Source organism: Halomonas sp. E14 (genome assembly GCF_052568415.1).
Genome location: NZ_CP199423.1, coordinates 221,648 through 277,760 on the forward strand (window position 1 = coordinate 221,648; position 56,113 = coordinate 277,760).

Genomic DNA, 56,113 nt, shown 5'->3' on the forward strand with positions numbered 1-56,113 from the left:
GACTGGTACAGCGAGCGCATGCAGGAGAACCTGGGTCACAGTGCGCCCCACCTTAAGGTGGTGCGCGGCTAGGCCTCTCGCTCACCCGGCGTAAGCGCATCGCCCCCGGCCATGGCCGGGGGCGATGCGTTTCACTCGGATGCGATCGGGCGGTGCGGCTAGCCGACGGCCGGCCGCAGGTGGCGTTCCAGCGCCTCGCGCACCTCCGGCAGCATGACCCCGGCCTGGGCCTCCAGTTCGGCGACCAGCGCCGCCAAGCCGGGCACCCGCGCCTCGGCCTGGCGCTGGGCGGTCAGCCGGGCGCAGGTATCGGGGTCGGCATCGGCAGGCAGCTCGATGCCCAGCGCCAGCAGGCGTTCACGGAAATCCTGAGTGTCGATCAGGTCGGCGATCATCATCTTGCGTACCTCCTGCTGTCGTTGGTCGTCATCACGTCGCTACCTTAGCCGCTCAGCCGTCAGGCGGCCACGCTGCCGCACGGGCAAACCACGACATGGCTGGCGGCACCGCCTTTCGGCGCTCGCCGTCAGCCGGTTCAGGCACTCCTCAGGCGGCCACGCTGCCATGGGGGTCGATAACGAATTTCTTGGCCGCACCGCCATCGAAATCGGCATAGCCTTGCGGCGCCTGATCCAGCGAGATCACCTGCACGTTGACCGCATCGGCAATCTTGATCTTGTTGAACAGGATCGCCTGCATCAGCGGGCGGTGGTACTTCATCACCGGGCACTGGCCGGTGTGAAACGAGTGGGACTTGGCCCAGCCGAGACCGAAGCGCATGCTCAGCGCGCCCTGCTTGGCGGCATCGTCCACGGCGCCGGGGTCTTCAGTCACGTAGAGGCCGGGGATGCCGATCTGGCCGCCGGCGCGGGTCATCTGCATCGCCGAGTTGAGCACGGTGGCCGGCGCCTCCTGGCCGTGGTTGCAGCCGCAGGCATGGGCCTCGAAGCCGACGCAGTCGACGAAACAGTCGACCTCGCGCTCGCCGAGGATCGCCTCCAGCTTGTCGGCCATGTCGCCTTCCTGGGTCAGGTCGATGGTCTCGCAGCCGAAGCTGCGCGCCTGGGCCAGGCGCTCCTCGATCATGTCGCCGACGATCACGCAGGCCGCACCCAGCAGCTGGGCCGACGCCGCCGCCGCCAGCCCCACCGGGCCGGCCCCGGCGATATAGACGGTGCTGCCCGGTCCCACGCCGGCCGTCACGCAGCCGTGGAAGCCGGTGGGGAAGATGTCGGAGAGCAGGGTCAGGTCGCGGATCTTCTCCATGGCCTGGTCGCTGTCGGGGAACTTCAGCAGGTTGAAGTCGGCGTAGGGCACCATGACGTATTCGGTCTGGCCGCCGACCCAGCCGCCCATGTCGACGTAGCCGTAGGCGGCACCGGGGCGCGCCGGGTTGACGTTGAGACAGATCCCGGTACGGCCTTCCTTGCAGTTGCGACAGCGTCCGCAGGCAATGTTGAAGGGCACCGACACCAGGTCGCCCGGCTTGATGAATTCGACGTCGCGTCCGCACTCCACCACCAGCCCGGTGATCTCGTGGCCCAGCACCAGCCCGGCGGGTGCGGTGGTACGACCGCGCACCATGTGCTGGTCGCTGCCGCAGATGTTGGTGGTGACGACCTTCAGGATCACGCCGTGGTCGCACTTGCGATTGCCAAGGGCGAGTTCCGGATAGGGAATGGCTTCGACGTTGACCTTACCCGGACCCTGGTAGACGACGCCTCGGTTGGCTTGGCTCATGGCTGGCTCCACTCATTGTTGTCATGGGGCGGCACATACCGCCGCTTCAGCCTATGCCCTCCATCAGGTGGCACTTGCCCCACAGAGACCTCCGCATGCCTGCCCGAGACATGACGCGACCGCGGTGAGCCAGCGGACAGCTGGAGGTCGCTCTCACGACATTCCCCTCGCCAACCTGGCCCAACAATGGTTCGCCCGGGAGCGCCTGGCGCTTGCGGTGCCAATAACAACACGCGAGGAGTCCCCATGAAGCATGACGACGCACCCATCCTCGAACCTGGGCAGGACAATGCCCAGGTTCTGGGGATGGACTTTCATCATCCCGTCTTTCCCCTCTCGGCCCTAGCCATCCTGGCCTTCATTCTCTACGCCCTGATCTATCCCGATGCCGCCAACGGCCATCTCACTGCGGCCCGCGGTTTCTCCATCGAGCACTTCGACTGGCTGTTCATGATCGCCGGCAACCTCTTCGTGCTGCTGTGCCTGGCGCTGATCGTGATGCCGGTGGGGCGCATTCGCCTGGGCGGCAGCCAGGCCCGGCCGGAGTACTCGACCACCTCCTGGTTCGCCATGCTGTTCGCCGCGGGCATGGGCATCGGCCTGATGTTCTGGAGCGTGGCCGAGCCGGTGGCCTACTACACCGACTGGTACGGCACCCCGCTCAACGCCGAGGCGCACACCCCGGCCGGCGCCAGCGCGGCGATCGGCGCCACCATGTTTCACTGGGGACTGCACCCCTGGGCGATCTACGGCGTGGTGGGGCTGTCGCTGGCCTTCTTCGCCTACAATCGCGGCCTGCCGCTGACCCTGCGCTCGGCCTTCACGCCGATTCTCGGCGAGCGGGTGCGCGGCTGGTACGGCCACATCATCGACATCGTCGCGGTGCTGGCCACCATCTTCGGCCTGGCCACCTCGCTGGGCTTTGGCGCCTCCCAGGCGGCGGGTGGGCTCAACTACCTGTGGGGCGTACCCAACACCATCGGCACCCAGCTCGCCATCATCGTCGTGGTCACCGCCGTGGCACTGTTCTCGGTGTGGCGTGGTATCGACGGCGGCATGAAGCTGTTCTCAAAGATCAACATGATGCTTGCCCTGGGCCTGCTCACCTTCGTGGTGCTCACCGGCGGCGTGCTACTGTTCGTCAACAACCTTTGGCACACCACCCTGTCCTACGCCAGCCATATCGTACCGCTCGCCAACTGGGTTGGTCGTGATGACACCGTCTGGTACCACGGCTGGACCGTGTTCTACTGGGCCTGGTGGATCTCCTGGTCGCCCTTCGTCGGCATGTTCATCGCACGGGTCTCCCGTGGGCGCACGGTGCGCGAGTTCCTGATTGCCGTGCTGCTGGTGCCAACCCTGGTCACCCTGGTGTGGATGAGCGCCTTCGGTGGCACTGCCCTTGACCAGTCAGTTGCCGGCGTTGGCGCACTAGCCGATGGCATCAGCGATGTATCACTGGCCATGTTCCAGATGCTCGAGCACCTGCCGCTGACCCTCCTGACTTCGAGCCTGGCGATCGTGCTGGTGCTGATCTTCTTCGTCACCTCGTCGGACTCCGGCTCGCTGGTGATCGACAACATCACCGCGGGTGGCAAGACCGACGCTCCCCGCGGCCAGCGCGTATTCTGGGCCTGCCTCGAAGGGGTGATCGCGGGCATTCTTCTCTACGGCGGCGGTAGTACGGCGTTGGGGGCGATCCAGGCGGGTGCCGTAGCCACCGGATTGCCCTTCACCCTGGTGCTGCTGGCCATGGCCTACTGCCTGGTCAAGGGGCTGAGGGAAGAGCAACGCGGGTTGGCGGTCGTCAGGCCGGCCTGATACACCATCGACCTCACGCAAGAAACAACCACGCGACCCCGGCCTTGGCCGGGGTCTTCTTGTTGGGGAAGACGATAAGCCAGGCGAGGACCCTATCTCGATGCGACCTTCAGAAAGGCATGGGCGACATCCTCGAATTCAGCGCGAACAGGGCGCGCGCTAGCCCGGTGGTTAAAAATAATTATTTGTTCTTTATTGCCGGGTTAATTCACATTATGTTGCCAATTAAAATTGGTTTTATGGTTGTTTCGTCCTTTTTTTTGCTATAGGCATGGCATTTGACCGCTACCGGCGCCGGGGGATAAACAGAGCAAACCAACCACAACAATAGAGTTAGCCAGACATGACATTCGAGCGCCGCAAGGGAGCCACGCTCCCCGTCGTCATCGCCCTGTCAGCCGCCCTGCTGCTGGGGGCCTCCTTCTCTGCTAGCGCCACTACCCTGCGCATGGCCACTGACTCCGGCACCAAGGGCTCGCCCGCCGGTGATGCCCTTGAGCGCTGGGCACAGATGATCGAGGAGAAGTCCGACGGCGAAATCAAGGTCAACGTTTTTTTCCAGAACGAGTTGGGTGGGCAGCAGGAGGTTTTCGACCTGCTGGTTTCCGGTGACGTTCATATGATGCTCAACTGGCCGATGACATCTTATGATCGCCGCATCGGGGTGATCTATACCCCCTACATGACCCTCTCCTGGGACGAGGCCTTTGAAGCCTACAGCCCCGGTGGCTGGGTCAATGAACTCCTCGGCAACATTTACGCCGATATCGGCCTGAAGTTCTTCGGGCCCTGGCCGGAAGGCTTCAACGGAGTCGCCTCGCGGGGCAAGTACGCCCTCACCATGGAGGATGCCGGCGACCTGATGGTGCGCACCATGACCGTCTTCCCGGCCCCGCAGACCATGCAGGCGCTGGGCTATCGCACTGCTGCCATCGACTGGGGCGAGGTCTATACCGCCTTGCAGACTGGGGTGGTAGACGGCGAGGCTGGCAATGTCATCTATTGGCCTTATGAGTACTTCCGCGACATCCTCGACTATTACGTCCACACCAAGCACTTCTTCATGACCGGCATCCTGACCATGAACCTGGATGTCTACGAGTCGCTTCCCGAGGCGCATCGGCAGGTAGTGGCTGAGGCGGCCGAGGAGATCATGAACCAGCAGTTCGTGGCCGCCCAGGAGCAGGACGAGTACTACATCGCCAAGGCCCAGGCCGACGGCATGCAGTACTTCGAACTCTCAGACGAGCAGTTGCACGAGTTTGCCAAGCGGGCCCGGGAAGAGGTCTGGCCGCTCATGGCGCGCGAGCTCGGCGAGGAGATCGTCGAGGTGATTCGCGCCAACGCCTCGCCGCTGTAACCGTTCCGCGTCGCCGCTGTCCCGACAGGCCCTGATGGGGGTGGCCTGTCGGGACGCGACGTTCTGTCCCGGGTGACCGGGCAAGGCATCACGGGGATACCAAGGGGGAGCAATGAACGGGTTTTGGTCGAAGCTGGATCGGCTGATCGGCGGGGTGCTCGACCTCGTTGCCTTCACCGCCAGCCTGCTGGTGGTCGGGCTGATGATCTTCCTGATCCTGGCGCGCTATGTGTTCGGCTGGTCACTGGTCGGCACCCTCGAGCTGGTCATGCTCGCGGGCATGTGGCTTTACATGAGTGGAGCCCTGATCGCCAGTCGGCGCAACGAACATCTAGTGGTAGATTTCCTTGAGCTGCAGATCCGTGATTCGAGGATCCGTGCGCTGCACAGGACGCTGGTCGCCTGCATCGTGGCGGTGATCTGCGCCTGTTTTGTCTACTGGGCCTACCGAATGCTGGCCTGGGGCATGGTGCGTCCGCAGCGCACCCCTGAGCTGGGCATTCCGCTGTGGATCTCACAGGCCTCGATCATGGTCGCGAGCATCGGCTGCTTCTGCTATGCCCTGCGCGACATTATCGGCGGACTGCGGCAGCTCGCCTCGGCCGGGGCCACAGCGCCCATGGCCAGAGAAGGAGAGCGCTGATGGCCGGCCTGTACGCAATCCTGCTGCTGGTGGTTCTGATGGGGCTAGGGGTGCCGATTGCCTGGTCCTTCGCCGGGGTGCTGGCGTATCTGGCGCTGGTCTATGATGCCAACTTAAACTCCTTGATGATGCAGGGCTTTCGCTCGGTGGATTCGGTGATTCTGATTGCCCTGCCGCTCTTCGTACTGACCGGCTACCTGATGCAGAGTGGCGGGATAGCCGCTCGCCTGGTGGTCTTCATCGAGACCCTGGTAGGGCGACGGCGCGGCGGCATGGGGGCCTCCATGGTGCTTGCCTCAGGGATCTTCGGTGCGATCGCCGGCACCGCCACGGCGGCGGTAGCCTCCATCGGGACCATCATGATCGGCCCCCTGGAGCAGCGCGGTTACCCGCGCGGTTACTCCTCGGCGCTGCTGGGCATCTCCTCGCTGCTGGGCATCCTGATCCCGCCTTCGATCACCATGATCCTGTTCGCTGTTGTGACGCGCCAGTCGGTGGCCGCGCTCTTCGCTGCCACAGTGGGACCGGCTCTGCTGCTGATTATTGGCTTGATTCTGGTCAATCGCTTCGCCTGCGGGCGCCTCTTCCAAGAGGTGTCGGGGCAGGGGGCAGACGTCGGGGGAAGACCGCTGACTCGCACCCGGGCGAGCCTCAACGCCTTCCCGGCGCTCTGCCTTCCGGTGATTATCCTTGGGGGTATCTACGGCGGGGTCTTCACTCCCACCGAGGCGGCAGCAGTGGCGGCGTTTGCGGCCATTGTGATTGGCTTTTTAATCTACCGCGACCAGACCCTCAAGGGGTTCTACCGAAGCGTGATCGCCGCCTCGGAGACCACCGGCTCGATCATTCTGATACTGCTCTTTTCCTTCATGATCGGGCGGATACTGGCCGCCGAGCGGGTACCCCAGGAACTCACCGAGCTGATCACAATGCTGATCAGCGACCCGCTTCTGATCCTGATCGCAGTCAACGTCTTCCTGATCCTGGCCGGGGCCATGCTCGACGATGTCTCGGTGACGGTGGTCATCGCCCCGCTATTTTTGCCACTGATGGTGGAGACCGGCGTGCATCCAGTGCACTACGCCTCCATCGTCGCCTGCTCGGTGGTGATTGGCGCCAATAGCCCGCCGGTGGCCCCGATTCTCTATATGGCCTGCCGTATCGGCCAGGTTTCCATCCACAAGACCTTTTCGCCGGCGCTGATGTTGATTGCCTTGGTGGGCATTCCGGTAATGCTGATCACCACCTTTGTGCCGGAACTCTCGCTGTTCCTGCCGCGCCAGCTGGGCTTTATCCGCTAAGCGGAGCGGCTCTTCTCTACAAGTGGCACGCCTCTGCGGGGTAGTCCCGCGGAGGCGTCGTCGCCTTCTCAGGTTGCTCGCTTCCAGATATCGAAGTCAGTTTGCTCGTCGAGACGGGCAGAGGGCGCCAGTTCAATTCGACTCACCAGACATGAAACCCCGGCCAGGGCCGGGGTTGCTGGGGGGTGAGCAGGGAGTAGCAGAATGGCAAACAACTATTTCAGCATGCCCTCCTCGTTGAGGAGCTTGAAGATCGCCTCGGCGCCCTGCTCCGGGGTCACGTCGGTCAGCACCTGGCCACTGCCGCCTTCGGCCTTGGCCGCGGCGGCCTTGAAGCGATCCCGCGCCGAGGCCGCCTTGACGATCTTGAGCCGCTTGGGGCGCTTGCGGGCCGGTGTTACGCTCCACTCCGGCTGCGCCTCGTCCCACTCGACCGCTGCCGACTCGGCCTCGATCTCACCGCGCTGGGCCGGGCCGAAGGCGCTCTGGCGGGCCGCGGCGGCGGCAGCGTCGACGGTGACGATGGCCGGCAGCCGCACCTGCAGCCGGCGGCGCTGGCCGCGAGGCAGAGCCTGGAGCAGGGTGGCCACGCCATTCTCGACCTTTTCCACGGCGGCCAGGCCACCGACCAGCGGCCAGCCAAGACGCTCGGCCAGCAGGTAGGGCAGCATGCCGGAGCCTTCGCCCTGCTCGGCGCGCTCGCCGGCGATCACCAGCTGCGGCCGTGCTGCATTCAGCTTATCCGCCAGGGCGGGGATCACATCGGCGCCCTGGGGCTGCTCGACCAGGGTCAAGGCGGGGAAGCCCATGCCCAGATAGCCGCGCAGGGCACTTTCGCTCTGTTCGTCGAACGCGCCGGCGTGCAGCAGGGAGATGCGCGCCCCAGCGAGGGACAGGGCCAGCTCCACGCCGCGGGCGTCCTGGTCGGCGCGCCGGGCACGACCGGTCACGGGGTGGCGGCCCACGGAAACCAGCACCGCTACGTCGAGTCCCGCCTCTTTCTGCGCTTCAGGCCGCATCGCGCTTCTCCTCACGTTGCCGCTGCACCATCTCAACCAGTGCCGCGAGTATGCTCGCCGAGTCGCCGATCACCGCCAGGTCGGCGCGCTTGATCATGTCGCACCCCGGATCGAGGTTGATGGCCACCACCTTGTCGCAGCTCTGGATACCCTGCAGGTGCTGAATGGCGCCGCTGATGCCCACCGCCACGTAGACCCGAGCGGTGACCCAGGTTCCGGTGGCGCCCACCTGGCGGTGGCGCGGCATGTAGCCATCGTCCACCGCCACCCGCGAGGCACCTTCGGTCGCTCCCAACACCTCGGCGGCCTGGTGAAAGCCCTCCCAGTCCTTGACGCCGTTGCCGGCGGAAAGAATGAACTCAGCCTCGGCCAGCGCCACGCCGGCCGGGTCGACGGCCACCGGGCCCAGGTCCTCGATGCGCCCGAGCAGGGGCGGCAGCGGCTGCGACAAGGCCAGCGGACGGGCCGCATGGCGGGTCTCGGAAACGGGCTCGGCGCATTCGGCCAGCGCCAGCACCACACGCGGCAGGGCACGCTGGATATCGCTGCTGCCGGCAGCACCGCGCCCGGTACAGCGCCAGCCCAGCGCGCAGGCAGCGTCCCGTTCGACCTGCCAGACGCCGGCGGCAGGCCGCTCGCCCAGGCGCGCCGCCAGGCGCCGCCCCAGGTCGGCGCCGCCCAGCTTGGAGTCGGGCAGCAGCCAGTGACGCGGGGCGAACTCGCCGTCGACGGCGGTGAGTGCCTCCAGGCGCGCCTCCGGCGCGTAGCCGTCGACATCATCGCCTTCCAGTACGATCAGCCGATCAATGCCGGCTTCATCAAAACCTGCATGGTCCGCAGAGCCGAAGAGCACCGCCACCACGGCCCCCGGCCGTTCGCCATCGGCGTCGGCCAGCTGCCGGGCCAGGCCCAGCAGGTCGCGGTCGTGGCTGGAGAGGCGCCCGCCGGGCAGGTCCGGTACCACCGCGACCAGGAAGTCCGGGGCCTCGATGATGACCTGCCGCCGATCATCGGCGGCCTTGCTGCCGGTACTGGCGCCATGTCCCACCACGGCAGCCTGCTGGACACCGCTGCGGTCGATGCGCTTGATGCCGTTGGGCCCGATGAAGCCGACCGCATGGGGATTCTTGCGGATCACGCCGTTGGGGCCCATCCACTCCGTCGCTGCGGACGATCCCTCGCCAAGCGCCGCCAGCACGCTCAGGTGCTCGGGATGCAGGCGGTTGCGGGCGATCCACTCGCGGCGCGGATCGCGACGCACGATCTCGTTCATGGTGAGACCTCCTTCATCACGGGGCGGGCTTCGGCGACGGTCGGGGCTTTGCGCTTCGCGTCTCGCCGCGGCTCGCTCTGCGTCACCAGGGCATCGGCCACCAGCTCGGCGATGTCGCGCACCTCGGCGGTGGCATCGACCACCCCCTCGAGCATGGCGGTGCACTGTGGGCAGCCTACCGCCACCAGCTCGGCGCCAGTCTCCTTGACGTCGTTCATGCGCATGTCGGGAATCCGCTGCTTGCCGGGGATATCGGTGATCGGCGCACCGCCGCCACCGCCGCAGCAGCGTGAGCGGAACCCGGAGCGCTCCATCTCCTTGACCTCGATGCCGAGGGCCCTGAGCACGTTGCGCGGCGCCTCGAACTCGCCGTTGTAGCGGCCCAGGTAGCAGGGGTCATGATAGGTGACCGTACCGCTCTTCCACGGCGCGACGTGCAGCCGACCCGCCTCGAACAGCTCGGCGATGTAGGTACTGTGGTGGCGCACTTCATACACACCGCCCAGCTCGCCGTACTCGTTGCCGAGCACGTGGAAACTGTGCGGGTCGCAGGTGACGATGCACTGGAAGCGGTACTGCGACAGCGTCGCGATGTTGCGCCTGGCCAGCGACTGGAAGGTCGCCTCGTCGCCCAGGCGGCGCGCCACGTCGCCGCTGTCACGCTCCTCGTTACCGAGCACGGCAAAATCGACGCCGGCCGCACGCAGTACCTTCACCAGCGCCCTGAGCGTGCGCTGATTGCGCATGTCGAAGACCCCGTCGCCCAGCCACAGCAGCACATCGACCTGCCCCAGGTCGCGCATCAGCGGCAGGTTGAGGTCCGCCGCCCAGTGCATGCGCGAGCCGGGATCGAAGCCGCCGGGATTGTCGGTGGCGATCAGGTTGTCGAGCACCTCGGCGCCCTTGCCCGGGGTATTGCCATGCTCCAGGGTCAGGAAGCGACGCATGTCGACGATGGCATCGACGTGCTCGATCATCATCGGACACTCCTCGACGCAGGCGCGGCAGGTGGTGCACGACCACAGCGTCTCGGCATCGACCAGGGCGGTGCCTTCGCGGGCCACGATAGGACCATGGGGAGTGCCGGCATGCTCGCCCACCGGCTTGCCCGGATAGGGACTACCGGCATAGTGGGCATCGCTGCCGCCGGCCATGCCGACGACCATGTCCTGAATCAGCTTCTTGGGATTGAGCGGCTGACCGGCGGCGAAGGCCGGGCAGGCCGCCTCGCAGCGCCCGCACTGCACGCAGGCATCGAAGCCGAGCAGCTGGTTCCAGGTGAAGTCGCTGGGCGTCTCGACACCCAGGGGCGCCTTGGAGTCGTCCAGGTTCAGCGCCTTGAGGCCGGTGGAGCGGTTACCTTCACCGAAACGCTCAGGGCGGCGATGGAAGGCCAGGTGCAGGGCGCCGGCGAAGGCGTGCTTCATCGGCCCGCCCCAGGTCATGCCGAAGAACATCTCGCCCAGGCCCCACACCAGCACCGCGGCCAGCGCCAGGGCGAGGATCACGCTGCCCGTTCCGGCAGGCAGGATGCCCAGCGTCGGCAGGGTGAGCAGGAACACGCTCACCGAGAACGCCATCAGGCTCTTCGTCAGGCGCATCCAGGGTCCCTTGGAGAGCCGCGCCGGCGGATTGCGCCGCCGTTTGGCGACGAACAGGCTGCCGACGAACATGGCAGCGCTGGCCAGCAGCAGCAGCCCGCCGAGGATTGGCCCCATTCTTTCTGAAGCGCCGAGCCCCAGGCCATGTACCAGGATCATCAGCACGGCCGCCGCGACGAAACCGCCGGCGGTGGCCACGTGGGTGTTGGACATGACCTTGTCACGTGCCACCACGTGGTGCAGATCGACCAGGTAGCGCCGCGGCATTGCGGCGAGCCCGCGCAGCAGATCGACCCGGGCAGTCCGCCCTTGGCGCCACAGGCCAATGCGCCGCACGGCGCCGATCACGGCCAGCGCCAGGGCGGAGAAGATCAGTATCGGCAGGAGGGTGTCGAGCATGGTGCTCACCTCATCGATAGTGGTATTGCCATGAAGGAGTTCCGTCGCGACGGCCCGCCAGCGCTTGCGCCGGTTTTGCCGTCCGAGGGCCATCCCAAGCGCGCCACGCATTCGCTGTGCCGAGTCTCGACTGGCAACTTGCGGTCACGGCGTGGAAGGGCCATCCCTGGCCCCCACGCCTCTGCCGAATCCCTTCGGCATAACCGCGTTGCGACGCCTCGACTCGGGCGAATTGCTGAAGGCGCTGCTTGTGCATGCCCTCGTCCTGCACCAGGCCACTTGCGACTACAGGTCCTTGCACAGCCGCAGGGCGTCGTAGATTGCCGCATGCGTGTTGCGCGGCGCGGTGCAGTCGCCCAGGCGGAACAGCAGGTACCCCTCGCCCTGCTCGCTCAAGCAGGGCTGCGCCTTGGCGGCGTAGAGCGCCTCGAGATCTACCTGGCCGCGGTTGCGCGAGCGCTCCTTCAGCGCGTAGTAGAGCGCCTCGTCGGGGCGTACGCCGTTCTCCACCACCACCTGGTCGACCACCCGCTCCTCCAGGGCGCCGGTGTACTCGTTCTCGAGCACCGCCACCAGGGCGTCGCCCTCGCGGTAGACCTTGTGCAGCATCAGGTCGGAGGTCATGATCACCTCCTTCTCGTAGAGGCTGCGGTAGTAGGTGGGGAAGGTGGTGCCGCCCACCGCCGCGCCGGGCTTGATGTCGTCGGTGACGATCTCGACCTTGGCGCCCTTGTCGGCCAGATAATCCGCCGCCGAGACGCCGGAGAACTCGCAGATGGCATCAAAGATCAGCACGTTCTTGCCCGGCGCCACCTTGCCGGAGAGCACGTCCCAGGTGCTGACCACCAGGCTCTCCTCGGCCTTCTCCGAGTAGCCCCACTCCGGGTACTGGCTGAGGAAAGGCTGGCCGCCGGTGGCCAGTACCACGACGTCCGGGCGCAGGTCCTCGAGGGTGGCCTCGTCGGCGCGGGTGCCGAGGCGCAGGTCCACCTTGAGGCGTGCCAGCTCCAGCTGATACCAGCGGGTGATACCGGCGATCTGGTCGCGCTGCGGCGCCTGAGCGGCGATGGTGATCTGACCGCCGAGCTGATCCGCGGCTTCGAACAGGGTCACGTCGTGGCCGCGCTCGGCGGCGACACGCGCCGCCTCCATGCCGCCGGGGCCGCCGCCCACCACCACCACCTTGCGCTTCGGCCCCTCGGACTTCTCGATGATGTGCGGCAGGCCCATGTACTCCCGCGAGGTCGCGGCGTTCTGGATGCACAGCACGTCGAGGCCCTGGTACTGGCGGTCGATGCAGTAGTTGGCGCCCACGCACTGCTTGATCTGGTCGATCTGGCCCATCTTGATCTTGGCGATCAGGTGCGGGTCGGCGATGTGCGCCCGGGTCATGCCTACCAGGTCGACGTAGCCCCCTTCGAGGATCCGCTGGGCCTGGTTGGGATCCTTGATGTTCTGGGCGTGGATCACCGGCACCTTGACCACTTCCTTGATGCCCGCCGCCAGGTGCAGGAAGGGCTCCGGCGGGAAGGACATGTTGGGAATGACGTTGGCCAGGGTGTTGTGGGTGTCGCAGCCGGAGCCGATCACACCGAAGAAGTCGATCTGGCCGGTAGCGTCGTAGTAGGCGGCGATCTGCTTCATGTCCTCGTGGGACAGGCCGTCCGGATGGAACTCGTCGCCGCAGATGCGCATGCCGACGACGAAGTCGTCGCCCACCTCGGCGCGCACCGCCTTGAGCACCTCCATGCCGAAGCGCATGCGGTTCTCGAAGCTGCCGCCCCACTGGTCGGTACGCTTGTTGACCCGCGGGCTCCAGAACTGGTCGATCAGGTGCTGGTGCACCGCGGAGAGTTCGACGCCGTCGAGACCGCCCTCCTTGGCCCGCCGCGCGGCCTGGGCGAAGTCGCCGATGATGCGCCAGATCTCCTCCTCCTCGATGGTCTTGCAGGTGGAGCGATGCACCGGTTCGCGGATTCCCGAGGGCGACACCAGGGCCGGCCAGTCGAAGCCGTCCCAGCGCGAGCGCCGCCCCATGTGGGTGATCTGGATCATGATCTTGCCGCCGTGCTGGTGCACGGCATCGGCGAGGTTCTGGAAGTGCGGGATGATGCGGTCGGTGGCGAGGTTCACCGAGCTCCACCAGCCCTGGGGGCTGTCGATGGAGACGACGGAGGAGCCGCCGCAGATGCACAGGCCGCAGCCGCCCTTGGCCTTCTCCTCGTAGTACTTGACGTAGCGTGCGGTGGTCATGCCGCCGTCGGTGGCATGCACCTCGGCGTGGGCGGTGCTGACCACGCGGTTGCGGATGGTCAGCTTGCCGATCTGGATCGGCTCGAAGATCGCGTCGAATGCCATGGAAACCTCCTCAACCCTGGGCGTCGGCCAACGGCTGAACGGTGAAGATGCCTACCTCGCAGCCGGGCTCGGCGGCGCTCTGGGTCTGTTCGGCGACGGTGCGCAGGGCACTGCCGCGGGCGGCGAGGATCTGGTCCATGGCGCCGGCAAACCAGCCGGTGAACATGTACTCCTCCTTGTGCCCCGTCTTGCCGAGCTGATAGACGAAGGCGCTGTGCTCCAGGCGCACGCGGGCGGTCCCGGCGTCGAGGTCGATGGCCTCGGTGACGAACTTGCCCCAGCCGCGCTGCGAGAGGCGCTGCATGTAATGCTCGAACACGTCGACGCCTTCCAGGCCGTGCAACTCGGCCTCCTTCTCGCACCAGTGCCAGGCGCTCTTGTAGCCGGCGCGGTAGAGAATCTCGGCATACTTATCCACACCCAGCGCTTCGGCAACGGCCGTGTGGTTGTTGATAAAGAAGTGCCGCGGCACGTAAAGCATCGGCAGGGCGTCGGTGGTCCACACGCCGGTTTCGCTATCCACCTCGATGGGAAGCTCAGGGGCCATCTTGGTCACGGTCTTGATCCTCGAATAATTGTTTTGCAAGGTGAGCGGCGCCGGGGATAGGTCGTAGAGGGGGTCTTTTGCCATGGATGGCAAAAGTAGCGTCCAGGGATGGATTCACAGCGCCCCCTCATAGACCTATCGCCGGTTGAGCCGCGTCTTCGGGCCGGCGCTCCTCGCCGAGGAGTCGCCTCAGCCGCTATCGTCAGGCGCCCCAAACATCCTTCAATATGCGCACCCAGTTTTCGCCCATGATCTTGCGAACCTGGGTCTCGCTGAAGCCGCGGCGCAGCAGCGCCTCGGTCAGGTTGGGGAACTCACCGATGGTGCGGATGCCCTCGGGATTGATGATCTTGCCGAAGCTGGTCAGGCGGCGAGCGTAGCCCTTGTCGTGGGTCAGCCACTCGAAGAAGTCCTTGCCGTGGCCTTGGGTGAAGTCGGTGCCGATGCCGATGGCATCCTCGCCGACGATGTTCATCACGTACTCGATGGCCTCGACGTAGTCGTCGACGGTGGCGTCGACCCCGGCGCGCAGGAAAGGGGTGAACATGGTCACGCCGACGAAGCCGCCGTGCTCGGCGATGAAGCGCAGCTCCTCGTCGGACTTGTTGCGCGGGTGCTCCTTGAGTCCGGACGGCAGGCAGTGGGAGTAGCAGACCGGCTTCTTCGATTCGAGAATCACCTCTTCGGAGGTCTTCGAACCGACGTGGGAGAGGTCGCACATGATGCCGACGCGGTTCATCTCGGCGACGATCTCGCGACCGAAGCCGGAGAGCCCGCCGTCGCGCTCGTAGCAGCCGGTGCCGACCAGGTTCTGGGTGTTGTAGCACATCTGCACGATGCCGACGCCGAGCTGCTTGAAGACCTCGACGTAGCCGATCTGGTCCTCGAAGGCGTGGGCGTTCTGGAAACCGTAGATGATGCCGGTCTTGCCCTCTTCCTTGGCCCGGGTGATGTCGGCGGTGGTGCGCACCGGGCGCACCAGGTCGCTGCACTCGGCCATCAGCTGGTTCGACTTGACGATGTTGTCGACGGTGGCCTGGAAGCCCTCCCACACCGAGACGGTGCAGTTGGCGGCAGTGAGCCCGCCGCGACGCATGTCCTCGAACAGTTCGCGGTTCCACTTGGCGATGATCAGGCCGTCGATGACGATGGCGTCGTTATGCAGGTCGGACGGTGACATGGTCGTTGCTCCGGCAATACTGTTGATTTGACGGCAGCATAGCGCCGCCCTCGACAAGGGCGACGCTTGGAAACGACAGGGGAAATCTCAAAAGCGTCATGGTTGTCGCGATCTCGACAAACTCCATACGCCACTTCTGTTTGCACTGGCGACGGGACGCCGTACATGGCGCGCGTGCCCTCCTAGGTGCCAAGGGGAAACGCCCCTAGGTTCCAGAAGAAGGGAACGCGCTCATGCAACACGAGGAGGAAGAGCCTGAGCGGGAAACTAAGGACTAGATTGGCACACTGGCGTAGGTGGGTTCGCCGCGCGCCTGAGCCAGTGCCAGCACTGCGCTCGAAATCGGTTCCTGGGAAAGCTCCCTGGCCGTCATCGGCAACGACACTGTCGCCTCGGAGCGCTGTTTCGGACGTGAAATCCCCAGTCGCTCATCCCTAGGGGGCATATTGAAATACTCGCGATAACACTTGGAAAAATGTGGCGTGGAGACAAAGCCGCATGCCGAGGCTACCTCGATGATCGACATTGGCGTCTGCTTGAGAAGCTGGCGGGCTCGGGTTAGACGCAGCTTGAGATAGTAGCGCGAAGGCGAGCAGTGCAGGTGCTTCTGGAACAGCCGCTCCAGCTGGCGGCGTGAGACATCGACATACTGTGCCAGCTCGTCGAGGCCAATGGGCTCCTCGAGGTTGGCTTCCATCAGGGCTACGATCTCCAGCAGCTTGGTCTGGGTGGTGCCCAGCACGTGCTTGAGCGGCACCCGCTGCTGGTCCTGTTCGCCGCGCACCCGGTCGTAGATGAACATCTCCGAAATGCCGGCAGAGAGCTCGCGGCCGTGGTCGCGCCCGATCAGGTTGAGCATCATGTCAAGTGGAGCGGTGCCGCCGGAAGCAGTTGCTCGGTCACGGTCGATCGAGAACAGCTGGGTAGTCAGAACCACTTTTGGAAACGCTTCCTGCATGGCCGCCAGGCATTCCCAGTGGATGCTGGTCTCGTAGCCGTCGAGCAGCCCGGCTCGGGCGAGCGCCCAACTGCCGGTGCATACCGAGCCGAGCCGCCGCGATTGGCGCGCCTGGGCCTGCAGCCATTGTATGTGTTCGCGTTCAACGCTCCTGCTAGGCCCGACTCCACCGCAAACGATCACCATATCCAGAGCCAGTGGGATACCGGTGGCGGCATCCGGGGTTACTTGCAAGCCATCGCTAGCACGTACGGGCTTCCCATCAAGACTCAGGGTGTACCAGCGGTAGAGCTCACGGCCGGCCAGCTGGTTGGCCATGCGCAGCGGCTCGATGGCCGAGGCCAGTGAAATCAGGGTGAAGGCATCCAGCAGTAGAAACCCCAAGGTTTGAGGCGTTGTATTGGGGTGGGCGCTGTGGGGAGAGTGGGTCATGGGTGACTCCAGCATGGTTGGTCTGGGGATGCAATGTTGTCGTTATGTATGAGGTCGGCGCATAGGCGCTGCTCCATGTCGTTATTGGACATGTCTTCGCTAGGATAATTACCCCTTGGCGTCAGTGCAGCTCAAAATTGGTAATTGCGACACTGGTAGGCAGTTATTCAAGACGGTCCTGTCGCAATTTGACATCCAGAGGTCGTCTTGGGTGCCGTTAGCGCGACAGTCGTGACTCTCCTTATCGCACCGCTTCGTTGAGCGGATAGCCCAGGGCGAAGTTGGCGCAGCTGAAAATGTCCTAATGAAGCCGTAGGCGATGGCCGACATGCGGCTTTTGGCCATTGCCACATTTCGCCTTAGAGCAACACGACGCGGTGTAAGCATGCGCAAGCGTTTCGGCGTCACTGCAGTGGACGTTCAGGAAGTCTGTCGCATCCATTCAATTCATTCCTGTCATCGTTCCCTTTAATTCTCCTATCAGCCGATGCGCTGAAAAGCCGTTATCTGCGCACCAGATGTGACTACGACTCGGGCGGGCCGCTGATAGGTTCGAGTACTCAACCAGCCGCTTGCGTAAAACAACAGGAGTTCTCCATGAATCACGCCTCACTTTCCGTTTTCGATACCCAGGTAGCCGCCGCTATTCACAGCGAAGTTTTGCGCCAGGAGGCGCACGTCGAGCTGATCGCTTCGGAGAACTACGCCAGCCGGGCCGTGATGGAGGCCCAGGGCACCCAGCTGACCAACAAGTACGCTGAGGGCTACCCGGGCAAGCGCTACTACGGCGGCTGCGAGCACGTCGACGTGGTCGAGCAGCTGGCGATCGACCGCGCCTGCGACCTGTTCGGCGCCGACTACGCCAACGTCCAGCCCCACTCCGGCGCCCAGGCCAACGCTGCGGCCTTCATGGCCCTGGTCAAGCCGGGCGACACGGTGCTCGGCATGAGCCTGGCCCACGGCGGTCACCTGACCCACGGTGCGGCGCCCAACTTCTCCGGCAAGCACTACCACGCGGTGCAGTACGGCCTGAACCCCGAGACCGGCGAGATCGACTACGAGGAGGTCGAGCGGCTGGCGCGCAGCCACAAGCCCAAGCTGATCATTGCCGGCTTCTCTGCCTATTCCCGGGTGGTCGACTGGCGGCGTTTTCGCAACATCGCCGATGAGGTCGGTGCCTGGCTGATGGTGGACATGGCGCATGTGGCGGGCCTGGTTGCCGCCGGCCTCTACCCGAGCCCGGTGCCCCATGCCCACGTGGTCACCACCACCACCCACAAGACCCTGCGCGGCCCGCGCGGCGGCCTGATCCTCTCCGCCCATGGCGATGCGGAACTGTACAAGAAGCTCAACGGCGCGGTGTTCCCCGGCCAGCAGGGCGGTCCGCTGATGCACGTGATCGCGGCCAAGGCGGTGGCCTTCAAGGAGGCCATGAGCCAGGCCTTCGTGCAGTACCAGCAGCGCGTGATCGACAACGCCCAGGCCATGGCCAAGGTCTTCGTCGAGCGCGGCTACGACGTGGTCTCCGGCGGTACCGACGACCACCTCTTCCTGGTGTCGCTGATCCGCCAGGGCGTGACCGGCAAGGACGCCGATGCGGCGCTGGGCCGGGCCCACATCACCGTCAACAAGAATGCCGTGCCCAACGACCCGCAGAGCCCGTTCGTGACGTCCGGCCTGCGTATCGGCACTCCGGCGGTCACCTCGCGCGGCTTCGACGTGGCCGACTGCGAGGCCCTGGCCGGCTGGATCTGCGACATCCTCGACGTGCTGGCCGAGCAGGGCAACACCGCTGCCGTGGAGGCCGAGGTACGCACCAAGGTCGCCGAGCTGTGCGAGCGCCACCCGGTCTACGGCGCCGCTCCGGCCGCGGTAGAAGAAACCGCCACCGCCTGAATGAAATCGGCCCCCTCGGCGGGGCCGGTCGAGGAGAGACGAGATGCAACGCTATTCAGGATTCGGGCTGGCCAAGCACGCCCTCAGTCACCACGAGAACTGGGAGCGCCAGTGGCGCAACCCCACCCCCAAGAAGCAGTACGACGTGATCATCGTCGGCGGCGGCGGCCACGGCCTGGCCACCGCCTACTACCTGGCCAAGGAACACGGCATCAAGAACGTGGCGGTGGTCGAGAAGGGCTGGCTGGGCGGCGGCAACACCGCGCGCAACACCACCATCGTGCGCTCCAACTACCTGTGGGACGAAGCCGCGGCGCTCTACGAGCACGCCATGAAGCTGTGGGAGGGGCTCTCCCAGGACCTCAACTACAACGTGATGTTCTCCCAGCGTGGGGTCATGAACCTGGGCCACACCCTGCAGGACATGCGCGATATCCAGCGCCGGGTCAACGCCAACCGCCTCAACGGCATCGACGGTGAAGTGCTCACTCCCGAGCAGATCCAGGAGATCGTGCCGATCATGGACTGCTCGAAGAACGCCCGCTATCCGATCCTCGGTGCCTCTTGGCAGCCGCGCGCCGGCGTGGCGCGTCACGATGCCGTGGCCTGGGGCTTCGCCCGTGCCGCCGACGCGCTGGGCGTCGACCTGCTGCAGAACACCGAGGTCACCGGCTTCAAGATTCGTGATGGCCGGGTCTACGGCGTGCACACCAACCGCGGCGACATCGAAGCCAAGACCGTCGGCTGCGTGGCGGCGGGCAACTCCGGCGTGCTGGCCAAGATGGCCGGCTTCCGCCTGCCGCTGGAGTCGCATCCGCTGCAGGCGCTGGTTTCCGAGCCGCTCAAGCCGGTGCTCGACACCGTGGTGATGTCCAATCACGTGCACGGCTACATCAGCCAGACCGACAAGGGCGACCTGGTCATCGGCGCGGGCATCGACGGCTACAACGGTTACGGCCAGCGCGGCAGCTACCCCACCATCGAGCACACCCTGCAGGCCATCGTCGAGATGTTCCCGATCTTCTCGCGGGTGCGCATGAACCGCCAGTGGGGCGGCATCGTCGACACCTGCCCGGACGCCTGCCCGATTCTCTCGGCCACGCCGGTGAAGGGTCTGTTCTTCAACTGTGGCTGGGGCACCGGTGGCTTCAAGGCCACGCCGGGCTCGGGTCATGTGTTCGCCTGGACCCTGGCCAAGAACCAGGCTCACCCGCTGGCGGCCCCGTTCTCCATCGACCGTTTCCATACCGGTGCTCTCGTCGACGAGCACGGTGCGGCCGGCGTGGCCCATTGACAACAACGTGAGGACAGGCGCTCCGAGATGAGCGCCGGGGGCAAGGCGTAGCGAGGGTCTTTTGCCATGGATGGCAAAAGTAGCGCCCAGGGATGGGTTCACAGCGCCCTCGCGCAGGCTTGTCGCCGGAGAAGCTCATCGGATGCCGGATCGTGAAAGTCTCTCCAAGGGAGAACCACCATGTTTCTTATCTACTGCCCCTACTGCGAGGAGCATCGCGAGGAAGAGGAGTTCCGTCCCAAGGGCCAGGCGCACATCGCTCGCCCCAAGGACCCCGAGGCCTGCAGCGACGAGGCGTGGGGCGACTACCTGTTCTTCCGTGACAACCCGCGCGGCATCCATCACGAGCTGTGGGTGCACGGCGTCGGCTGTCGCAAGTTCTTCAACGTCACGCGCAATACCGTGACCTACGAGATTCTCGAAACCTACAAGATGGGCGAACGGCCCCGCATCACCGCCGAGAGCCTGGCGAGGGGCGACATCCAGGGCAACGTGCAGGTGGCCAGCGGCGGACAACAGACCGTGGGCGCCAGCCGCGCTGCGGTAGAAACGGTCAAGGGGGAGCAGGCATGAGCAAGTCCGTGACACAGCCGAATCGTCTCAGCCAGGGCGGGCGTATCGATCGCTCGCGCAAGCTCGGCTTCACCTTCAACGGCCAGCACTACCAGGGCCATGCCGGCGACACCCTGGCCTCGGCGCTGCTGGCCAACGGCGTGGATATCGTCAACCGCAGCTTCAAGTACTCGCGCCCGCGCGGCATCGTCGCCGCCGGCGCCGAGGAGCCCAACGCGCTGGTCCAGCTGGGCAGCACCGAAGCCGCCCAGGTGCCCAACGTGCGTGCCACCCAGCAGGCGCTGTTCGACGGCCTCGTGGCGCGCAGCACCAATGGCTGGCCGAACGTGCAGCGCGATGTCATGAGCCTGGTGGGCAAGCTGGGCGGGCGCTTCATGCCGCCGGGCTTCTATTACAAGACCTTCATGGCGCCGGCCTCCATGTGGATGACCTATGAGAAATACATCCGCAAGGGTGCCGGCCTGGGCCGCAGCCCCATGGAAGCCGATCCGGACAGCTACGACCACCTCAACCAGCACTGCGACCTGCTGGTGATCGGCGCCGGCCCCGCCGGCCTGACGGCGGCGCTGACCGCGGCCCGCAGCGGCGCGCGGGTGATCCTGGCCGATGAGCAGGAAGAGATGGGCGGTTCGCTGCTCGACAGCCGCGAGCTGCTCGACAGCCAGCCGGCCGCCAAGTGGGCGGAGCGCGTGCTGGCAGAACTCGCCGGGCTGGACAACGTCACGCTGCTGCCCCGCACCACCGCCAACGGCTACCACGACCACCATTTCGTCACGCTGCACGAGCGACGCACGGAGCACCTGGGTGAGACGGCACCGCTAGTCGACGGCCATCGCGGCGTGCGTTCGCGCATGCACCGCGTGCGTGCCGGTCAGGTGCTGCTGGCCACCGGCGCCCACGAGCGTCCGCTGGTCTACGCCAACAACGACGTGCCGGGCAACCTGCTGGCCGGCGCGGTATCCACCTACATCCGCCGCTACGGCGTGGTGCCGGGCCACAAGCTGGTGCTCTCCACCAGCAACGATCACGCCTATCGCGCCGCGCTCGACTGGGTCGAAGCGGGGCGTGAGGTGGTGGCCATCGTCGACGCCCGTGCCAATCCGCAGGGCGACTGGATCGACGCCGCCAAGGCCAAGGGCATTCGGATCATCACCGGCAGCGCGGTGATCGAGGCCAAGGGCGAGAAGCGCGTCAGCGCGGCCCGCGTGGCCAAGATCGACCTCGACGCCTTCAAGGTCACCGGCCAGGCCGAGACCCTGGCCTGCGACACCATCGCCAGCTCCGGCGGCTACAGCCCGGTGATCCACCTGGCCTCGCACACCGGTGCGCGGCCGACCTGGAACGAGGAGATCCTCGGCTTCGTGCCCAGCCTGGTGAAAGGCGTGCACGCTGCCGGCAGCGCCCGTGGCGTCCACGATTTGGCTGCGGGCCTGGCCGATGGCGTGGCCATGGCCGCCCAGGCGCTGGAAGCACTGGGGCAGTCGGCCAGGGCGATCGAGCTGCCGCAGGTCGACGCCCGCCGCGAAGGGCCGGCCTGTGCGCTCTACCAGGTGCCGCACGAGAAGCCGACCCTGCGTGCACCCAAGCAGTTCGTCGACCTGCAGAACGACGTCACAGCCGGGGGCATCGAACTGGCGACGCGCGAAGGCTTCGAGTCCATCGAGCACGTCAAGCGCTACACCGCCATGGGCTTCGGTACCGACCAGGGCAAGCTCGGCAACATCAACGGCATGGCCATCGCCGCGCGCTGTCTGGGCAAGACGATTCCCGAGGTGGGCACCACGGTGTTCCGCCCCAACTACACCCCGGTCACCTTCGGCGCCATCGCCGGCCGCCACTGCCGCGACCTGTTCGACCCCGAGCGCTACACCGCACTGCACCAGTGGCACGTGGAGAATGGCGCCGAGTTCGAGGACGTCGGCCAGTGGAAGCGCCCCTGGTACTTTCCACAGGTACGCAACGGCAAGCAGGAGACCATGCACGAGGCAGTAGCCCGCGAGTGCCGCGCGGTGCGCGAGAAGGTCGGCATCCTCGACGCCTCGACCCTGGGCAAGATCGACATCCAGGGCCCCGACGCGCGCGAGTTCCTGGGTCGCGTCTACACCAACAAGTGGGAGAAGCTGGCCGTCGGCAAGTGCCGCTACGGGCTGATGTGCAAGGACGACGGCATGGTCACCGACGACGGTGTGACCAGCTGCCTGGCCGACAACCACTTCCTGATGACCACCACCACCGGCGGCGCCGCCGCGGTGCTGGAGTGGCTGGAACTGTGGCACCAGACCGAATGGCCCGAGCTCAACGTGACCTTCACCTCGGTGACCGATCACTGGGCGACCATGACGATCACCGGACCCGAGGCGCGCAACCTGCTGGCCGAGATCACCGACATCGATCTCGACCGCGACACGTTCAAGTTCATGGACTGGCGCGAAGGCAAGGTCGCCGGGGTACCGGCGCGAGTGTTCCGCATCTCCTTCACCGGCGAGCTGACCTACGAGATCAACGTCCAGGCCAACTATGCCATGCACGTGTGGAAGACGCTGTTCAAGCACGGCGGGAAGTACGGCCTGACCCCCTACGGCACCGAGACCATGCACGTGCTGCGCGCGGAGAAGGGCTTCATCATCGTCGGCCAGGACACCGACGGCTCGGTGACGCCGGAAGACCTGGGCATGCAGTGGTGCGTGGGCTACGACAAGCCGTACTCGTGGATCGGCAAGCGCGCGCTGACGCGCAGCGACACCCGCCGCACGGACCGCAAGCAGCTGGTCGGCCTCAAGCCCAAGGACCCGAAGGTGGTGCTGGAGGAGGGCGCGCAGATCGTCTTCGACCCGAAGCACGCCATTCCCATGCCGATGGCGGGCCACGTGACCTCGAGCTACTACAGCCCGACCCTGGACTCAGGCTTCGCCCTGGCCGTGGTCAAGGGCGGTCAGCAGAAGATGGGTGAGACCGTCTACCTGCCCATGGCCGACGGCCAGGTCCATGAGGCCGAAATTGTCAGCCCGATCTTCGTCGACCCCAAGGGAGAGCGCCAGAATGTCTAACCCTGTCGTTGCCAAGGCCCGTACCTTCGATACCCGCACCGAAGCCAACATCCCGGTGGAATCGCCGCTGGCCTACTCCTACCAGCGTTCGGGGGCTCCGGCCCCCAGCGCCAAGAGCCGCGTGGTGCTGCGCGAGCGGGCCATGCTCGGTCATCTGATCCTGCGCGGCGGCGCCATCGTGCTCGACGAAGCGGTGCGCGCGGTGCTGGGCTTCGGCCTGCCGGCTCGGCCCAACACCCTCAGCCACAGCGAGGATGGCGCGCGGTCGATCCAGTGGCTCTCGCCCGACGAATGGCTGCTGATCGTGCCCGGTGGCGAGGAGTTCGAGCTGGAGGGCGAGCTGCGCAACGCCCTGGGCGATGCCCACTACGCCATCGTCAACGTCAGCGGCGGCCAGACGCTGATTGAGCTGTCGGGCGAGAAGGCGCGTGAGCTGCTGATGAAGTCGACGCCCAGCGACGTGCACCCCGAGGCCTTCCCGGTGGGCAAGGGCGTGACCGCGGTATTCGCCAAGTCCAACCTGATCCTGCGCCGCCCCACGGAAACCCGCTGGGAACTGGTGCTGCGCCGCAGCTTCGCCGACTACTGCTATCGCTGGCTGCTGGATGCCGGAAATGAATACGCCATCGGCGTCGAACGCTGAGAGAGGAAAGATGATGACCAACAAGATCAAATTGCTGCGTGACGCCCAGCCGGACGTGCTGCTGGACGCCAGTTCCTGGGAAAAGCTTTCCGGTGACCCCCACACCGTCAACCTCAATGCCTATGCGTCCGAAGACGGCACTAAAACGATGGGTACCTGGATCTGCACGCCGGGCAGGTGGGCGGTCAACTATACCAAGTGGGAGTACTGCGATTTCCGCGAAGGTTACTGCGTGCTCACCCCGGAGGGTGGCGAGCCGATTCACCTCAAGGCCGGCGACATCTTCATCGTCGAGCCTGGCTTCAAGGGCACTTGGGAAGTCGTCGAGACCGTGCGCAAGTATTTCGTGTTTGCCTGAGCCAGCGTCGCGCCGAGCCAGACGCTCGGCGCGACCCACAGAGGAGAGAGGATGATGGGGCCCAAGGAAAGCAACTGGATTCTGGTGGCTCAATGTCCGAGCCGACTCGGCACCGTGGATGTGGTGACCCGCTTCCTCAAGGAGAGCCGATGCTACATCACCGAGCAGCACTCCTTCGATGACCGACTGAGCGGCGGCTTCTTCATCCGCACCGAGTTCCGTCCCGAGGCGGAAGGGTTCGATCAGGCGGCCTTCGAGACCGGCTTCGCCGAGCGCGCCGCCGAGTTCGCGATGCACTTCGAACTGACCGCCCCGGGGACGCGGATGCCGGTGGTGATCATGGTGTCAAAGGCCGATCACTGCCTCAACGACCTGCTCTATCGCTACCGCATCGGCCAGCTGCCGATCGACATACGTGCCATCGTTTCCAACCACCCGGACCTGGCGCCCCTGGCGGAGTGGCATGGCATTCCCTATCACCACTTCCCGATCACGGCCGACACCAAGCCCGAGCAGGAGGCGAAAGTGTGGGCGGTGGTCGAGGAGACCGGCGCCGAGCTGGTGATCCTCGCTCGCTACATGCAGGTGCTGTCGAGCGACCTGTGCGAGAAGCTCAGCGGTCGCGCCATCAATATTCACCACTCGCTGCTGCCGGGCTTCAAGGGTGCCAAGCCCTATCATCAGGCCTACGACAAGGGCGTAAAGCTGGTCGGTGCCACCGCTCACTACATCAACGACGACCTCGACGAGGGGCCGATCATCACCCAGGGGGTCGAGTCGGTCAGTCATGCCGACTATCCGGAGGACCTGGTGGCCAAGGGGCGTGACATCGAGTGCCTGACCCTGGCCCGGGCGGTGGCCCTGCACGTGGAACGTCGGGTCTTCCTCCACGCCAGCCGTACGATCATCTTCGAAAGATAGCCTTGAGCCTGTAACCGGCGGCAATCTCTCCTTGCCGCCACTCCCTTACAGCGATCATGCCACTGTCCACCGGGTCGATGAGGCTACCAGCCTCGCTGACCGCTCCCTCCAGACAATCCAGTTTCGCCGATGCCATTCGTTCCGTGGATAGGCATCCAGGCACCCGGCCGACAACCGTCAGCGCGCCCATATGCAGGCGCTGGCATTTACCTTCCTTGAGCAGCCGTTGGGGACAGGGGCGGCGCACTGACGCGCCGCACGGCTAGTGATGCCGCTCGGGCCAGCTCCCGAGCGGTTTTGCCAGGAAATGGTGAGCAGGCCGAAAATGCAACTGCCCACAGTCGAAGCAGCGCTGAAAAAGCGTCCCGAGGTAATTCTGGCTTTCTCGGCTAAGGTATGGGAGAACCTCCAGCAGGGCTATGCCCATCGAACGCTTGATTGAGGAAATAACAAGATGCTACCCAAGAAGACCCTACTGGCCACCGCCGTGATCGGCGCCATGCTGGCCACCGCCGCGAATGCCGAGACCCTGCGCTGGACCCGCTCCGCGGACAGCCTGACCATGGACCCGCACTCGCAGAACGAGGGACCGACCCACTCGGTCAACCATCAGATCTTCGACACCCTCGTCTACCAGGACATGGACGTCGAGTATCAGCCCGGCCTGGCCACCGAGTGGCACGTGAAGGAAGACGAGCCCACCGTCTGGGTGTTCAAGATCCGCGAGGGCGTGACCTTCCACGAAGGCCAGTCGCTGACCGCCGAGGACGTGGTCTTCTCGATCAATCGCGCCCGCCACGAGCACTCCGACATGCGCGGCCTGCTCACCTCGATCTCCGAGGTGCGCGCCGTGGATGACTACACCGTCGAGGTCGAGACCACCGAGCCCAACCCGCTGCTGCCCAACAACTTCACCAACCTGTTCATCATGAGCCGCGAGTGGGCCGAGGAGCACGGCGTCGAGGAGCCGCAGAACTACGCGGCGGGCGAGGAGACCTTCGCGGTGCGCAACGCCAACGGCACCGGCCCGTTCCGCGTCGAGAGCCGCGAGCCCGACGTGCGCACCGTGTTCGTGCGCAACGACGATTACTGGGGTATTGACCACTATCCGATGGAGATCACCCGCCTGGTGTTCACGCCCATCGAGTCGGCCTCCACCCGCGTGGCGGCGCTGCTCTCCGGCGAGGTCGACTTCCTGCAGGAGACCCCGGTGCAGGACATCGAGCGCCTGGCCAATGCCGATGGCATCAAGAATGAGCAGGGCGCCGAGAACCGCACCATCTTCCTCGGCATGGACATGGGCTCGGCCGAGCTGCGCGCGGGCAACGCCGAGGGCAACCCCTTCGCCGACCGCCGCGTGCGCGAGGCGATCAACCTGGCGGTGGACGCCACCACCATCCAGCGTGCGGTCATGCGCGGCAACTCCCAGCCGGCCGGCATGATTGCGCCGCCGTTCGTCAACGGCTACACCGAGGAGATGGACGAGGTTCTCGAGGCGGATACCGCCCGCGCTCAGGAACTGATGGAAGAGGCCGGTTACGGCGATGGCTTCCGCGTCACCCTGCACTGCCCCAACGACCGCTACGTCAACGACGAGCAGATCTGCCAGGCGGTGGTCAGCATGCTGGCGCGCATCGGCATCACCGTGGACCTGGTGGCCCAGACCCGCTCGCTGCACTTCGCCGAGCTGGCCCGCGGCGAGTATGACTTTTACCTGCTGGGCTGGGGCGTGCCCACCATGGACTCCGAGTACGTCTTCAACTACCTCTACCACACCAAGGAGGACGACCGGGGGACCTGGAACTTCACCGGCTACTCCGACGAGCGGGTGGACGAGCTGACCGTGGCCATGGGCCAGGAGGTCGACGAGGAGGCGCGCAACGAGATGATCAGTGAGGCGTGGCAGATCGTGCACGACGAGATCATCTACGTCCCGATCCACCACCAGATGCTGACCTGGTCGATGCGCGACGACATCGACTTCAAGGTGCAGAGCGAGAATACACCGCACTTCAAGTATCTGCGTTTCAACAACTAAGCGTTTCGAGACTCTACCCCCGGTTGCCACAAGCGACCGGGGGTATCGTCGTTATTTGGTGATCCCATGCTAGCGTTTCTGATCCAGCGCGTACTGCAGGCCATCTTCGTGATGTTCGTGGTCGCGCTTATCTCGTTCTCGCTGTTTCACTACGTCGGCGACCCGGTGCTCAACATGCTCGGGCAGGAGGCCACCGAGGCCGACCGCGCCGCGCTGCGGGCCCAGCTCGGTCTCGACCAGCCGGTGGTGGTGCAGTTCTGGAATTTCGTCGTCAATGCCGCCCAGTTCGAGTTCGGCATCTCCTATCGTTCGGCCCGGCCGGTGACCGACCTGATTCTCGAGCGGCTGCCCGCCACCCTGGAGCTGGCCATCATCTCGGCTATCTTCGCCGTGGTCATGGGCATCCTGCTGGGCATCTATACCGCCCTGCGCCGGCGCAGCTGGCTGGCCCACTTCATCATGACCGCCTCGCTGATCGGCGTGTCGCTGCCTACCTTCCTGATCGGCGTGCTGCTGATCTACATCTTCGCCGTGGAGCTCGGCATGCTGCCGGCCTTCGGGCGGGGCGAGACGGTGCGCCTCGGCGACTGGTGGACCACCGGGCTGCTCACCACCAGCGGGCTGCGCTCGCTGATCCTGCCGGCCATCACCCTGGGGCTGTTCCAACTGACCCTGATCATGCGCCTGGTGCGGGCCGAGATGCTCGAGGTGCTGAGCACCGACTACATCAAGTTCGCCCGCGCGCGGGGGCTGTCGAAGCGGGTGGTGCACCTGCGCCATGCGCTGAAGAACACCATGATCCCGGTCATCACCATCATCGGTCTGCAGCTCGGCACCATCATCGCCTTCGCCATCATCACCGAGACGGTGTTCCAGTGGCCCGGCGTGGGCGCGCTGTTCATCACCGCCGTGCGCTTCGTCGACGTGCCGGTGATGGCCGCCTACCTGATGATGATTGCGCTGGTGTTCGTGGTGATCAATCTGGTGGTGGACCTGCTCTACTACGCCGTCGACCCGCGGCTGCGCGCCCAGGGAGGTGGCAAATGAGCCAGCAGATCGAGACCCGGGGGAACACGGCGCCCGTGGTGCCCCCCAAGCCGAGCAAGTGGCGCACCTTCCTCGACAGCGACATCGTCTACTCGTGGAAGCGCCAGCCGGTGGTGATCATTGCCACCCTGGTGACGCTGGTCATGTTCGCCGCGGCGCTGTTCGCGCCGTGGATCGCGCCGCAGAATCCGTTCGATCCGCGCCAGCTGGAGCTGATCGACGCCTTCACGCCGCCGCTGACCACCTCGGACTTCACCGGCAACTTCTACCTGCTGGGCAGCGACAGCCAGGGCCGCGACGTCTTCTCGGCGATTCTCTACGGCTCGCGCATCTCGCTGCTGGTGGGCTTTGCCGCGGTGATCTTCGCCTTGGTGATGGGCACCGCCCTGGGCCTGCTGGCGGGCTTTCGCGGCGGCTGGCGCGACGCGCTGATCATGCGCATCGCCGACGTGCAGCTCACCTTCCCGTCGATTTTGATGGCGCTTTTGATCTTCGGTGTGATCCGCGGCTTTCTGCCGCGCTCGATGCACGCCGAGGTGGCCATCATCGTGCTGATCATCGCCATCGGCCTCTCCGACTGGGTGCAGTACGCCCGGGCGGTACGCGGCGCCACCATGGTGGAGAAGAGCAAGGAGTACGTGCAGGCGGCGCGCGTGATCGGCCTGCCGGCGCGTAAGATCCTGTTCCAGCACATCCTGCCCAACGTGATGCGGCCGGTGCTGGTGATCGGCACCATCGGCCTGGCGCTGGCGATCATCGCCGAGGCCACGCTGTCGTTTCTGGGGGTGGGCATGCCCGCCACCCAGCCGAGCCTGGGCACCCTTATCCGGGTGGGCCAGGATTACATGTTCTCGGGAGAGTGGTGGATCCTGCTCTTCCCCGGGGTGGCGCTGCTGATGCTGGCGCTCTCCGTCAATCTGCTGGGAGACTGGTTGCGTGATGTCCTCAACCCCAAGCTCCGCTAACGACGCCGCTGTAGAGGCAGGCCACGCGCCTGGCGCCGCGGGGCAGCAGCCGGTCCTTTCCGTGCGCCACCTGCGGGTGGAATTCCCCACCCGCCACGGCACCCTGGTGGCGCTCGACGACGTCTCCTTCGACATCGCTCCCGGCGAAGTGCTGGGCGTGGTGGGCGAGTCCGGCGCCGGCAAGTCGATGACCGGCAACGCCGTGATCCGGCTGCTCGAGCCGCCCGGCCATATCGCCGCCGGCGAGGTGCTGCTTTCGGGCCAGCGCATCGACGATCTGCCCGAGGAGCGCTTCGTGCCGCTGCGCGGACGCCATATCGGCATGATCTTCCAGGACCCGCTGACCAGCCTCAACCCGCTGTTCTCGGTGGGCGACCAGCTGATCGAGACGATCCGCGCCCACCTGCCGATGAACGAGCGCCAGGCCCGCGAGGAAGCGCTGCGGCTGCTGCGCGAGGTGGGCATTCCCGCCCCCGAGAATCGCATCGACAGCTACCCGCACCAGTTCTCCGGCGGCATGCGCCAGCGCGTGGTGATCGCCCTGGCCCTCGCCGCCCGGCCCGAGTTCATCATCGCCGACGAGCCCACCACGGCGCTCGACGTCTCGGTGCAGGCGCAGATCCTGGCCCTGCTCAAGCGGCTGTGCGCCGATCACGGTACGGCGGTGATGCTGGTCACCCACGACATGGGGGTGATCGCCGAGACCGCCGACCGGGTGGCGGTGATGTACGCCGGGCGGCTGATCGAGATCGGCCCGGTGGAAGAAGTGATCCGCAACCCGCAGCATCCCTACACCAAGGGCCTGATGGCCTCGATCCCCGGGATCGCCAAGCGCCTCGAGCGGCTTTACCAGATCGAGGGCGCCATGCCGCGGCTGGCGGCGATTCCCCCGGGCTGCGCCTTCAACCCGCGCTGCCCCCACGCCCAGCAGCGCTGCCGCGACGAGCGGCCGGACCTGATGCCGGCCGGGGGCAGCCGGGCGGCCTGCTGGCTGCACGACCCGGTCGATCCGCTGCCGCCCCGGCAGGACGCAGAGGGAGAGGAGGTGAGCCATGTGCGCTGATACGGCAGTGAAGACGCCCCCGGCGGCGCAGGGCGAGATCCTGCTCGAAGCCCACGACCTGGCGCGCTATTTCGACGTCTCCAAGCCCTGGCTCAACCGGGTCATCGAGCGCAGCGAAAAGCTCACGCTCAAGGCGGTGGACGGCGTGGGCTTCTCCATCCGCCGCGGCGAGACCCTCTCGCTGGTGGGCGAGTCGGGCTGCGGCAAGTCCACCGTGGCGCGGCTGGTGGTGGGGCTCTATGGCCTCACTCGCGGCAAGCTGGTGTTCGACGGCGAGGACATCAGCAACCTGGCGAGCCGCACCGGGCGGCAGGCCGCCAGCGTGCGCAAGCGCTTCCAGATGATCTTCCAGGACCCCTACGCCAGCCTCAACCCGCTGTGGCGGGTGGGCACCATCATCGGCGAGCCGCTGCGCTTCTTCCGCCCGGAGATGAGCAGCGCCGACCGGCGGCGGCGGGTGGGCGAGCTGCTCGAGCAGGTGGGCCTGTCGGCCATGGACGCCAATCGCTATCCGCATGAGTTCTCCGGCGGCCAGCGCCAGCGCATCTCGATTGCCCGGGCGCTGGCCAACGAGCCGGAGTTCATGATCTGCGACGAGCCGACCTCGGCGCTGGACGTCTCGGTACAGGCGCAGATCCTCAACCTGATGCGCGACCTGCAGGACGAGTACGGGCTGACGTACCTGTTCATCAGCCACGACATGGCGGTGGTCAAGCACATGTCGGACCGCATCGCGGTGATGTACCTGGGGCGTATCGCCGAGATCGCCCCGGCCGACCAGCTCTTCGAGACCCCCCACCACCCCTACTCGAAGATGCTGCTGGCCGCGGTGCCGTCGCTGGAGGGCGTGGGCAAGGAGCGCACCGTGATCCAGGGTGAGGTGCCCAACCCGGTGCATCCGCCCACGGGCTGCGCCTTCCATCCGCGCTGCCCCCACGCCAACGAGCGCTGCAAGGCCGAGGTGCCGCGGCTGATCGCCCGCAGCGACGGCAGCGAGGTGGCGTGTCACGGCGTCGAGGAGGGCAGGCTGCCGTGAAGCGTCCGGCCTGATGCTGGAGCTGCTCTCGCCGCTGTCGGCCGGGGTCAACCTGGTGCTGGTGCTGCTCTCGGTAGTGACCTCGGCGCTGTCGGCAGCGGCCGGCATAGGCGGGGGCACGCTGTTGATCATCGCCATGGCCCAGGTGATGCCGGCCACGGCGCTGATCCCGGTGCACGGTATGGTGCAGCTCGGCTCCAACGGCGGCCGGGCGGCGATGACCTGGCGCCACGTGCGTCGTGACATCGTTGCCGCCTTCCTGCCCGGCGTCATCCTTGGCGCCGTGGTGGCGGCGTGGCTGCTGATTCGCCTGCCCTACGGCGTGCTGGAGCTGTGCATCGCCGCCTTCGTGCTCTACTCCTGCTGGGGGCCGGGGCTGCCCCAGCGGGCGGTGGGGCGCACCGGCACCGTGATTGCCGGCGCGCTCACTACGCTGCTCTCCAGTTTCGTCGGGGCCAGCGGCCCCATGGTCGCCTCGTTCATCAAGCTCGGCATGAGCGAGCGGCTGCCGCGGGTGGCCACCTTTGCCACCTGCATGACCCTGCAACACGCCACCAAGGCGTTCATCTTCGGCTTTGCCGGCTTCGTCTTCCGCGACTGGCTGGGGCTGATGCTGGTCATGATCGTGGCGGGCTTCGTCGGCACCTGGCTGGGCCTGCGCCTGCTGAACCGGGTAACCGACCATCGCTTCGACTTTCTCTTCAAGTGGACCCTGACCCTGCTGGCGCTGCGCCTGATCTGGCTGGGCGTGGAGCGGCTGTTGAGCGAAGGTGGGTAAAGGGGCCACGAAAAAGCCCCGGCAGAACCGGGGCGAAGGTAACGATGCGAAACGGCAGGCAGGTGCCGGTCAGAAATCGTAGGTCGCCGAGAGCCAGAAGCTGCGGCCATCCAGCGCCACACCGTCGGTGGAGCGGCCGGTCTGGGTGTAACGGTAGGCCTGGTAAGTGTCGCCCTGCCACTCGTAGCTGTCGGCCTTGCCGAAGTCCTTGTCGAACAGGTTGTAGATCGAGCCGGTCAGGCGTACCTGATCGCTGAAGCGATAGGTGGTGCGCAGGTGGAACAGCTCGTAGCCATCCAGCGTGTTGCCCACCTGCTGATACATCGCCAGGTTCTGGCCGGTCGTCGGAACGCCGTCGGTGAAACGCTCGCGCGATGAGTAGTACTCGCCTTCCAGGGTGGTATTGAGCCTGTCGGTCACGTCCCAGCCCAGGCTGGCGGTGAGCTTGTGCTTGGGCGTGTTGGTCAGCAGCATGCCTTCCTGTTCGCCGGAGGTGATCTCGGTGTCGGTGAAGGTATAGCCGCCGCGTACCTCCCAGGCGGGTGCGAAACGGTAGCGCGCTTCCAGCTCGACGCCACGGGTTTCGGCTGCGTCGATGTTGACCAGCCGCGCGAACCCGGTCTGGCTGGAGAAGTTGCCCACCGTGAGGCAGCCAGGCACGTTGCCGGCCGGATGCAGGCAGTTGGGGATCTCCGCGCCTTCGGCAATGCGATCGGAGAAGCGGTTGTAGAAAGCCGTGCCGCTGACCGTCACGCCCGCCAGGTTGTCGTAGATGGCGCCTAGCTCATAGTTGGTGCTCTTTTCCGGCTCCAGGTCCGGCGAGCCGATGGTGACCGTCTGGCCCTGGTTGCCGAAGCCGGTGATGCCGTCGTGCAGCTGGTTGAGCGTGGGGGTCTTGTAGCCACGGCTGACGCCGCCCTTCAGCGTCCAATGGTCGGTGGTGTTCCAGACCAGGTAGCCGCGTGGGCTGAAGTGGCCGCCGAAGGCATCGTGGTGCTCGTAGCGCCCGCCCAGGGTGAGCGCTAGGTCGTCGCGCAGCCACCATTCGTCCTCGGCGAACAGCGCCCAGCTCTGCTGCTCGAAGGCCTGGTTACCCGCGGCGCCATCCTCCAGGCGCGCATCGATGTATTGCCCGCCCACCGTCACCATGTGGCTATCGGTCGGCAGGGTGAACTTGGTATCGAAGATGATATCGCGGTTCTCGAGCAGGCGCGGTTCGCCGCCCTGGGCGAAGTAGCCGTATTCCGGCGCACTCCCGGCCGGCAGCGTGCGGCCAAGCGTCTCGGTCGTATTGTGCGTGAGGCTGCTCTCCAGCGTGCCGAGGTCGAAGCGCCCGGTATGGCCGACGGCAAGCTGGTCGCGGTTGAAGCGCAGCTCGTCCTCGTAGCCCCAGAACTGGCCTGGCTGGGGGGCGCAGGTCGCACGGTTGGTGCCGTCCAGCGTACCCAGGCGGCAGTCGTCGTTGGCGTAGGTCTGGCGCGCCCGTTCGGCGTCCAGCCACACCGAGTTGGCCTCATCGGCACGCAGGGTCAGGCGCCCGCCCAGCGAATAGAGGCGCGCCTCGGTGGGCCTTGGGTCGCGTGCCGCGCTATCCGCAATCATCCGTTCGGAGGCGTCGCGATCGAACAGGCGGCCACGCAGCTGCAGGCCGAGCACGTCGTCCACCAGCGGGCCGGAGGTGTAGAGGTTGATGCCCTGGGCGTTGCCGGCATCCCGGTCCTGCTGGAAGGTGGTGTCCAGGGTGACGCTGCCCGTCCAGGTGGCGCTGACGGGGCGGGTGATGATGTTGATCACGCCGCCCATGGCATCGGAGCCGTACAGGGTCGACATGGGGCCGCGGATGACCTCGATGCGCTCGATGGCCGACAGCGGCGGCATGAAGCTGGTAGACGTTTCGCCGAAACCGTTGGGCGTGACGTCGCCCGAGGCGTTCTGGCGCCGGCCGTCGATCAGGATCAGGGTGTAGTGGCTCGGCATGCCGCGGATGCTGACGTTCAGGCCGCCGGTCTTGCCCACGCCGGAACGAACATCGACACCGGGCACCTCGGCGATCGCTTCGGCAATGTTCGAGTAGCGCTTGCGCTCCAGCTCCTCGCGGGTGACCACGGAGATGCTGGCCGGTGCGTCCTGCAGCGCCTGCTCGAAGCCGGCGGCGGTCACCACGATATTGTCGAGGCGGGCACTCTCCTGGGCCTGGGCGGTGAGGGCGAGCGAGGCGCTGGCGATGGCCAGCGTCAGGGCGGTGCGGCGTGAGTGGAGCATGGAATCACCTGCTGAATGTGTAGCTATGAATGATATTGATTATCAAGCGCAGGTGATTCTAATGCGAAAAGTTCCCATTGATGAGGGACGGGGCGGGCAACGTTGCGTTGCGTCATGCGCAACGGGTAGTCGGCTTGCCCTGTGCGGCGGAAACGCCGGGCGCGCTGGCGGGCTGCCATTCGTCCGGTATTGCCTGGCGCAGGAAGGCTAGCAGGGCGCTCAAGCGCCGCGGGCGAGGGCCGTAGGGGTAAAGCAGCACTACCGGCAGGGGCGGGGCGCTCCACTCCGCCAGGCAGCGTTCGAGCGTGCCGGGGTGGGCCCGCTCGCGTGCCTTGGCCATCCAGTCGGGCATGATGCCAAGCCCGTGGCCGCACGCGATGGCGTCGCCATGCAGCGCCTGCTGGTCGACGCGAAAGCGCGACTCGGGAGGCTGGAAGCCAAACTCACCCTTCTCCGGGTGATGCAGTGTCAACCCCTGCTCGGTCTCGCCGAGCAGGTCGATCCAGGCGTGCTGGGTCAGTTCGCGGGGGTGCTGTGGATGGCCGTGCCGGGTGAGGTAGTCCGGGTGGCCGTACAGGCTTCGGCTCAGCCAGCCCACCACCTCCTGGCGCAGTTCACTGCCATTGACCTCGCCCAGCCAGAGCGTCACCGCCTGGCTCGTCGCCGCCAGGGGTGGGGCCGTGCAGGTCTGCAGCGTCAAGCGCACGTCGGGGTGGTGCGCCATGAACTGCGCCAGGCGAGGAGCCAGCCAGCTGCGCGCCAGGGCGCCGTGCGTGGCTACCTGCAGCTCGCCGCTGATGTCCTGGCTCAGCTCCTCGAGCGCCTGCTGGCCCTGCTCGGCAAGCGTCAGCATCTTCGCGCAAAAGCCGTGGAACACCTGGCCGGCTTCGGTCGGCAGCAATCGGTTGGACTGGCGACGCAGCAGCGGCTGGCCAACGTGGCGCTCGAGCTGGGTGATACGCCGGCTCAGGGTCGATTTGGCCAGCCCCAGGGCAGCGGCACTGCGCGTCAGGCTGCCGGAGCGCATGACATGGTCGAAGGCGAGGATGTCATCGAGATCGTACATGGCAGTCCCTTGGCATGATGATGACGTTGCGCGAAAGGGAAGTGTACGGGTCTTTCTGATTAATGAAAACGATTCGCGTTGTGTTTCGTTGTCCGTAACGTTGCGCCGCCCGCAACGCGACGTTGCGTGGCAGAGGATCATGATGCGTGTGATAATTGTTATCATTATGTTTCATGCTCGGAGACAAGACATGCACACGGCATTCGGCAAGCGAACGGTACGCCTGCCCGGGCTGGCGGCGGCCATGCTTGGCCTGCTGCTGCCGCTGGCAGCCTGGGCCGAACACGGCGTGGATACCGCCTTTGGCGAAGTCACGCTTCCCGAGGCTCCGGCACGCGTCGTCACGCTCTACGAAGGCGCCCTGGACACGGCCCTGGCGGCCGGCGTCGTGCCGCTGGGTGCGGTCACCACCCGGGGCGGCGACGGCGTGGCGCGCTACATCGAGGCGCACCTGGACGAGCAGCGCCCGGCCATCGTCGGCGTAGTGCGCGAGATCAACCTGGAAGCCGTGCTGGCGCTGCAGCCGGACCTGATCCTCGCTCCGCCGCAGCTGCCCGAGGCCCAGTACCGGCTGCTCTCGCGCATCGCGCCAACGGTGGTGCCGCCGACGGAAGGGCTGCAGCCCGAAGCATGGCGCGACGAGGCGCGCCTGTTCGCCCAGGCCATGGGGCGCGAGGCGGAAATCGAGGCGATGCTCGAGCAGGTGGATGCCAGGGCCGCGGTGCTGGCCGGGCGCATCGCCGCCGACGAGGCGCCCAGCGCCGTGCTGGTGCGCTGGATGCCGCAGGGCCCCATGGTGATGTCCGCGCAGCTGTTTACCGCCGGGCTGCTGCGTGCCGCCGGCGTGGCGATCCACGATGCCGGCCTGGTCCGTGCAGGGGTCTCGCACAGCGACCCCCTGAGCCTCGAGAACCTGGCGCGCCTCGAAGCCGACTGGCTGTTCCTGGCCACGCTCAACGAAGAGGGGCGCGACGCCCTCGAGGCGGCCAAGGCCTCGCCGGCCTTCGCGCGCCTCGACGTGGTGGCCCGTGACCAGGTGGTGGCGGTCGACGGCCAGCTGTGGAGCAGCGCCACCGGCCCGCTGGCGGCGCTGGCCATCCTCGACGAGCTCGACGCCGCGCTGTCGCCCTGATGCTTGCCGCTGGCTGCATGGACCATGCCCTGGCTCGCCGGCGCCATGCGATGCAGGCGGGGCTGCTGGCACTGCTGGCGCTGGCCTGCCTGGCCAGCCTGCTGCTGGGCGCCGGCGATGTTGGCCCGGCCCGCGCCTGGGCCGTGCTGATGGGCCGTGGCGATGCGGAGGCCCGGTTCGTGCTTGGCTCGCTGCGCCTGCCGCGCACGCTGGTCGGCCTGGTGGTGGGGCTGTCGCTGGGTGTGGCGGGAGCGCTGCTGCAGGCGGTGACGCGCAACCCGCTGGCCGAGCCCGGGCTGCTCGGGGTCAGCGCCGGTGCTTCCTTCGCCGTGGCCGTGGCGCTGGTGCTGGGCGCCACCGCCACCACGATGCGGGTCGGGGTGGCGCAGCTCGGCGCCATGGCGGGCTGCCTCTGCGTGCTCGGCGTGGCCCGGGTGAGCGGGGCCGCCAACGATCCGGTAAGGCTGGTGCTGGCCGGCGCCGCCCTGACCGGGCTGCTGCTGTCGCTCACCTCGCTGCTGCTGCTGTTCGACCAGCGCGCCGCCGACGAGATCCGCTTCTGGATCGTCGGCAGCCTGGCCGGCCGCCAGCTCGATCATCTGGCCGCGCTGCTACCCAGCCTGCTGCTGGCCGGGGTTATCGTGCTCGCCGTGGCGCGCCCTCTGGCGGCGCTGGCGCTGGGCGAGCGGGTCGCTAGCGGATTGGGCCATCGCCCGGGGCTGATCCGGCTGCTGGTGATCGTCGCCGTGGCGCTGCTGGTTGGGGCCGCCACCGCCACGGCGGGCCCCATCGCCTTCATCGGCCTGGTGGTGCCGTTCGCTGCCCGCGCCCTGGCCGGGCCCGACATCCGCCGCACGCTGTGGCTGTGCCTGCCGCTGGGGCCGCTGATGGTGATTACCGCCGACATCCTGGCGCGCCTGCTGGTTGCGCCGTCGGAGCTCCCGCTGGGCGTGCTCACGGCGCTGTGCGGTGCGCCGGTGCTGGTCGCCGTGGTACGCGCTCGGCGTATGCCGACCCTGTAGCGGACGGGCCTCAACCGGGCAGGACGAAATGGAATCACGGCAGGGGAGAGTCATGCGCTGCAAGGCAACCATGGAACGCGAGCCATTCGGCGCCGCCGCGCGCCGCCGCCCGGCCGGTGTCGCGGCCCCGGCCGGGCACTGGCACCTGGCCTGGCGGCTGGGCGGCACGGCCTGCAGCGTGCTGCTCGACCGGCGCGCCGTCGGCGCGGCGCTGCTGCTGTGCGGCGCGCTGCTGGCGGCGTCGCTGGCCTACCTGGCCATGGGCAGCAGCGCCTTGCCGCTGCGGGCGGTGCTGCCGGCGCTGGTGGGGCAAGGCGACCTGATGGCGGTGTTCCTGGTGCAGGAGCTGCGCCTGCCGCGCCTGGCCGCCGCCTGCCTGACCGGGGCCGCCTTCGGCGTGGCGGGCTGCCTGATGCAGACCCTGGCCCGCAACCGCCTGGCCACCCCCGGCATCATCGGCATCGACAACGGCGCCACCGCCTTCGCCGTGGCCTCGGTAATCGGCCTGGGCGTTTCGCTGGCGCCACCGGCCATGGCCCTGGTAGGGGCAACCACGGCGGCCGCCCTCACCTTCGGCCTGGCCGCGGGCGGCGGCACCCGCGGCTACCGCTTCATCATCGCCGGGATCGGCGTCGGCGCGGTATTCGGCGCCATTACCCAGCTGCTGCTGGCCAAGGTGCACATCGACACCGCCAGCGCCGCCTACCCCTGGACGGTGGGCTCCCTCAACGCGCGCCCGGCGGGGGCCGTCACGCTGCTGGCCGTGGGGCTGCCGCTGGGCCTGGGCGCGGCCCTGGGGCTGGGGCGTGCGCTGAGCCTGATGCGCTTCTCGGACAGCGTGGCGTCGGGCCTTGGCCTGCGGGTAGGCCAGCGGCGCTGGCAGGTGCTGGCCGTCTCGGTGCTGCTCACCGGACTGGCGGTGGCCGTGGCCGGGCCGGTGGGGCTGGTCGGGCTGATCGGGCCCGAGATCGCCCGTTCGCTCTCCTCGCCGCGCGGGGTGCCGATCGTCGCCTCGGCGCTGGCCGGGGCGCTGGTGATGGTGCTGGCCGACCTGGCCGGCAGGGTGCTGCTCTCGCCCATCGAGATCCCGGTGGGCATCGTCACCGCCGTGGTCGGCGGCCCCTGGCTGCTGTGGATACTGCTGCGACCGGCTTCGAGGACCCTGGCATGACCCGACATGAACTCGCCACCCGCGACCTGGTGCTGCGCCATGGTCGTACCACCATCATCGATGGCCTGGCCCTGACCCTGCCGGCCGGGAAGGTCACGGCCATCGTCGGGCCCAACGGCTGCGGCAAGTCGACCCTGCTGGCCGGGCTGTCGCGGCTGCACGCCCCGAGCCAGGGCGCGGTGCTGCTCGACGGCAGCGACATCCAGCAGCTGCCCGCGCGCGAGCTGGCCCGGCGCCTGGCGCTGCTGCCCCAGGAGGCCATTGCCCCGGAAGGGCTGAGCGTGGCCGAGCTGGTGCGCTTCGGACGCCAGCCGCACCAGGGCTGGCTGCGCCAGTGGTCGGCGGAGGACCAGCGAGTGGTGCATGAAGCGCTGGTCGCGGCCGACGTGGAAACGCTGGCCGACCGCCCGCTCGACACCCTGTCGGGCGGGCAGCGCCAGCGCGCCTGGATCGCCATGGCCATCGCCCAGCAGACGCCGCTGCTGCTGCTCGACGAACCCACTTCGGCGCTCGACCTGGGCCACCAGATCGAGGTCTTCGAGCTGGTGCGAAGGCTGGCCGCCGATGGACGCACCGTGGTGCTGGTGCTGCACGACCTGGTCAGCGCCTGCCGCTACGCCGATCACCTGCTGGCGCTGCGCAGCGGCCGGCTGGTGGCGGCAGGGCCGCCGCGGCAGGTGGTCACCGCCGAGCTGGTGCGCCAGCTCTACGATATCGACTGCACGCTGATCCACGACCCCGCCACCGGCACGCCGCTGCTGGCCAACGTGAGGCGAGCCGCGCACTGCCGCCAGGCGGGGTAGCGGCAGGTCGTAGATCCCCCTGGAATATCAACGAAGCGTGATGAACAACTTGTGATATATCGACTAAAATTCTCGCTGTTCCGGCTGTGAAGCGCCTCGTTTACCCGCCATACTGGAACGAGGCCCGCTCGAGAATCGGGCCGCAGGGAATCATTCAGGGAACCCTAGAGGTGGTCGTCATGCGCTCCTCCTACCGATCCTCCTTCGGTGTGGCTTTCTTCGTTTTGTTTTGTTTGCAGTTGTTGTTACTGGGTAGCGCACAGGCCAATCCCCGCTATGCGGCCATCGTGATCGATGTCGAAAGTGGCGATGTGCTTCACGCGGCCAATGCCGATGCGACGCGCTATCCCGCCTCGCTGACCAAGATGATGACGCTCTACATGCTGTTCGAGGCGCTCGAGAGCGGCAGCGTGCGGCTCGACCAGCCGCTGCTGGTGTCGCCCCATGCGGCCTCGATGCCGGCCTCCAAGCTGTGGCTATCGGCCGGCAGCTCGATCAAGGTCGAGGATGCGATCAAGGCGCTGGTCGTGCGCTCCGCCAACGACGTGGCCGTGGTCGTGGCCGAGGCGCTGGGTGGCACCGAGGCTGGCTTCGCACGCCAGATGACCCAGCGCGCCCGCGAGATCGGCATGCCCAGCACCGTGTTCCGCAACGCCTCGGGGCTGCCCGACAACGCGCAGGTCACCACGGCGCGCGACATGGCCACGCTATCGATCCGGGTCATGCAGGACTTCCCGCAGTACTATCACTACTTCTCCACCCAGAGCTTCACCCACCGCGGCACCACCCATACCAGCCACAACCGGCTGGTGCGCAACTATGCCGGTGCCGACGGCCTCAAGACCGGCTTCATCCGCGCCTCCGGCTTCAACGTCGCGACGTCGGCGATCCGTGACAATCGCCGCATTGTCTCGGTGGTGATGGGCGGCTTTACGGCGGCCTCGCGCGATACCCACATGGCCGACCTGCTCGATCGCGGCTTCGCCAGGCTCTCCATGCTGCAGCGGGGCGACTGGATCGCCGAGGCCGACGTGCTGGGCGACCGCATGGCGCTGCCGGAAACCCCGCCGGCCTCGGCGGCGCAGCTGGCTGCCGCTCCGGCTTCCATCGACACCCCCGAGGTCGACGCCGCGGGCCGCAGCCTCAGCTTCCAGTTGGAAATGGGCGTCGAGATGGGCTCTGCCGATGACCCGATCCGCGCCCTGATCGCCCGCGCCGACGCCGTGCAGCCGGGCGGGGGCAACTGGGCGGTGCAGGTCGGGGCGTTCAACAACCCCGACCAGGCCCGGCACCTGGCCACCCGTGCGGCCGACCAGCTCGCCAGCCTGCTGCAGCAGGTGCGCGTCTCGGTGGCCGAGGCGGAAGGCGAGCAGCGCATCTTCCGCGCCCGGCTGGTCGATCTGCAGGAGCACGATGCCCACTCCGCCTGCCGCAGCCTGCGCGCCTCGGGTATGGACTGCATGGTGGTGGCGTACTACTGACGCCTGCCACCCCGCTCCCTGCACCTCCGTTCCCACATTGCCGTCCCCACATCGCCCCGCTCATGCGGGGCGATGTCGTTGGGTAACCCGTTCAGACAAGGACCGGGGCCGGGTAGAGTGCCTGCCCGGCCGCGCTCACCTGCTCGTCACCGAGGACGATGCGCCGGTCGCAGATACGCTCGATCAACGCCGGGTCGTGGCTCACCAGCATTACGCCGCAGCGGCGTTCGCGGGCCAGCTCCACCAGCAGCGCCAGGGTTCGGCGTTGGGTGATGGGGTCGAGGCGCGAGGTCGGCTCGTCGGCGAACAGGAAGCACGGCGCCAGCAGCAGCACCCGCAGGATGGCGAAGCGCTGCAGCTCGCCGCCGGAGATCTCGCCGGGGCGGCGCTCCAGCAGATGCTCGTCGAGCCCAAGGCGCGCCATCAGCGGGGGGATGGCGCTGCGATCCAGGCGGTGGCGGCGCACCAGGTCGTCGAGCAGGCGTGCGAGCCGCCAGTGGGGGGAGAAGGCCGCCGGTGGGTCCTGATAGAGCTTCTGGAAACCGAGTGGATGCCCGGGTGCGCGCAGGATCCTGCCGCCGTCGGCGCGTGTCACGCCGAGCAGCATGTCGCCCAGCGTACTCTTGCCGCAGCCGGAAGGACCGACCACGCCGACGATCTCACCGGGGCGCACCGTGAGCGAGAGTTCGCGAAACAGCTCGCGCCCGCCGCGGGTCTTGGCCAGATCGGTGGCGGTCACCACCGGCGCCTGGGTCGTTTCGCCGAGCGGTGCCGGGCGTGGCCAGCGGCTGGGCTCGGCGTTCAGCAACTCCTGGCCGTACTCGCTTTGGGGGTGAGTGAGCACTTGCTGGGCCGGTCCGCGCTCGACCACCTGTCCCAGGCGCAGAATCACCACTTCGCCGCCCAGGCGGCGGGCCACGTCGATGTCGTGGGTGATGGTGAGCAGCACGCCGCCGCCCGCGGGCGTACGCGCCAGCAGCTCGACCACGGCATCGCGGCGCGGCGCATCGAGCCCCTTGGTCGGCTCGTCGGCGATGACGATGGGCGCACCGCCGGCACTGGCGGCGGCGAAGGCGACGCGCTGCGCCATGCCGCCGGAGAGTTCGCCGGGCAGCTTGCCGCCGGCCTCGGCCAGGCCCAGCTCGGCCAGATCGGCCCAGGCCGCTTGTTGGGCATGGCGTCGATCACGCCCGGCCACGTGGCGGTGGCTTTCGGCCACCTGCGATACGGCACGCATGGTTGGGTCCAGCGCGTGCCAAGGCTCCTGGGGCAGCAGCGCCAGGCGTCGGCCCCACAGGGCGCGGCGCGACTTGTCATCGGCGGCATCGAAGGTCTCGCCGTCGATGACGAGTCGCCCCCGCGCGCTCAGGCCGCGGGGCAGCGTGCCCATGATGGCCTGAGCGAGCAGACTCTTGCCCGAGCCGGTCTCGCCGAGCAGGGTCAGCCGGCTACCGGCTTCGAGCGCACAGGAGAAGGGCGCGATGGTGACGCCCTCGCCCTGGATCGTGACGTCTTCCGCCTGAAGTAAGTACGCACTCATCGTGGATCCCCTCCCGCCAGCAGGTTGAGGCTCAGCACCAGCACGAACAGCACCAGGATCGGCTGGGCCATGGCCCAGGGCGCCTCGTGGTAGTAGGGCAGCAGCTCGATCATCATCAGCCCCAGCTCGGCGGTGGGCGGGCGCAGCCCGACGCTGACGAAACCCAGCGCGGCCATGGCGAGGATGGCACTGGCGGCGCCGAAGGCGGCCAGGGTCAGCACCTGCGGCGCCAGCTCGGGCCACAGGTGGCGATGGAACAGGTAGAACGGGCCGAAGCCGAGCAGGCGGCTTGCCTCGAGCTGGGGCGAGGTGACCAGCACTCGGGTGCGGGCCCGCACCACGCGGAAGTACTCGATCCACAGCACCAGCGAGATACCGACATAGAGCGCCCAGAAGTTGCCCGGGGCGATGGCTACCAGCAGCAGCACCAGCAGCAGGCCGGGCAGGGCTAGGCAGGCATCGGCCAGGCTGCCCAGCACGCGGTCGAGCCAGCCGCCGCGCCAGCCGGCGACCACGCCGAGAATCACGCCCGGCACGGCGGCGCTGGCCACACTGAGCAGCGCCATGGCGAACGAGAGCTGTACCGCCGCTGCCAGCCGCGCCAGCATGCTGCGCCCGAGGTGGTCGGTACCCAGCGGTTCGGCTAGCGACGGCAGCTGCAGGATGCGGGTCAGCTGCTGGCGTGCGGGGTCGGCATCGAACAGCCAGGGCACCAGCCAGGCGAAGGCCAGCAGCGCAGCGAGCAGAGTGGCCCCGAGGCGCTGGCGGCCGCTCAGGGCAGGCAGCCAGCGGCGCGAAAATGACAGGGTCAGTGTGTTCATGCGCTGCGCCTCCTGGGGTCGAGCCAGTGGCAGAGCAGGTCCACCAGGGTATTGAGGGCAACGAACATCAGCCCCATGACCAGCGCGGTGCCCTGGATCATGGGCACGTCGCGGGCGACGATGGCGTGTACCAGCGCATGGCCGATGCCGGGCCAGGCGAACAGCGTCTCGACCACCACCACGCCCTCGATCAGATAGACGAACTGCACGCCGAGATAGGCGATCACCGGCACGGCGGCGTTGCGAAGGCCATGACGCAGGAAGCTGAGGCGCTCGCCGAGACCCTTGGTACGCGAAAAGGCGTAGTAGGCGGAGTGCGAAACGTCGGCCATGGCGTTGCGCGCCACCCGGCTGGAGATCGCGGCCAGCGCCAGGGCGAGGGTCAGTGCTGGCAGCACGCCATGCGCCATGCGCCCGTGGCCGGCGGCGGGCAGCCAGCCCAGGCTGACCGAGAAGATCAGGATCAGCACCAGCCCCACGGCGAAGGGCGGCAGTGCCCGCAGTAGGCTGGCCGCTACTTCGCTTACGCGATCGAGCATGCCGTTGGGCTTGAGCCCGGCGAGCAGGCCCAGCGGTGGACCCAGCAGCAGCGAGAGCAGAACGGCCAGGGCGGCCAGGCCGAGCGAGTGGCCGAGCTGATGCCACAGCTCGGCCACCACCGGCTCGCCGCTGACCAGCGAGCGGCCCAGGTCGAGTTGAATCAGATCCCACAGCCAGCCGACGTAGGCGCCGAGCGCCGGCTGGTCCAGTGCCAGCTCGGCACGCACCGCCTCGGCGGCACTGGTGTTGACCATGTCGTGCCCGTAACGTCCGGCGGCGATGCGGTAGGCCATGTCGCCGGGCAGCGAACGGGTCAGTACGAAGGTCAGGGTGCCGACCATCCATGCCACCAGCCCGGCCTGGAACAGGCGCTGCAGCAGCAGGCCACCAAGGCCTGTCGTCCGGTGAGAGGTCCAGCTAGAAGCCCAGCGCGGCGTCGCGCGCGCAGCCTGGTTTTCGCTCATTCTCCCCACCTCAGTTCGTCGATGCGATAGCTGCGCTCCAACGGATCGATGGAGAAGCCCTCCAGCTCGGCGTTCACCGCGGCCGTTTGCTGATACCAGGCCACGGGCACGACCGGCATCGCCTCGTTAAGCCGGCGTGCCACCTGCCCGGCCAGCTCGGCGCGAGCATCCATGTCGGCCTCCTGGCGCAGGGTGTCGAGCCAGGCCGCCACGTCCGCGTCGCGCCAGCCCATGGCGCCCCAGTCGCCGCCCATCGTTTCCGGGTCGGTGCCGAAGTCGTCGAGCAGGGTGCCGAGCGGGTCGGGCACCAGGCCGTAGTTGCGCGCCATCAGGCCCAGCTCCAGGCTGCCGTCGCGGTGCCCGGAGGGGATCTCGCTGGCGTTGCCCACGGCCACCTCCAGTGCCACGCCGATGTCGCGCCACTGATCCTGCAGCGCCGTCGCCACCAGCGGCAGCTCGGGGCGGTCGGAGAAGGTGCGCAGGGTCAGCTGGAAGGGCTGGCCGTCGCGCTCCAGCATGCCGCGACCGTTGGCTTCCCAGCCCAGTTCGGTCAGCAGCTCGCGGGCCCGCTCCACGTCCTGGGCTTCGTCCGCAGCGAGGCCCAGATGCCAGGGGCCGAGACTGGCCGGGAACAGTTCGGCCGCGGCGGCTTCGGGATGGCGCAGCAGACCGGCGGCTATGCCGACCCGGTCGACGGCCAGGCTCAGTGCCTGGCGGGCGCGCTCGTCCTCGAGGAAGGGGTGTTCGGCATTGAGTTTGAACACGATGGTGCGCGGCAGCGGCTCGGCATGCAGCGCCAGACGATCATGGCGTGCCAGCCGTGCGCGGCTGGCCGGGTCCAGGGTGAACACCACGTCGGCGTCGCCGCTCTCGGCCATCAGCGCGCGGGTTTCGCCGCGCCCCACCGCCAGATAGCTGGCGCTGCCGATGGCGGGGGTCTCGCCCCAATAGCCATCGAAGCGCTCCACCGTCAGGCGCTGGGGAGGTGCGACCGATGCGACACGATAGGGGCCGGTGCCGATCATCTGGGTGGCCCGCCCCTCGTCGTCGAAGGCGTCCACTGCCAGGATCAGCGTGGTGGAGTGGGCCAGCAGGGCCGGCAGCGGAGCGAAGGGGCTGTCGAGATGTACCACGACGTCGGCGTCTTCGGCTTCGATGGCGACGATGGGCGCCGAGTCGAGGATGCCCGGCTTGGCCAGGGCATGTCGCAGGCTGGTGGCTACCGCCTCGGCCGTCAGCGGGCTGGCGTCGTGGAAGGTCACACCCTCGCGCAGGGAGAAGCGCCAGGCCAGGCCGTCGTCGGAGGCCTGCCAGCCGCTGGCCAGCCCCGGCGCGGGTTGGCCGTCCGCATCGGTATCGACCAGGGTCTCGGCGACGCGCATGCGCGAGAACACATAGCCGGCGGTCGAGGGGTCGAGGCCGGTGATTTCCCAGGGCGCGACGACGGCCAGGGGGCGGTCGGCAGATGCCGCGAAGGGCAGCAGGGCCAGGCCGAGCAGGAGTGAGCGAAAGCGCAGGGTCATGTCAGTCTTCCTTGAAAGGAAACGCCAGGGGCAGGTGTAGGACGATTCGGCCGGGTGCGTCAGCCCGGGTCCAGCGCGAGGAGCAGGCGGCGTTCGCCCGCAGCCGGCTGCGGGCTGCGGTGGACCAGGCCGCGCTCCTCGTTACCGACCCAGCCACAGCCCTTGAGCAGGGCCAGATCGCCCACGGCGAGCTGTCGAATGGCATCGGGATCGGCGACGATCTCGGGCTTGTCGGGATGGGGAGCGCCCAGCCCGGCGCGGTTGACGGCGTGCTCAGGCAGCCATTCGCTGGCTGGGCCGGCATAGGTGGTCACCAGGCGTACCGCCAGGTTGTCGACGTGGAATCGGGGGCACATGGCGCCTTCCAGGGTGCGCAGGCGAATGCCGATGGTCTCGGTGTCGAACAGGAAGGCCATCGCTTCGGCGATGGTGGCGACGTCGTCGAGCAGGGCTGCGCCGGCGTCGGGAGCCGGCAGGCGCCGGGCGAGATCGGACTGCATGGCCTGGCCGGGGGCGCCACGCCAGTACCATTCCAGGCTGCGTGGCCCTGCCAGCTGCGCACGCACGGCCAGCGCCAGGGCCGGGTCCAGGCGGCGCTCCATCACGGCCAGGGTGATGTCATCCTCGAAGATGCGGGGAAGCACCTCGATATCCTGTCCGAACGCCCAATGTTGCGATATGTCGCGGCTTGGATGGGTCAGCACGGCACCTCCTTGATGAAACTCTATAACATATCATTCGACTTGGAAAAACGTCCTCTCAAGGCCGATGCGCAGGGTCGCAGTGGGGCCTCCAGGTCGCAATCGTTTTGTTATAACATAGCATTCTGGCCTTGGCGATGACGTGCTGGCGCCCCGGGCATTCTGTTCTCGACCTTTCCTGTGTTCGATGCGCCATTCTGGGGCATGGCACTTGCCGCCATGCACCGCACCCGTTAGGTTGGTAATCACCAAGCCCCGCCGCCCATCCTGGTCGGCGGGGTGGTCTTTTTTGGCCGCACGGGAGGGGTCATGTCGCCGTCACTGAAGGGCATTCTGTTCATGTGTGCCGGGGTGCTCTGCCTGGCCATCGGTGATGCCATCGCCAAGTGGTTGGGCGAGGTGCATTCGCCGCTGCAGATCATCTTCTTCCGCACCCTGGTCTCGCTGCCGCTGATCGCGCTGCTGGCCCACTACGGCGGCGGCCTGCGCACGCTGCGCACCCGTCGCCCCGGCGTGCACCTGATGCGCGGGCTGATCTACACCGGCACCATGTTCTGCTTCGTGCTCGGCCTGACCCTGCTGCCGCTGGCCGAGGCCACGGCCATCGCCTTCGTGGCGCCGCTGTTCGTCACCCTGCTGTCGGTGCCGCTGCTGGGGGAGCGGATCGATCCGCCGGTGCTGGCGGCATCGCTGCTCGGCTTCGTGGGGGTGCTGATCGTGGTGCGCCCGGGGGGCGACGCCTTCCAGTTCGGCTCGCTGGTGCTGATCGGGGCGGCGGTGTTCTACGCCTTGATGATGATCACCGCCAGGCGCTACGGCGCCACCGAGCACCTGTGGGCGATGGTCTTCTACATGACCCTGGTGCCGCTGGTGCTGGCGGCCGTGGCGCTGCCCTTTGTCTGGCAGACCCCGCACCCCTGGCACTGGCCCGGCTTCCTGGCGTCGGGGGCCTTCGGCGTGGGCGCCACGGCCTGCATCACCCTGGCCTTTCGCTTCGCCCCGGCGGCCATTGCCGCACCCTTTGACTATTCCGCCATGCTGTGGGCGGTGCTGCTGGGCTGGTGGTTCTGGGGCGAGATTCCCGATGCCTGGGTGTTTATCGGCAGCGTCCTGATCATCGGCAGCGGTCTGGCGATCGCCTACCACGACCGCCGGACGACGCTGAAGCGCCGCCCGACGTCCTGATCAGGCCTGGGTGCGATTCAGCCGCCGGCGCCGCCAGTGGCGCACCACCAGGCCATGCTTGGGCGCGGCGAGCAGGGCGGCGAGGAACATGCCCGACGCCACCAGTACGATGGCGCCGCCCGAGGCGACGTCGAGCGACACCGAGAGCATCAGGCCCGCCACGGCGGAGAACACCCCGACCCCGGCCGAGATCGCCAGCATGACGGGGAAGCGGTCGGTGAGCAGGTGGGCCGTGGCGCCCGGCGTGATCAGCATCGCCACCACCAGGATGATGCCCACGGTCTCGAGGCTGGCGACGATGGTCAGCGTCAGCAGCAGGATCAGCCCGTAGTGGATGACGCCGGTGTTGAAGCCCAGCGCCTGGGCCTGCTGCGGGTCGAAGGTATAGAGCAGCAGCGGGCGGTAGGCGAACCAGATCGCCAGCAGCGCCACCAGGCTGGCCACCAGGGTCAGCAGCAGCGCGGAGGTCTGCACCCCCAGCACGTTGCCGAACAGGATGTGCATCAGGTGGGTGCTGGTGGCGATCTTGCTGATGATCACGATGCCCAGCGCGAACGCGGCGGTGAACATCAGGCCTATGGCGGCGTCGGCCTTGATCCGCGTGTGGCGCTCCAGCGCGCCGATGCCCAGCGAGGTCAGCGCGCCGGTGATGAAGGCGCCGATGAAGAACGGCCAGCCCAGCAGGTAGGCGATGGCCACCCCGGGCAGCACCGCATGGGAGATGGCGTCGCCCAGCAACGACCAGCGCTTGAGCACGACATAGCAAGAGAGCAGCCCGCAGATCGCCCCCACCAGCACCGAGGTGAGCAGCGCGCGCTGCATGAAGCGGTAGTCGAAGGGAGCGGCGAGGCTCTCGGGCAGCAGCTGGATACCCAGCATCAGCAGTCCCGTCAGGGCGTCGATCACGCCCAGGCCGAAGGTCTCAAGCGGCGACACTCACGCCTCCTTGCTGAAAGCCGGGGGAGCTTCCCACCGCCAGGCGGGCCAGCATGGCATCGCTGAGCATCGCCTCCGGTGGGCCCATGCCGACCAGGCGGCGGTTGATCAGCAGCACGTTGTCGGCATGGCAGCGGGCGCTGGGCAGGTCGTGGGTGACCATGATGATGGTGCGCCCGGCGTTGCGCTCGCGCTCGAGCGTGGCCAGGATCAGCGCCTCGCTGGGTGGGTCGACGCCGGCTAGGGGCTCGTCGAGCAGCAGGATCCGCGCCTGCTGGGCCAAGGCGCGGGCCAGCAGCACGCGCTTCTTCTGGCCGCCGGAGAGCTCGCCGATGGGGCGCGCGGCCAGGTCGGCCATGTCGACCGCGTCGAGCGCGGCCTCCGCCGCCTGGTAGTGGCGGGCGCTGGCCCAGCGCTGCGGCAGCAGGCGCTGCCATAGCGGGTCATGCCGCATCAGGCCGTAGCGGCCGGTCAGCACGGTGTCGCGAACCGAAATGGGGAAGTCCCACTCCATGCGCTCCTGCTGGGCCATATACGCGATGTTGCCGGCGCGGCGCTGCGAAGGTGCGCTTTGGCCCAGCACCTCGAGCTCGCCGCGCAGCGGTGCAAGGCTGCCGATCACCAGGTTGAGCAGACTCGATTTGCCCGCGCCGTTGGGGCCGATGATGGCGGTCCACTGGCGCTGGGGCAGCGTCAGGGTCAGGTTCTCCAGCACGGGCTGCTGGTGGTAGGCCGCATAGAGCTGCCGAGCTTGCAGGGCCGGCGTGGCGTCATCCATTGTCGCCTCCCAGGTGGTCGATCAACAGTTGCACGTTATGGCGCAGCAGGTCGGCGTAGCTGGCGGCGGCACCGCCCGGCTCGCTGAGGGAGTCGACGTAGAGCGGGCCGGCAATGGCCACCTCGGTCTCGGTGGCCACGCTGCGCACGTGGCGGTCGGAAATGGTGCTTTCCCAGAAGATGGCGGCCGGCTGGCGGGCCCTGATCGTGTCGACGATGCGCATGATCTGCCGCGGCGAACCCTCCTCCTCGGCGTTGGTGCCCCAGATGCCGTCGTGCTCGAAGCCGAAGGCGTCGGCGAAGTAGACGAAGGCCGCTTCGCTGGTGATCAGCAGGCGCTGCGATTCGGGGAGTACCGCGAGGGCTTCGGTCAGCTCTTCATGCAGGGCCAGCAGCGTTTCGCTGAGCGCTTCGGCGCGTGCCTGGTAGCCCTCGGCGGCGTCGGGCCTTGCCTCGGCAAGCGTGTCGGCGATCACGCCCACGTATGCCGCCGCGGCGCGTGGGTCCATCCACATGTGCGGGTCGACCTCGCCGGCGTATTCGCCGGTGGCGATCGGCTGGGTGACGAAGCCGCTCTGCTCGGCGAGCGCCACCACCGGCACGTCCTCACCCACGGTGGCGTTGACCTGGCCGATCCACTGCTCCAGGCCGTAGCCGTTGTAGAACACCACCTCGGCCTCTTCGAGGGCGAAGAAGTTGCTGGGGATCAGCTCCCATTCGTGCACTTCCGCCCCCACCGGAGTCAGCACCTCCACCTGGGCATCGTCGCCGGCGACTTCCCGCACCAGGTCGCCGAGCACCGAAAAGGTCACCGCTACCTTGAGCGGAGGGGCTTCGGCCTGGCTCAGGGTGGACCAGGTCACGGCAAGGACACCCAGCAGCAATCCTTTTGGCACCGGCATCGATGACTCCTTGGCAAACGGTATGACGCGCCGAACGTTCTCAGCGAGTTAGCTTCATGGCTAATAGTTTAGCCAAGGTTAAGTTGTTGCGTAGTAGGAAATGTCTATCGGGAGGGCGGTTGCTGCGCTATGACGAGATTGGCTATATTGGCTCGATGACCGATACCCCAGACAACGCAGGCACTTATCGCCTCTGCAAGGCGGATGCCCTGCCGCCCAGCGACCAGCACGCACAGCAGTACGCTGCCGTGCGCAATGCCCATGAAACCGAATTGCTCGAGGATTACGTGGAGCTGATCGCCGACCTGCTGCAGCACCAGGGGGAGGCGCGCTCGACCGACATCGCCGTGCGCATGGGGGTTAGCCAGGCCACGGTGTCGAAGACGGTGGCGCGGCTCAAGAGTCTGGGATTGGTTTCCAGCAAGCCCTACCGTTCGCTGTTTCTGACCGAGAAGGGCGAGGCGATGGCGGCCATGTCGCATCAGCGTCATGCCATCGTTTTGCAGTTCCTGCGCGACCTCGGTGTCAGCGACCGAACCGCACGCATCGACGCCGAGGGCATGGAGCACCATGTCAGCCAGGAGACTCTCGACATCATGCAGCGCTTCTCACGCGAGCGGGAGCGCCACGGTACCTGAGCCGGCAGGCGTCCTGCCGCTACCTATTCCTATTGCACCCGTCACCTCGTGCCTTTACCCCGTCATCTCGACACCGCAAAGGCCCGCGCCGCCGCCTCCGGGTCCGGCTGGCCGCAGATCGCCGACACCACGGCCGGGCCCTGAGCGCCGGCTGCCCTCACCTGGCCGGCATGTTCCGCCTTGAGCCCACCGATAGCCACCGCCGGCAGCGGACTGGCCGCCACCAGCGCGGCTAGGCCCGCGAAGCCCAGTGGAGCGGCGTGATCGCGCTTGGTCGAGGTGGCGAACACCGGGCCGAGGCCGAGGTAGTCGAGCGCAGACGGGTCGAGGTGGGAAAGCTGCTCGTGATTCTGTACGGAAAGGCCAAGGATGGCACTTTCACCCAGTGCGTCCCGAGCGGCGGCCAGGTTGCCGTCGCCCTGGCCGAGATGCAGGCCGTCGGCGCCGCTCTCCACCGCTACCGCCAGGCGGTCGTTGATGATCAGCGGCACGCCGCTGCCGTCCAGCGCCGCCTTGAGCCGCCGGGCCTGCTCGATCAGCTCGCCGTCGGAGGCGTGCTTGTCACGCAGCTGAACGATGGTGACACCGCCGCGCACCGCGGCTACCACCGTCTCGACGAGACCCTGCCGGGCGCATAGCTGGGGGTCGGTGACCAGATAGAGAGAGAGATCGAGGGGCATGGCATCACCGGGGTAGGTTGGCAGTGCCTCATGTTACCTTGCCGCCGTGACGGCGTCAGGGGGCGGGGCCGGCGGCGCCCAGGAAGCGCTCCTGCCAGTAGGCGATATCCAGTGGTACGCTGGTCACCTTGCGGCCGCTGCCGGGGGCGTGAATCATCTGCCCATTGCCGCGATAGATACCCACATGGGTGGCCTTGCGCCGGTCGCCGAAGAACAGCAGGTCGCCGGGCTGGGCGCGGCTGACGGCCGGCAGGGCGCGGAACTGCTCGTCGGCGGTGCGCGGCACCGGGATGCCCGCCGAGCGGTAGGCCATTTCCACCAGCCCCGAGCAGTCGAGCCCCTCCGGCGTGTTGCCGCCGAAACGGTAGGGGGTGCCCAGTGCGCCCTGCGCGGCCGACAGGATCAGCGCCCGCTCGATGGAAAGGCCGTCGCCCCCGGGGCGTGGATCATGGGTGGCCAGTTCGCGCCCGGCGCAGCCGGCCAACAGGGCCAGCATCATGACCATCACAACACCCTTCAGTACACCGCTCACCCCATCCTTTACCGCCAGTCGCGGCATTCGGCTCAGGGGTCGCCAGCAGGTCTCTCGCATCGCCCTCTGCTCCACAGGAGTACAGAAGACTAATGTAGCCTGAAGCGGCGGCGCTTCGCCATCAGTTGAAGGCGATTCGGGTGCCGTGGGTGAGCATCTCGTCGGGGGTCATGGCCCGGCCCGGAACCCCTATCATCTCATCGCCACACTGGTCAGCCCAGGTCAGGATGCCGTGGGTCAGACCGCACTCGCGCAGCAGGTCGCGAAGCTGGCCGGTGCCCCGGAACGTCAGGGTGTGGCCCTCGGCATCGGCCAGTGCGGTCACGCCACTGGCGTGGTGAAGGCGCACCGTATAGATGCCGTCCTGGGACTCGACTTCCACGATGGGCGTCAAGCCATGGGCGACGGCCCTGGCGAGCTGGTGATGGGTGATGCGGCTGCCCAGGGCGGGTTCTGAGGTAAACATGGGGGAACTCTCCATCTTGTCTTTGTACAAGAAAAGTAGAGTATTCAGTGGCCGTGTCCAGCGATTTCCCCCCCGGTTTCCATGAATAATTTTACAGATGGGAAGGCTAATGTAGAACTTTTTGGGCATGGCCAGAACGCTTCCCTGCTGGAAAAAACGCAGGGAGCTCGCCATCATCGAAGCCTCACAGGACGACACGAGGAGGCAGGCATGAGCTTTAACGGAGAGCAGCATCCAGGCGTGCAGGCGCCCACCGCGGATTCACAGGGTTTTCGCCTCAACCACACCATGCTGCGGGTGAAGGACCCGGAGCGGGCGCTGGCCTTCTATACCCGCGTGTTCGGCATGCAGGTGCTGCGCCGCCTCGACTTCGAAGAGCTGGGCTTCTCGCTCTACTTCCTGGCCAAGCTGGAGGAGGGCGAGGCGGCACCCGAGAACCCGGGCGAGCGCACGGTGTGGACCTTCCGCCAGCAGGGGCTGCTCGAGCTGACCCACAATTGGGGCACCGAGAGCGAGGAGGACTTCGCCTACCACGATGGCAACGCCCAGCCTCAGGGCTTCGGCCATATCTGCTTCTCGGTGCCGGATCTCGATGCCGCCGAGGCGTGGTTCGATGCCAATGAGGTGGAATTCATCAAGCGCTCGGACCAGGGCAAGATGAAAGATGTGGTGTTCGTCAAGGATGCGGACGGCTACTGGATCGAGGTAGTCCAGGCCGACCGCCTGGCCCAGTTGGGCGACTGACCGCCCCCTGTGGGAGAAGGCCTGGCTCTTTGCCGGTGCTTTGTGAAGCAGCTGGGCGGCCTCGTACTCGTCAATAGCCGGTCATTTCCAGATAGCCGATGCCCAGATGGTCGCCGCTCTCGGCGTCGCGGGCGATCACCTCGCCCTCCCAGTAGGCCACGCTGGTGTCCATCCAGCGCTCGGCGTGGGGCGCCTCGACGATCATATCCAGCCCGGCGCGGGGAATCTCCAGGCGCCAGCGGGTCGGCACCTCGCGCCCGGCCGCGGGCCGGGTGGCCAGCGGCGTCATGCCGATCTCGTCCGGGGCCAGCGCGGTGGGCTCGCCCTCGGGGTCGATCCAGGTGCCGGAGCGGTAGTCGCCGCCGTCGGCGCCGCCCCCGCGCAGCTGGAAGGCCATCAGCTTGTGGCCACTCGCCAGGTGCAGCGAGAACCAGTCCCAGCCCTGCTGCTCGGGGCCCAGCAGCTGGCTGCTCCACTCGCGGTCGAGCCAGCCGCGCCCGCTCACGGCGCGGCTTTCGCCGTCGACAGTAACCTCGCCTGCCACGCGCCAGAACGGCTGGCTGTAGTACATCGAGCCCTGGCCGTCGGCGGATTTCTGGCTGAAGCCCGCCACGCCGTGGAGCACCAGCGGCCCCTCGGCGACGAGGGTCAGGTCGTAGCCGAAGCCGCCGTGGGCGTCGTCCTGGTGGGCCGTCAGCTGTAGCTCGGCGAAGGTGTCGCCCGGCGCGTCTGAGGTATCGACGCGAGTGGCCAGCTGCCAGTGGTCGATCCAGGCGCGGAAGGGCTCGGCCACCGCGCCCGCCTGGCCGTCGTCCTGCCCGGAATGGCTGCGGGCGAAGCGCTCCGCCACGCGGTGGGTGTCGCCGCGGGAGACCGCCATGTGCGCCATCCACAGCTGGTCGGCGGCCCAGGGAGCGGGTTCGGGGCGTTCGTCCGGAGGAGTGAGCGCCTGGCGGAACAGGGTCCACTGCAGGCCCAGCGGCTCGCCGCGTTCGTCCTCGAGGTTGGCGGTGAGGTACCACCACTCGATGCGGTAGTCCGGGTGGGCGGCGTGGTCCTCGGGGAAACTCAGGCGGATGCTCTCGTAGGCCTGGGCGAAGTCGCCGGCCTCCTGACCCAGCCCGGCGAAGCCGGCGGTCTTGCCGGGCGGCGCTTCCTCGCTGCAGCCCGCCAGCCAGAGCGCCGCCAGCAGCGCGGCCAAGATGGCGATACGCCTCATGCGGCCTCCTCCGCCAGCAGGGCGCGGGGCGGCGCGCGCCACAGCTTCGTTGCCGGCAGCGCGGCGGCAGCCAGCGCCACGCCTACCGCCGTGGCCAGCGTGAGGGCCATCTCACCGGGGAAGACATGCAACGGCAGGCGCCAGCCGAAGGCCGCCACGTTGATCACCGCCACCAGCCCCAGCGCCAGCAGCGTGCCCAGCGGCAGCGCCAGGGCGCCGACCACGAAGGCCGCGCCGCCGAGCTGGGCTAGTTGCACCGTCACCAGCCGCTGGCGCGGTACCCCCAGCGCCCACAGCGGCGCTAGCTGAAGGCGGCGCTCCCGGGCCTGGGCCAGCAGGCTCGCCAGCAGCGCCAGGGCGGCCACTGCCAGGGTCAGCGTGGAGAGTGCCCGGGTGATGGTGAAGGTGCGCTCGAAGATGCCGGTGGCGATACGCTTCACCTCGCGCTGATCCACCAGCTCGTCGCCGCCGATGGCGAAGTGCCGGCGCAAGCCAGCTCTCAGCGCGGCCCCGTCGCCGCCCGGCGCCAGCACGATGCCGATGGAGCCCGGCGGGGCGGCGAAGCGGCTGGCGAGCTCCGGCGTGGCCAGCAGCACTTCGCCGCGGGTGTTGCCGTAGTCGGGGTAGACGGCGGCGACCGGCAGAACCGCTTCCCCGCCCGGCGCCGTCAGGCCGATGCGGTCGCCCGGAGCGAGCCCCTCGGCGATGGCGAGCTGCTCGTTGACGAAGGCCGCCTCACCCGCGGCGAAGGCCTGCCAGGCGTCGTCGCGGCCGGCCCGGGTCGCCAGCAGCGGCCAGCTCGGCAACAGCGCCGCACCGGGGGTGATGCCGTAGAGGCCTACCGGCAGGGCCAGTTCGCGCGTGTCAGCGTCGTGCTCCACGGTAACCAAGGTGCCTTCGCTGCGGCGGGTGGGCAGCAGCTCGGCGACCTCGCTGTGCTCGGCCAGCCAGGCGTGGATGTCGTCGTGCTGCTCGGCGGGCGGGCGCAGGTAGAAGTCCGCCACCAGGCGCTGGTCGAGCCAGTCGAGAAAGGTCAGGCGAAAGCCGCCGACCATGCTGCTCACGCCCAGGTTGGCGGAGAGCGCGATCAGCAGCGCCATCATCGCCAGCGCCAGTCGCGGCAGCTGCAGCTGCAGGTCGGCCAGGGCCCATTGGGCCAGGGGGCGGCGCTGCAGCAGTCGACCGAGCCCGGCCAGCAGCAGGGCGATCAGCGGCGG

The 56,113-nt window shown here is 67.4% G+C and carries 50 protein-coding genes (2 of these 50 cut by a window edge); 26 read left to right on the top strand and 24 right to left on the bottom strand.

What is annotated here, in order from left to right; translation table 11 throughout:
• Window positions 1–72, top strand: partial view of an aromatic ring-hydroxylating oxygenase subunit alpha gene (locus ACT7B3_RS01030; protein ID WP_445156570.1) — the end only. The gene continues 1,215 nt to the left of window position 1, outside the view; only the last 72 of its 1,287 coding nucleotides appear in the window; its start codon lies beyond the left edge, outside the window; its stop codon occupies window positions 70–72.
• Window positions 73–158: 86 nt separating this feature from the next.
• Here the strand turns inward: ACT7B3_RS01030 and ACT7B3_RS01035 are convergent, their stop codons facing one another.
• Together ACT7B3_RS01035 and fdhA are read right to left on the bottom strand one after the other, a co-directional pair.
• Window positions 159–398, bottom strand: coding sequence for a hypothetical protein (locus ACT7B3_RS01035; RefSeq protein ID WP_445156571.1), 240 nt, complete (start codon window positions 396–398; stop codon window positions 159–161).
• Between the two features lie 148 nt (window positions 399–546).
• On the bottom strand, window positions 547–1,740 hold the full coding sequence (gene fdhA / locus ACT7B3_RS01040; protein WP_445156572.1) for a formaldehyde dehydrogenase, glutathione-independent: 1,194 nt from the start codon (window positions 1,738–1,740) through the stop codon (window positions 547–549).
• A gap of 246 nt (window positions 1,741–1,986) precedes the next feature.
• Here fdhA and ACT7B3_RS01045 point away from each other — a divergent pair, with 246 nt between their 5' ends.
• The 4 genes from ACT7B3_RS01045 to ACT7B3_RS01060 all read left to right on the top strand — a co-directional run bounded on the left by ACT7B3_RS01045 (window position 1,987) and on the right by ACT7B3_RS01060 (window position 6,865).
• Window positions 1,987–3,561 carry a BCCT family transporter gene (locus tag ACT7B3_RS01045; RefSeq protein ID WP_445156573.1) on the top strand — a complete coding sequence of 525 codons (1,575 nt, stop codon included), beginning with the start codon at window positions 1,987–1,989 and terminating at the stop codon, window positions 3,559–3,561.
• A gap of 343 nt (window positions 3,562–3,904) precedes the next feature.
• Complete coding sequence (dctP, locus tag ACT7B3_RS01050) at window positions 3,905–4,921, top strand: TRAP transporter substrate-binding protein DctP (RefSeq protein ID WP_444678697.1); 1,017 nt, start codon at window positions 3,905–3,907, stop codon at window positions 4,919–4,921.
• A 112-nt stretch (window positions 4,922–5,033) separates the two neighbouring features.
• A complete protein-coding gene (locus ACT7B3_RS01055) occupies window positions 5,034–5,564 on the top strand; it encodes a TRAP transporter small permease (RefSeq protein WP_445156574.1) in 531 nt (176 codons plus the stop codon).
• Complete coding sequence (locus ACT7B3_RS01060; protein WP_445156575.1) at window positions 5,564–6,865, top strand: TRAP transporter large permease; 1,302 nt, start codon at window positions 5,564–5,566, stop codon at window positions 6,863–6,865. Before ACT7B3_RS01055 ends, ACT7B3_RS01060 begins: the two co-directional genes overlap by 1 nt.
• A 215-nt stretch (window positions 6,866–7,080) precedes the next feature.
• Here the strand turns inward: ACT7B3_RS01060 and etfB are convergent, their stop codons facing one another.
• From etfB to ACT7B3_RS01095, 7 genes are all read right to left on the bottom strand, one after another.
• Complete coding sequence (etfB, locus tag ACT7B3_RS01065) at window positions 7,081–7,884, bottom strand: electron transfer flavoprotein subunit beta (RefSeq protein ID WP_445156576.1); 804 nt, start codon at window positions 7,882–7,884, stop codon at window positions 7,081–7,083.
• Window positions 7,874–9,157: an electron transfer flavoprotein subunit alpha gene (gene etfA, locus ACT7B3_RS01070; protein ID WP_445156577.1), complete on the bottom strand. Its 1,284-nt coding sequence runs from the start codon at window positions 9,155–9,157 to the stop codon at window positions 7,874–7,876. The genes etfB and etfA overlap by 11 nt, the downstream gene beginning before the upstream one ends.
• Complete coding sequence (locus ACT7B3_RS01075) at window positions 9,154–11,157, bottom strand: (Fe-S)-binding protein (RefSeq protein WP_445156578.1); 2,004 nt, start codon at window positions 11,155–11,157, stop codon at window positions 9,154–9,156. Before ACT7B3_RS01075 ends, etfA begins: the two co-directional genes overlap by 4 nt.
• A gap of 285 nt (window positions 11,158–11,442) precedes the next feature.
• Entirely contained in the window at window positions 11,443–13,515 is a 2,073-nt protein-coding gene (gene dgcA / locus ACT7B3_RS01080) for a dimethylglycine demethylation protein DgcA (protein WP_445156579.1), read from the bottom strand.
• 10 nt (window positions 13,516–13,525) lie between these two features.
• On the bottom strand, window positions 13,526–14,071 hold the full coding sequence (locus ACT7B3_RS01085; protein ID WP_444678693.1) for a DUF5943 domain-containing protein: 546 nt from the start codon (window positions 14,069–14,071) through the stop codon (window positions 13,526–13,528).
• Window positions 14,072–14,264: 193 nt separating this feature from the next.
• Window positions 14,265–15,242, bottom strand: coding sequence for a dipeptidase (locus tag ACT7B3_RS01090; protein ID WP_445156580.1), 978 nt, complete (start codon window positions 15,240–15,242; stop codon window positions 14,265–14,267).
• Between the two features lie 274 nt (window positions 15,243–15,516).
• Complete coding sequence (locus ACT7B3_RS01095; protein ID WP_445156581.1) at window positions 15,517–16,632, bottom strand: GlxA family transcriptional regulator; 1,116 nt, start codon at window positions 16,630–16,632, stop codon at window positions 15,517–15,519.
• Window positions 16,633–17,229: 597 nt separating this feature from the next.
• On the opposite strand from ACT7B3_RS01095, the gene glyA reads away from it, so the two are divergent.
• The 13 genes from glyA (at window position 17,230) to ACT7B3_RS01160 (ending at window position 32,291) form a co-directional block, all read left to right on the top strand.
• A complete protein-coding gene (gene glyA / locus ACT7B3_RS01100; protein WP_445156582.1) occupies window positions 17,230–18,528 on the top strand; it encodes a serine hydroxymethyltransferase in 1,299 nt (432 codons plus the stop codon).
• Between the two features lie 43 nt (window positions 18,529–18,571).
• A complete protein-coding gene (locus ACT7B3_RS01105) occupies window positions 18,572–19,822 on the top strand; it encodes a sarcosine oxidase subunit beta family protein (protein ID WP_086510496.1) in 1,251 nt (416 codons plus the stop codon).
• 180 nt (window positions 19,823–20,002) lie between these two features.
• Window positions 20,003–20,395: a sarcosine oxidase subunit delta gene (locus tag ACT7B3_RS01110; RefSeq protein WP_445156583.1), complete on the top strand. Its 393-nt coding sequence runs from the start codon at window positions 20,003–20,005 to the stop codon at window positions 20,393–20,395.
• Entirely contained in the window at window positions 20,392–23,442 is a 3,051-nt protein-coding gene (locus tag ACT7B3_RS01115) for a sarcosine oxidase subunit alpha (protein WP_445156584.1), read from the top strand. The genes ACT7B3_RS01110 and ACT7B3_RS01115 overlap by 4 nt, the downstream gene beginning before the upstream one ends.
• Entirely contained in the window at window positions 23,435–24,085 is a 651-nt protein-coding gene (locus tag ACT7B3_RS01120; RefSeq protein WP_445156585.1) for a sarcosine oxidase subunit gamma, read from the top strand. Before ACT7B3_RS01115 ends, ACT7B3_RS01120 begins: the two co-directional genes overlap by 8 nt.
• A 13-nt stretch (window positions 24,086–24,098) precedes the next feature.
• Window positions 24,099–24,443 carry a cupin domain-containing protein gene (locus ACT7B3_RS01125; protein ID WP_119021306.1) on the top strand — a complete coding sequence of 115 codons (345 nt, stop codon included), beginning with the start codon at window positions 24,099–24,101 and terminating at the stop codon, window positions 24,441–24,443.
• A 54-nt stretch (window positions 24,444–24,497) separates the two neighbouring features.
• Window positions 24,498–25,364 carry a formyltetrahydrofolate deformylase gene (purU, locus tag ACT7B3_RS01130; RefSeq protein ID WP_445158819.1) on the top strand — a complete coding sequence of 289 codons (867 nt, stop codon included), beginning with the start codon at window positions 24,498–24,500 and terminating at the stop codon, window positions 25,362–25,364.
• Between the two features lie 454 nt (window positions 25,365–25,818).
• Window positions 25,819–27,402, top strand: coding sequence for an ABC transporter substrate-binding protein (locus ACT7B3_RS01135; RefSeq protein WP_444678688.1), 1,584 nt, complete (start codon window positions 25,819–25,821; stop codon window positions 27,400–27,402).
• A 66-nt stretch (window positions 27,403–27,468) separates the two neighbouring features.
• Window positions 27,469–28,449 carry an ABC transporter permease gene (locus tag ACT7B3_RS01140; RefSeq protein ID WP_445156586.1) on the top strand — a complete coding sequence of 327 codons (981 nt, stop codon included), beginning with the start codon at window positions 27,469–27,471 and terminating at the stop codon, window positions 28,447–28,449.
• Complete coding sequence (locus tag ACT7B3_RS01145) at window positions 28,446–29,414, top strand: ABC transporter permease (protein ID WP_445156587.1); 969 nt, start codon at window positions 28,446–28,448, stop codon at window positions 29,412–29,414. The genes ACT7B3_RS01140 and ACT7B3_RS01145 overlap by 4 nt, the downstream gene beginning before the upstream one ends.
• Window positions 29,389–30,477 carry an ABC transporter ATP-binding protein gene (locus ACT7B3_RS01150; protein ID WP_445156588.1) on the top strand — a complete coding sequence of 363 codons (1,089 nt, stop codon included), beginning with the start codon at window positions 29,389–29,391 and terminating at the stop codon, window positions 30,475–30,477. Before ACT7B3_RS01145 ends, ACT7B3_RS01150 begins: the two co-directional genes overlap by 26 nt.
• Window positions 30,467–31,513: an ABC transporter ATP-binding protein gene (locus ACT7B3_RS01155; RefSeq protein WP_445156589.1), complete on the top strand. Its 1,047-nt coding sequence runs from the start codon at window positions 30,467–30,469 to the stop codon at window positions 31,511–31,513. Before ACT7B3_RS01150 ends, ACT7B3_RS01155 begins: the two co-directional genes overlap by 11 nt.
• Before the next feature lie 13 nt (window positions 31,514–31,526).
• The gene (locus ACT7B3_RS01160; RefSeq protein ID WP_445156590.1) at window positions 31,527–32,291 is read left to right on the top strand and encodes a sulfite exporter TauE/SafE family protein; all 765 of its coding nucleotides are present in this window, start codon (window positions 31,527–31,529) and stop codon (window positions 32,289–32,291) included.
• 69 nt (window positions 32,292–32,360) lie between these two features.
• On the opposite strand, the gene ACT7B3_RS01165 is transcribed toward ACT7B3_RS01160, so the two are convergent.
• Together ACT7B3_RS01165 and ACT7B3_RS01170 are read right to left on the bottom strand one after the other, a co-directional pair.
• Complete coding sequence (locus ACT7B3_RS01165; RefSeq protein ID WP_445156591.1) at window positions 32,361–34,553, bottom strand: TonB-dependent receptor domain-containing protein; 2,193 nt, start codon at window positions 34,551–34,553, stop codon at window positions 32,361–32,363.
• A 112-nt stretch (window positions 34,554–34,665) separates the two neighbouring features.
• Window positions 34,666–35,619, bottom strand: a complete 954-nt coding sequence (locus ACT7B3_RS01170) for a LysR family transcriptional regulator (RefSeq protein ID WP_444678681.1) — start codon at window positions 35,617–35,619, stop codon at window positions 34,666–34,668.
• 190 nt (window positions 35,620–35,809) lie between these two features.
• Here ACT7B3_RS01170 and ACT7B3_RS01175 point away from each other — a divergent pair, with 190 nt between their 5' ends.
• From ACT7B3_RS01175 to ACT7B3_RS01195, 5 genes are all read left to right on the top strand, one after another.
• On the top strand, window positions 35,810–36,751 hold the full coding sequence (locus ACT7B3_RS01175; protein ID WP_445156592.1) for an ABC transporter substrate-binding protein: 942 nt from the start codon (window positions 35,810–35,812) through the stop codon (window positions 36,749–36,751).
• Between the two features lie 50 nt (window positions 36,752–36,801).
• A complete protein-coding gene (locus ACT7B3_RS01180; protein ID WP_445158820.1) occupies window positions 36,802–37,773 on the top strand; it encodes a FecCD family ABC transporter permease in 972 nt (323 codons plus the stop codon).
• Between the two features lie 70 nt (window positions 37,774–37,843).
• Complete coding sequence (locus ACT7B3_RS01185; RefSeq protein WP_445158821.1) at window positions 37,844–38,944, top strand: FecCD family ABC transporter permease; 1,101 nt, start codon at window positions 37,844–37,846, stop codon at window positions 38,942–38,944.
• Window positions 38,941–39,747 (top strand): ABC transporter ATP-binding protein, encoded by an 807-nt coding sequence (locus ACT7B3_RS01190; RefSeq protein ID WP_444678679.1) that lies wholly within the window; start codon window positions 38,941–38,943, stop codon window positions 39,745–39,747. The genes ACT7B3_RS01185 and ACT7B3_RS01190 overlap by 4 nt, the downstream gene beginning before the upstream one ends.
• A 287-nt stretch (window positions 39,748–40,034) precedes the next feature.
• Window positions 40,035–41,228: a serine hydrolase gene (locus ACT7B3_RS01195; protein WP_445156593.1), complete on the top strand. Its 1,194-nt coding sequence runs from the start codon at window positions 40,035–40,037 to the stop codon at window positions 41,226–41,228.
• Between the two features lie 91 nt (window positions 41,229–41,319).
• Here ACT7B3_RS01195 and ACT7B3_RS01200 read toward each other — a convergent pair whose 3' ends face one another.
• The 5 genes from ACT7B3_RS01200 to ACT7B3_RS01220 are packed head-to-tail and all read right to left on the bottom strand — an operon-like array spanning window position 41,320 to window position 46,820.
• A complete protein-coding gene (locus ACT7B3_RS01200; RefSeq protein ID WP_445156594.1) occupies window positions 41,320–42,768 on the bottom strand; it encodes an ABC transporter ATP-binding protein in 1,449 nt (482 codons plus the stop codon).
• A complete protein-coding gene (locus ACT7B3_RS01205) occupies window positions 42,765–43,589 on the bottom strand; it encodes an ABC transporter permease (protein ID WP_445156595.1) in 825 nt (274 codons plus the stop codon). The genes ACT7B3_RS01200 and ACT7B3_RS01205 overlap by 4 nt, the downstream gene beginning before the upstream one ends.
• On the bottom strand, window positions 43,586–44,593 hold the full coding sequence (locus ACT7B3_RS01210; protein WP_445156596.1) for an ABC transporter permease: 1,008 nt from the start codon (window positions 44,591–44,593) through the stop codon (window positions 43,586–43,588). Before ACT7B3_RS01210 ends, ACT7B3_RS01205 begins: the two co-directional genes overlap by 4 nt.
• Complete coding sequence (locus ACT7B3_RS01215; RefSeq protein WP_445156597.1) at window positions 44,590–46,116, bottom strand: ABC transporter substrate-binding protein; 1,527 nt, start codon at window positions 46,114–46,116, stop codon at window positions 44,590–44,592. Before ACT7B3_RS01215 ends, ACT7B3_RS01210 begins: the two co-directional genes overlap by 4 nt.
• Before the next feature lie 59 nt (window positions 46,117–46,175).
• Complete coding sequence (locus ACT7B3_RS01220; protein ID WP_445156598.1) at window positions 46,176–46,820, bottom strand: DUF1826 domain-containing protein; 645 nt, start codon at window positions 46,818–46,820, stop codon at window positions 46,176–46,178.
• Between the two features lie 306 nt (window positions 46,821–47,126).
• On the opposite strand from ACT7B3_RS01220, the gene ACT7B3_RS01225 reads away from it, so the two are divergent.
• Window positions 47,127–48,002, top strand: coding sequence for a DMT family transporter (locus ACT7B3_RS01225; protein ID WP_445156599.1), 876 nt, complete (start codon window positions 47,127–47,129; stop codon window positions 48,000–48,002).
• Here ACT7B3_RS01225 and ACT7B3_RS01230 read toward each other — a convergent pair whose 3' ends face one another.
• From ACT7B3_RS01230 to ACT7B3_RS01240, 3 genes are read right to left on the bottom strand one after another with little or no spacing between them, the layout of a single operon-like run.
• On the bottom strand, window positions 48,003–48,881 hold the full coding sequence (locus tag ACT7B3_RS01230; protein ID WP_445158822.1) for a metal ABC transporter permease: 879 nt from the start codon (window positions 48,879–48,881) through the stop codon (window positions 48,003–48,005).
• A 43-nt stretch (window positions 48,882–48,924) separates the two neighbouring features.
• Window positions 48,925–49,716, bottom strand: a complete 792-nt coding sequence (locus tag ACT7B3_RS01235) for a metal ABC transporter ATP-binding protein (protein WP_445156600.1) — start codon at window positions 49,714–49,716, stop codon at window positions 48,925–48,927.
• Window positions 49,709–50,617, bottom strand: a complete 909-nt coding sequence (locus ACT7B3_RS01240; protein ID WP_444678672.1) for a metal ABC transporter solute-binding protein, Zn/Mn family — start codon at window positions 50,615–50,617, stop codon at window positions 49,709–49,711. Before ACT7B3_RS01240 ends, ACT7B3_RS01235 begins: the two co-directional genes overlap by 8 nt.
• 155 nt (window positions 50,618–50,772) lie before the next feature.
• On the opposite strand from ACT7B3_RS01240, the gene mntR reads away from it, so the two are divergent.
• Window positions 50,773–51,255 (top strand): manganese-binding transcriptional regulator MntR, encoded by a 483-nt coding sequence (gene mntR / locus ACT7B3_RS01245; protein WP_445158823.1) that lies wholly within the window; start codon window positions 50,773–50,775, stop codon window positions 51,253–51,255.
• Window positions 51,256–51,317: 62 nt separating this feature from the next.
• Here the strand turns inward: mntR and thiE are convergent, their stop codons facing one another.
• The 3 genes from thiE to ACT7B3_RS01260 all read right to left on the bottom strand — a co-directional run bounded on the left by thiE (window position 51,318) and on the right by ACT7B3_RS01260 (window position 52,933).
• Window positions 51,318–51,935: a thiamine phosphate synthase gene (gene thiE, locus ACT7B3_RS01250; protein WP_445156601.1), complete on the bottom strand. Its 618-nt coding sequence runs from the start codon at window positions 51,933–51,935 to the stop codon at window positions 51,318–51,320.
• Between the two features lie 55 nt (window positions 51,936–51,990).
• Complete coding sequence (locus ACT7B3_RS01255; RefSeq protein WP_445158824.1) at window positions 51,991–52,440, bottom strand: C40 family peptidase; 450 nt, start codon at window positions 52,438–52,440, stop codon at window positions 51,991–51,993.
• A gap of 148 nt (window positions 52,441–52,588) precedes the next feature.
• Window positions 52,589–52,933 (bottom strand): DUF6482 family protein, encoded by a 345-nt coding sequence (locus ACT7B3_RS01260; RefSeq protein ID WP_444678670.1) that lies wholly within the window; start codon window positions 52,931–52,933, stop codon window positions 52,589–52,591.
• Window positions 52,934–53,143: 210 nt separating this feature from the next.
• Between ACT7B3_RS01260 and gloA the strand changes: the two genes are divergently transcribed.
• Entirely contained in the window at window positions 53,144–53,677 is a 534-nt protein-coding gene (gloA, locus tag ACT7B3_RS01265; RefSeq protein ID WP_444678669.1) for a lactoylglutathione lyase, read from the top strand.
• A gap of 70 nt (window positions 53,678–53,747) precedes the next feature.
• On the opposite strand, the gene ACT7B3_RS01270 is transcribed toward gloA, so the two are convergent.
• The gene (locus ACT7B3_RS01270) at window positions 53,748–54,896 is read right to left on the bottom strand and encodes a lipocalin-like domain-containing protein (RefSeq protein ID WP_445156602.1); all 1,149 of its coding nucleotides are present in this window, start codon (window positions 54,894–54,896) and stop codon (window positions 53,748–53,750) included.
• Window positions 54,893–56,113, bottom strand: the 3' portion of a protein-coding gene (locus tag ACT7B3_RS01275; RefSeq protein ID WP_445156603.1) for an FtsX-like permease family protein. 1,278 nt of this gene lie beyond the right edge of the window; the window shows 1,221 of its 2,499 coding nt (coding positions 1,279–2,499); its start codon lies beyond the right edge, outside the window — the gene reads right to left on this strand; its stop codon occupies window positions 54,893–54,895. Before ACT7B3_RS01275 ends, ACT7B3_RS01270 begins: the two co-directional genes overlap by 4 nt.

Excerpts from the sequence above, each read along its gene's own strand:
- ACT7B3_RS01125 (WP_119021306.1), top strand. The coding sequence starts at position 24,099 with ATGACCAACAAGATCAAATTGCTGCGTGACGCCCAGCCGGACGTGCTG.
- ACT7B3_RS01255 (WP_445158824.1), bottom strand. The coding sequence starts at position 52,440 with ATGGTCATGATGCTGGCCCTGTTGGCCGGCTGCGCCGGGCGCGAACTG.
- ACT7B3_RS01135 (WP_444678688.1), top strand. The coding sequence starts at position 25,819 with ATGCTACCCAAGAAGACCCTACTGGCCACCGCCGTGATCGGCGCCATG.
- thiE (WP_445156601.1), bottom strand. The coding sequence starts at position 51,935 with ATGCCCCTCGATCTCTCTCTCTATCTGGTCACCGACCCCCAGCTATGC.
- ACT7B3_RS01200 (WP_445156594.1), bottom strand. The coding sequence starts at position 42,768 with ATGAGTGCGTACTTACTTCAGGCGGAAGACGTCACGATCCAGGGCGAG.
- ACT7B3_RS01090 (WP_445156580.1), bottom strand. The coding sequence starts at position 15,242 with ATGTCACCGTCCGACCTGCATAACGACGCCATCGTCATCGACGGCCTG.
- etfB (WP_445156576.1), bottom strand. The coding sequence starts at position 7,884 with ATGCGGCCTGAAGCGCAGAAAGAGGCGGGACTCGACGTAGCGGTGCTG.
- ACT7B3_RS01150 (WP_445156588.1), top strand. The coding sequence starts at position 29,389 with ATGTCCTCAACCCCAAGCTCCGCTAACGACGCCGCTGTAGAGGCAGGC.
- ACT7B3_RS01240 (WP_444678672.1), bottom strand. The coding sequence starts at position 50,617 with ATGCCGGTGCCAAAAGGATTGCTGCTGGGTGTCCTTGCCGTGACCTGG.
- ACT7B3_RS01055 (WP_445156574.1), top strand. The coding sequence starts at position 5,034 with ATGAACGGGTTTTGGTCGAAGCTGGATCGGCTGATCGGCGGGGTGCTC.
- glyA (WP_445156582.1), top strand. The coding sequence starts at position 17,230 with ATGAATCACGCCTCACTTTCCGTTTTCGATACCCAGGTAGCCGCCGCT.
- gloA (WP_444678669.1), top strand. The coding sequence starts at position 53,144 with ATGAGCTTTAACGGAGAGCAGCATCCAGGCGTGCAGGCGCCCACCGCG.
- ACT7B3_RS01215 (WP_445156597.1), bottom strand. The coding sequence starts at position 46,116 with ATGACCCTGCGCTTTCGCTCACTCCTGCTCGGCCTGGCCCTGCTGCCC.
- ACT7B3_RS01140 (WP_445156586.1), top strand. The coding sequence starts at position 27,469 with ATGCTAGCGTTTCTGATCCAGCGCGTACTGCAGGCCATCTTCGTGATG.
- dgcA (WP_445156579.1), bottom strand. The coding sequence starts at position 13,515 with ATGGCATTCGACGCGATCTTCGAGCCGATCCAGATCGGCAAGCTGACC.
- fdhA (WP_445156572.1), bottom strand. The coding sequence starts at position 1,740 with ATGAGCCAAGCCAACCGAGGCGTCGTCTACCAGGGTCCGGGTAAGGTC.
- mntR (WP_445158823.1), top strand. The coding sequence starts at position 50,773 with ATGACCGATACCCCAGACAACGCAGGCACTTATCGCCTCTGCAAGGCG.
- ACT7B3_RS01155 (WP_445156589.1), top strand. The coding sequence starts at position 30,467 with ATGTGCGCTGATACGGCAGTGAAGACGCCCCCGGCGGCGCAGGGCGAG.
- ACT7B3_RS01170 (WP_444678681.1), bottom strand. The coding sequence starts at position 35,619 with ATGTACGATCTCGATGACATCCTCGCCTTCGACCATGTCATGCGCTCC.
- ACT7B3_RS01270 (WP_445156602.1), bottom strand. The coding sequence starts at position 54,896 with ATGAGGCGTATCGCCATCTTGGCCGCGCTGCTGGCGGCGCTCTGGCTG.
- ACT7B3_RS01185 (WP_445158821.1), top strand. The coding sequence starts at position 37,844 with ATGGAACGCGAGCCATTCGGCGCCGCCGCGCGCCGCCGCCCGGCCGGT.
- ACT7B3_RS01210 (WP_445156596.1), bottom strand. The coding sequence starts at position 44,593 with ATGAGCGAAAACCAGGCTGCGCGCGCGACGCCGCGCTGGGCTTCTAGC.
- ACT7B3_RS01260 (WP_444678670.1), bottom strand. The coding sequence starts at position 52,933 with ATGTTTACCTCAGAACCCGCCCTGGGCAGCCGCATCACCCATCACCAG.
- ACT7B3_RS01165 (WP_445156591.1), bottom strand. The coding sequence starts at position 34,553 with ATGCTCCACTCACGCCGCACCGCCCTGACGCTGGCCATCGCCAGCGCC.
- ACT7B3_RS01145 (WP_445156587.1), top strand. The coding sequence starts at position 28,446 with ATGAGCCAGCAGATCGAGACCCGGGGGAACACGGCGCCCGTGGTGCCC.
- ACT7B3_RS01110 (WP_445156583.1), top strand. The coding sequence starts at position 20,003 with ATGTTTCTTATCTACTGCCCCTACTGCGAGGAGCATCGCGAGGAAGAG.
- ACT7B3_RS01120 (WP_445156585.1), top strand. The coding sequence starts at position 23,435 with ATGTCTAACCCTGTCGTTGCCAAGGCCCGTACCTTCGATACCCGCACC.
- ACT7B3_RS01225 (WP_445156599.1), top strand. The coding sequence starts at position 47,127 with ATGTCGCCGTCACTGAAGGGCATTCTGTTCATGTGTGCCGGGGTGCTC.
- ACT7B3_RS01045 (WP_445156573.1), top strand. The coding sequence starts at position 1,987 with ATGAAGCATGACGACGCACCCATCCTCGAACCTGGGCAGGACAATGCC.
- ACT7B3_RS01160 (WP_445156590.1), top strand. The coding sequence starts at position 31,527 with ATGCTGGAGCTGCTCTCGCCGCTGTCGGCCGGGGTCAACCTGGTGCTG.
- ACT7B3_RS01060 (WP_445156575.1), top strand. The coding sequence starts at position 5,564 with ATGGCCGGCCTGTACGCAATCCTGCTGCTGGTGGTTCTGATGGGGCTA.
- etfA (WP_445156577.1), bottom strand. The coding sequence starts at position 9,157 with ATGAACGAGATCGTGCGTCGCGATCCGCGCCGCGAGTGGATCGCCCGC.
- ACT7B3_RS01205 (WP_445156595.1), bottom strand. The coding sequence starts at position 43,589 with ATGAACACACTGACCCTGTCATTTTCGCGCCGCTGGCTGCCTGCCCTG.
- ACT7B3_RS01115 (WP_445156584.1), top strand. The coding sequence starts at position 20,392 with ATGAGCAAGTCCGTGACACAGCCGAATCGTCTCAGCCAGGGCGGGCGT.
- ACT7B3_RS01235 (WP_445156600.1), bottom strand. The coding sequence starts at position 49,716 with ATGGATGACGCCACGCCGGCCCTGCAAGCTCGGCAGCTCTATGCGGCC.
- ACT7B3_RS01190 (WP_444678679.1), top strand. The coding sequence starts at position 38,941 with ATGACCCGACATGAACTCGCCACCCGCGACCTGGTGCTGCGCCATGGT.
- ACT7B3_RS01230 (WP_445158822.1), bottom strand. The coding sequence starts at position 48,881 with ATGCTGGGTATCCAGCTGCTGCCCGAGAGCCTCGCCGCTCCCTTCGAC.
- ACT7B3_RS01180 (WP_445158820.1), top strand. The coding sequence starts at position 36,802 with ATGCAGGCGGGGCTGCTGGCACTGCTGGCGCTGGCCTGCCTGGCCAGC.
- dctP (WP_444678697.1), top strand. The coding sequence starts at position 3,905 with ATGACATTCGAGCGCCGCAAGGGAGCCACGCTCCCCGTCGTCATCGCC.
- ACT7B3_RS01075 (WP_445156578.1), bottom strand. The coding sequence starts at position 11,157 with ATGCTCGACACCCTCCTGCCGATACTGATCTTCTCCGCCCTGGCGCTG.
- ACT7B3_RS01175 (WP_445156592.1), top strand. The coding sequence starts at position 35,810 with ATGCACACGGCATTCGGCAAGCGAACGGTACGCCTGCCCGGGCTGGCG.
- ACT7B3_RS01035 (WP_445156571.1), bottom strand. The coding sequence starts at position 398 with ATGATGATCGCCGACCTGATCGACACTCAGGATTTCCGTGAACGCCTG.
- ACT7B3_RS01105 (WP_086510496.1), top strand. The coding sequence starts at position 18,572 with ATGCAACGCTATTCAGGATTCGGGCTGGCCAAGCACGCCCTCAGTCAC.
- purU (WP_445158819.1), top strand. The coding sequence starts at position 24,498 with ATGGGGCCCAAGGAAAGCAACTGGATTCTGGTGGCTCAATGTCCGAGC.
- ACT7B3_RS01095 (WP_445156581.1), bottom strand. The coding sequence starts at position 16,632 with ATGACCCACTCTCCCCACAGCGCCCACCCCAATACAACGCCTCAAACC.